Source organism: Staphylococcus caprae (genome assembly GCF_002902725.1).
GTDB classification, from domain to species: Bacteria; Bacillota; Bacilli; order Staphylococcales; family Staphylococcaceae; genus Staphylococcus; species Staphylococcus caprae.
On record NZ_PPRT01000056.1, the window covers coordinates 1 to 48466 of the forward strand.

Genomic DNA, 48466 nt, shown 5'->3' on the forward strand with positions numbered 1-48466 from the left:
CAAATATAGATTCTTATTGGAAAATCAACATCAAAATTATATAATTATATATGTAAAAGTTTTATAAAAACGGACTAGGGTATAACTTTATAAAGCAAGTTTAATCATGAAGGGGCGATAATTATGGCAGATATTATTGTAGTTAACGACAAAAGTGAACTATACAATGTAATCAACCAAAAGAAAACAGAAGGCTATTTAGAAACTGAATTAGCTGTTATCAGTAAAAGTAAATTACATTTAGACGACCTACACAATTCTCAAATTTCAATGATAGCTACAAGCGGTTCATTTAGTGATCGTATGTCTCGTCTATTAACTGGAGAAGATGGTGAAGAAGCTGTTCTTTCACGTTACAACTTAACTGAAGAACAACTTGAAGAACACAAACAAGATATTTTAGATAATAAATTATTATTAGTAGCAAATCGTGACAATTCTTCCCATGACGAAGTTGAAGATCACAATGCAGCTTACAAAGAAATCGACATTACACATTATGCTGCTGAATCAAAGGGTCCTAAATCTTAATTGATTTTAGAGTTTCAATGATAGACACCATCATGTTTACGTAATGAAGCGTATGCATTGTGGTGTTTTTTTATTATGTGACACATTAGAAGTGATTATATAGTAGGATTATCCTATAATATAGTAAATATTAACGGGGGTAATGCTATGGAGTTTAAAGCAATTCAATCAGCCAATGATCCTTTATTTGAAAAAGCACTTGAACTATACGACGCGAAATTAGATATTGGTTTAGATGAAGATCGCAAAATCTTTAAACGTTCTTTAGAAAACAACAAAACGGAGAAAGATTACGCATTCGTAGTAGGCGTCGAAAATAATCAAGTTGTCAGCTTAGCGACTGCACATTATGAAGCAACCACGAATGCAGCATTCCTTATCTATTTAATAGCCAAAGACGGTCCTAATCACGATGAATTAATGACTTTAACTTTAAACGAAGTGGAACATCAATTAAATCATTTATCTCATGAAATACATGATAGAAATATCAATTTTATTATGTTAGAAGTTCCTAAAGAACCACATTATGTTGATGAACAAACTAACAAAATACTTGAACACCGTCGCCAATTTCTTTACGAAAATAACTTTGAGAAACAAGAAGAAATTGATTATATTCATCCGAATTACACATTTGATGAATCTCCTTTTAAAGTAGACCTATTTATAAAAGCAAATATTGAATTAACCAAAGATATTTACGGGACAAGTGTAAAATCTAATTATATTCTTAAGTATGTCTTCGCAAATGGCATTTCTCGAGATATTATTTATCCACTTTTAGAAGAAATGAATTTAAGAAAGCCTTTATAACAACACTTGAAATCACTATTAATTAGGGGTAAACTATCATATGAAGTAAGACTGACGTTTCACTGACCGTAGACAAACGTCGGTATACATAAACCAAATGATGAAGGGGCTTTTTCAATGTTAACCAAAGAATTTGCACAACGTGTCGAACTAAGTGAAAAACAAGTCCGTAAAATTGTACAACATTTAGAAGAACGTGGATATCAACTTAGTAAAACTGAATATCGCGGACGTGAGGCTACTGATTTTAAAGAAGAAGATATCGAACTATTTAGAGACATTGCTGATAAAGTAAAACAAACAAATAGTTACGACTTAGCATTTGATGAATTAGAAAAAGAGAAAGATTTCTTACAAGTGATCGTTAAAGATGAGGACAGTCAATTACCAACTGACCAGAACGTCGCTCAATTAGTTGAAGATTTACGTAGCGAAATCCAAAAAATGCGTGAAGAACGTCAAATGCTCGGTCAAATGATTAATCAAGTTCATCAACAACAGCAGGAGCTTAAAGAATTACAAACAGAAATTACTAGTAAAATTGATGCCAATACAGAATCTTTAAAATCAATCCAAACTTCTCAAGAAGCTATACAGTCATCACAAGAGAAACAAGCGAATGAAATTGCGAAGACAAATCATAAATCAAATGAATCAACACAATCGCTAAATAATAACAAATCAAGCGAAAGTAACTCAAACTCTCAGAGTGAACAAGAAAGTACTTCAGAAGCACCTAGCACTTCTGATTCAGATTCTCATTCCGAAAGTGCAGTAGCATCAACTAGCGAAACTACTTCAACTTCACAATCAAGTAGCCTTTCAACTCGTACATCGGAAACTTCAAACTCAACTTCTAATGATTCAACTTCTAACTCAAACATAACAGCAACAGAAGATCATTCTCAATCATCAAACAATCAACCTAAAGAAGAGAAAAAAGGGTTCTTCGCTCGTTTATTTAACTTATAATCAAGAAACAAACTTCTCAACACTTAATTGAGTATGTGTAAAATGCAACTACTCATTTAAGTGTTTTTTTATTTCTATTTTCCCTCCCTATATTTCATATACCCACGTGTACAAGCGTGCCTTCCATTAATTTTTACCGAGACAATATTTTGTTATTCCATTTCATAAAATCATTATAACTACCTTGAATTTGTTATTTTCTAGTAATATCCTTATTACATATGTCGGAATACTATATTTTATACAACAAAGGAGCGTTTACGATATGGAGGCACTTTTCACTATGATTAACGTAGTAGTGTTAATTATTTTCATTATTATGTTAAACATAATGGCTAGAAAGCATATTTCATTCCCTAAACGTGTATTTAGCGCTTTAGGTATTGGAATCGTTTTGGGGATAGCTTTACATCTTATCTTCGGAGCAGAATCAAAAGTATTAAAACAAACTTCAGATTGGTTTAGCATTATTGGGGACGGTTATGTTGCTTTACTACAAATGATTGTTATGCCACTAATTTTTGTATCTATTGTAGCAGCATTTAGTAAAATCCAAATTGGGGATAAATTTGCGAAAATCGGTACCTTTATTTTTATGTTTTTAATTGGAACCGTAGCAATTGCAGCCATTGTCGGCATTATTTATGCATTGATTTTCGGTCTAGACGCTTCATCAATCGATTTAGGAAGTGCTGAGCATTCACGTGGCTCAGAAATTAGTAAGCAAGCTAAAGATTTAACTGCTAATACATTGCCACAACAAATTCTTGAATTATTACCAAGCAATCCATTCTTAGACTTTACAGGTCAACGTACCACTTCAACTATCGCTGTTGTGATCTTCGCAACTTTCGTTGGTTTCGCATACTTACGTGTAGCGCGCAAACAGCCTGAACACGGTAATTTACTAAAACGTGGTATTGAAGCTGTATATGACATTGTGATGGCTATCGTCACTTTCGTTTTACGTTTAACGCCTTATGGCATCTTAGCAATTATGGCTTCTACACTTGCCACAAGTGACTTTGGAGCGATTTGGACTTTAGGAAAATTCCTACTCGCTTCTTATGCAGCATTAATTACGATGTATGTGATTCACTTAATCATTTTAAGTGTGTTGGGTATTAATCCAGTTAGATATGTTAAGAAAACGTTAGAAGTATTGATCTTTGCATTCACTTCTCGTTCAAGCGCAGGAGCTCTACCTTTAAATATTCAAACTCAAACGCAACGTTTAGGTGTTCCAGAAGGTATTGCTAACTTCTCTGCCACATTTGGATTATCAATTGGACAAAACGGTTGCGCTGGAATCTACCCAGCTATGCTAGCAATCATGGTCGCACCTGTCGCACATGTCCATATCGATTTCCAATTCATCATTACACTGATTGCTGTAGTGATTATTAGTTCATTTGGTGTCGCAGGTGTAGGTGGCGGTGCAACATTTGCATCAATTTTAGTATTATCTACATTAAACTTACCTGTCGCACTTGCAGGTGTACTTATTTCTATCGAGCCATTAATTGATATGGGACGTACCGCATTAAATGTGAATGATTCAATTTTAGCCGGAACAGGTACTGCACGCTTAACTAAAAATTGGGATAAAGACACATTTGAATCTAACCATTACGGAGAATTATCATCTAGTTAATTTTTATTAAAATGAATTTTAAACGAATAAGTATATGCTTTAATCATCTATCACAGACGTCACAAGCTTCTTATTTAAGGAGTTTGTGGCGTTTTTATTTAACTTTAGAAATAAGATTGGGTCATCAACTACTATACAACTATCTTTGTCCAGAAAATCAACGATTCAAATACTTCATTTTAAATTAATACTCCATTTAAACTGTTACGCTCTTCTTCGATTAATTCATCATTTATATACGCATTTTTATAACTATGCTATGTTAGAAGTTAGGTATAACAAATCACTAGGGGTGCATGTTGCATGCTGAGAGAAAGGTACCCTTTCAACCCTTGAACCTGTTGGTTAGTACCAGCGTAGGAAAGTGAAATATATTTTTTATTTCTTTCAAATTCACTTTTTTACGAAAATTTGTATGTTGGAGGAATTTTTTTATGGAAAAATTAGTAGTCGGTTTAGAGTGGTTCTTAAATCCTGATCATTTGCCTTTAATTTTAGGAATGGAAAAAGGTTGGTTTAGCGAGCAAAACTTAGAAATTGAAATGATTGAACCTGAACAACATTTTGATGCTTTAGAAGAAATTGAAAATGGTTCAATGGATATCGCGATTACTGAGCCTATCCATCTTGTTGAAGATAAAGCGATGAATGAAAATGTAGTTGGCTTCGCTCGATATCTACATACAAATGGCGGTGTGATGTACAACAAAGACAAAGGTATTCAATCACCTAAAGACTTAATTGGCAAACGTCTTCAATATCCGGGTGCTCCTGGATCAGGAGGTATAGCAATTTCTAAAACTATGATTGAAGCTGATGGAGGCATGTATAATGTAGGAGATATCGTCCCTATAAACAATAGCTTTTATCATACTGATGCATTGTTAAATGACAAGGCAGATGCAGCTACACTCATTTTTGAGAATTTCGAAATACTTGAAGCGAGAAATGCAGGATTGAATGTAGATTATTTTGCTTTAAAAGATTACAATGTCCCAGACTTTTGTCAATTAATTTTTATTACTACACCTGATAAGTTAGAAACAGACAACCAGAAACTCAAAAAGTTTATTAAAGTCATTCAAAAAGCTATACAATATATCAACAATAATTTAGAAGATGCCATCAATATATATGCAGATTACACCCAAACAGATATTAATAATAAATTAAATAAAGACACCATTGAAGCAACAGCTAAATGTTTTACTAATGATTTGTCTATGAGTTCAGACTTCTATAATGACTTACAATTATGGTTACAAAGTACAGGTAAAATCAAGCATACGATAGATGCAGAAAAATATTTTACAAACCAATTGTTATTCAGTAGATATACCAATTAATAAGCATAAGCTACAGAAAATAAGTTAAAAATCCTATAATTATAGCCTATAAATGAATTCGGGTTTGAAATTTCATTTATAGGCTTTTTTCTAATTATGAATTATTTTTTGATGAATCCAGCTTTATGCAATTGGTCTAACATATCTGGTCTTGTTTTACTACTTAAGAATTGCTCAATTTGTTCGGACCATGTTTCAGTACGCTCCCCATTTGTACGGTCCTTATAATAGTCACTTACAATTTGATCATACGCTTCTAATTCACGACGTTGTTTATCATTACTTGCGTCGTAGCTGTTTTTATGGAAAATATGTTCAAACGGTAATCTTGGTTTCGGCGCACCATTCTCATCCTCAGCAGGTTCACCTACTGCCATGCCAAATAGAGGGAAGGTATAGTCAGGTAAGTCTAAAATTTCACGTACACGCGCCACATCATTACGTAGAGAACCTAAATAAACGATGCCATATCCCATATCTTCAGCAGCTACAGCCATGTTTTCAGAAACAAGTGCGACATCTATAGCGCCGACTAGCAAGCCTTCTGCTGATGAAAAAGAAATACTCATATCTGATTCAGCGTTTTCATCTACAAGACTATGACGATAATAATCTAAAACAAATACAAATAAGTAACCATTATCTACAACATACGGTTGACCAGAAACTTCTTTCAAATCTTCTTTGATTTTAGGATCATCAATACCAATGATTGAATACGTTTGAAGATAGCTTGACGTTGATGCTGATTGACCAGCTTCCACTATCTTCTTCACTGCGTCATCGCTAAGCGGACTTTCTTTGAACTTTCTAACTGAATGATGCTTTCGCATTAAATCGTAAACATAATCTGACACAAAATTCACTCCTAATAAAATATATCTTCATCGTTGGATACCATTTTATACCCTAAATATGAAACTTTTAAATCTATTTGCACACACTTCGTTTAAAAGTTATCATAATAGTAGTAATTTTCAGATATTTTAAGGAGAGATATCATGACACAACCCAACAAAAATATTTCTAACGCCCTTTTTAAAGCATATAGAAGTAGAAGACCTATCGATTTCGTAAGCGAATCTTATCAAATTAGTGAAGAAGAAGCATATCTAAACCAAGATGATTTACTCGAACAATTAAAATTTAAAGACAATACCTACGTTGCTGGCTATAAGGTGAGTATGACGAGTAAGACAACACAAGCTATCGCCAATACAAATGAACCAGCATATGGAACAATTTTATCTAATAATATTTTAAAAAATGGTGACTCAGTATCACTTTCTTCATTATTTTCTCCATTATTAGAACCAGAAATTATGTTTATAGTGAAGGAAGACTTACCTTATGATGCTGACTTGCAAACTATTGTTTTAAATACTCAAATCGCTGCTGGTATTGAAATCCCAGATGCTAGATATAAGAATTGGTTCCCGAATTTCACGTTGGGCGATTTAATTTCTGACAACACTGCGACTGGTATGATTGTTGTAGGCGAAAGCGTAACCCCTCTTGATATAGATGCATTCGCAAATGTGGATTTAAATTTATACAAAGATGATGAATTAATTGCTACAGGATCTTCATCAGAAGTGTTAGGGAACCCTGTTCATGCAGTGCATTGGCTTATCAAAAAGTTACACTCACATGGTAAACAATTGAAAAAAGGGCAAATAATATCTTCTGGCACATTTATCTCACCACTTAAATTAGAATTTGGAACTTATCGAGCAGAATATAGTGGTATTGGTGCGGTTGACTTCACAGTTAGTAAATAATCAACAAGATAAACAGAGATTAATTCAGAATGAGTGAGACGACTCTGGATTAATCTCTGTTTTATTTATATAAACGGTCGTAAAAGAAAATTTATAGCTCAGATGTTATCATTAAGATATAGATGTAATAAAATTACACTCTATTATCAATAAAACATGTTTAGTTGAGAATGATATGTGCTATTTATAGTGTGAAAAGTCAAAATAAAAACTCAATATACCAGGTAATTTACCATTTCTATTTGAGATACGCTTAATATTGAATAACTTTCTTTTGACGCTATTTAAAGCTACTCTAATTTCATTTTCTCAATTAAAAAGTTTCTAAAGTTGACTATTTAAAGTCGAGATGTGATAATACTAATCAAGAGATTAGAATTATTATAAACAAACAATTATTGTTATGTAATTCTAGCTTATACTTAAAAATTTCAGGAGGTATTTACCTATGTCTTTAATTAACAAAGAAATCTTACCATTCACAGCGCAAGCTTATGATCCAAAAAATGATGAGTTTAAAGAAGTTTCACAAGAAGATTTTAAAGGTTCATGGAGCGTCGTATGCTTCTATCCTGCTGACTTCTCTTTCGTATGTCCTACAGAATTAGAAGATTTACAAAACCAATACGAAAAATTACAAGAGTTAGGTGTTAACGTATTCTCTGTATCAACTGATACTCACTTCGTACACAAAGCTTGGCACGATCATTCAGATGCAATCAGTAAAATTCAATATAAAATGATTGGCGACCCTTCTCAAACAATCACTCGTAACTTCGATGTATTAGATGAAGAAGCTGGTTTAGCTCAACGTGGTACATTCATCATCGACCCAGATGGTGTTGTTCAAGCAGCTGAAATCAACGCTGACGGTATCGGTCGTGACGCTAGTACATTAGTAAACAAAATCAAAGCAGCTCAATACGTACGTCAACATCCAGGTGAAGTTTGCCCAGCAAAATGGGAAGAAGGTTCTGAATCATTACAACCTGGTTTAGACTTAGTAGGTAAAATCTAAGGAGGCATTAAAACATGCTTAATGCTGATTTAAAGCAACAATTACAACAACTATTAGAGCTAATGGAAGGCGACGTTGAATTCGTCGCTAGCCTTGGCTCAGATGATAAATCAAAAGAACTTAAAGAGTTACTAGATGAAATTGCTGGGATGTCAGCTCGCATCACGGTAACTGAAAAGGATTTAAAACGTACACCAAGTTTCTCAGTAAACCGCCCAGGTGAAGAAACTGGCATCACGTTTGCAGGTATTCCTTTAGGTCACGAATTCAACTCTCTTGTATTAGCAATTTTACAAGTAAGTGGTCGTGCCCCTAAAGAAAAACAATCTGTTATTGACCAAATCAAAGGCCTCGAAGGTCCCTTCCATTTCGAAACTTTCGTTAGTTTAACTTGCCAAAAATGCCCTGACGTTGTTCAAGCATTAAACTTAATGAGTGTTATTAACCCTAATATTACTCATACAATGATTGATGGCGCAGTATTCCGCGAAGAATCTGAAGACATTATGGCAGTTCCAGCTGTCTTTTTAGATGGACAAGAATTTGGTAATGGTCGTATGACTATTCAAGATATCTTAACGAAATTAGGAAGCACACAAGATGCTTCTGAATTTAATGATAAAGACCCTTATGATGTACTCATCGTAGGCGGTGGCCCAGCAAGTGGTAGTGCTGCCATTTACACTGCTCGTAAAGGTTTAAGAACAGGCATCGTTGCTGATAGAATTGGTGGTCAAGTGAATGATACAGCTGGCATTGAAAACTTCATTACTGTTAAAGAAACAACAGGTTCAGAGTTCTCATCTAATCTTGCTGATCATATTTCACAATATGACATTGATACAATGACTGGTATTCGTGCCACTAATATCGAAAAGACAGACTCAGCAATCAAAGTCACTTTAGAGAATGATGCTGTATTAGAAAGTAAGACTGTGATTATCTCTACAGGTGCAAGTTGGCGTAAACTTAATATTCCTGGAGAAGATCGCCTTATCAATAAAGGTGTAGCATTCTGCCCTCACTGTGACGGCCCTCTATTTGAAAACAAAGACGTAGCAGTTATCGGCGGCGGTAACTCTGGTGTCGAAGCAGCTATTGATTTAGCTGGAATTGTTAAGCACGTAACATTATTTGAATATTCTTCTGAATTAAAAGCAGATAATGTTTTACAAGATCGTTTACGTTCATTGGAAAACGTCGACATCAAAACGAATGCTAGAACTACAGAAGTTATCGGCGAAGACCACGTAACTGGTATTAGTTATGAGGATTTAAATACTGGCGAAACACAAGTAGTCAACCTTGATGGAATCTTTGTTCAAATCGGCTTAGTCCCTAATACTGCATGGTTACAAGATGCAGTTGAGTTAAATGGACGTGGCGAAGTCGTTATCGATCGTGATAACGCTACAAGCCTTCCTGGTGTATTCGCAGCAGGAGACGTAACAGACCAGAAAAACAAACAAATCATCATTTCAATGGGCGCTGGCGCTAACGCAGCGTTGAACGCATTTGATTATATTATTAGAAATTAAGTTTTAAATATATACCTATCATAATATCTTCACATGGACAGAGTCTTAATCACTTAAGACTCTGTTTTTTTATACATTTATCACTCTTGGTGGTAGATACTTAAAAACGATATGCCAAATTATTATAAAACACAGCCACAAAGTAGCCATATCTCTCGTTCAAATGTAGTTCTAAAACGTTCAAATATTTTTTCATAAATGATATTCTATTACGTGTGTAATAACAATAAAATGTATATACTTAATATGAGTGATGTAAAAAAGGAGTTTCTCAATTCTATGAAAAAGAGAGTAATTGTGAGTTTATTATTAGCACTTTCATTAACACTTGCAGCCTGTTCCAATAATAGTGAAGATGATAATAACCAAAATGATCATAGTAGTGCACACGCACCTAAAAGCGCTAAAAACATTAAAGAAAAAGATATTTTCTCATCAAATAAAAAAGGACAAAATATTAGCGACTCTGAAATGAAAAGCGCTCTAAAAAAATACCTACAAGTTAACAACGACGTATTAGATAATAAATACGTGATGCAACACAAGTTGGATAAACAAAGTGATAGTAGTCCTAAAATAACAAAAGATCAAGCCAATAAACTAAGTGAGCTTTCTAATTTAGCTGTTAAAAATGACCTACACTTTAAAAAGTTCGTGAAAAACAACAAAATTCCTAAAGAATATAAAGATCCTACGCAACGAATTATCAATTATTTCAATGCGTTAAATAGTACAATCGCCAATGTTGATGAAGATATTGAGGAATTAAATTACCAACCTCAAAACACTATTAATGTTGTTGATGTTCCAACAAAATATGCGGGCGATGTGAATAAAAAACAACAAGATAAAATTAAAGACTTTCTTAAAAAGAAAGGTATCGACACAGAAGTATTCGATAAATAAGAAGTAAACAACACTAGCTTCTATTTGATGTTCATTGATGCATCAAATAGAAGTTTTTTTAATACTTTTGACAGCGCTATCAATTTACTTCACACTAAGAGTGACTAACTTCATTTACATAATTATAAACTTTTAAAAACTTAAATAGGAGTGACTTGATGAAGCTACGCGTAAGTTTTATAATCTTAGCAATCTTATCAACAGTGGCAATGGTTCTTGTTATGGCTAAATACCCTTCTGGCCCTAACACAATGAGTTACGATCACCCATGGGAAGTATGGTTAGCTGTACTTACTAACATCGCTATGGCTTTGCCGGCATTGATATTAGGATTTTTCAATAACTTAATTTGTAGAATCATATCAGCTATTCTTCAAATGTTTGCAGTAATGATGTATGGTCTTTTTATTATAGTGGCATTTGCAGCCGGAATTATCCCTGTAGGTCTTATGGCTCTCCTAACTGTGCTACTTATATTACTCAGCACATTTATGACACTTTTTATAGGTTATCCCAAGGCTCGACACTATGAGAGTGGCACAGAAATATAATTTAGCAAAATCAATTTCGTAGTTTCAGCCACATCCGGACGTCTTATTTCATTAAAAAAAGTGAATGGATGCAAGTTACATTAACTACTCCATTCACTTTCTTTTTATTTCTCAATTAAGTAAGGATGACAATTATCAATATTTAATTCTAAAGCTTCTTCTTTAGTGAGTTGCCCCAAATAAACAAATATACATCTTATTACAACTTGATGAGCGATAATCACTATATTGTCACTATCCTTATGAATTTCACTTTCAAAGAAACGCGCAATACGTTCATGTACATCCTGATAGCTTTCTCCATTAGGTGCCTTCTGTATAAAACTATGTCTAAAATCCTTAAACTCCGGATCGTTGAAATATCTCTCATATTCCTTATCTTCGCTGATGTCTTGTTTATTTTTCCCTTCGAAAACACCTAACGAACGTTCTCTTAATGATTTTGTGAATGTCGTAGGAATATTATAAGGAAATATCCTTTCATATGTTTGTTGGGTTCTAAGTAAATCTGAAACATATACATGTTCTATCTTTTTATCAGCAAAATAACTTACTAAATCTTGGGCACTTTGCATTCCTTTTTCAGTTAAAGGAACATCTAATTGACCACAAAAATATGGGTTCCCATGTTGATTATCATAATTTGATTGGGATTCCCCATGCCTTACAAGAAAAATATTCATATTTAATACTCCTTACTTAAGTACGATTAACTACTTTTACTTAATAATAAATTGATAGATAGGCCAATCAATACGAATCCAACGATATAGTCAAAAACTGCTTTAAATTTAGGCTTACTAAATAATAATTTAATATATTGAAATATAAATACACAGAATAAGAACCATAAACATGTTACAAGCACTACTGATAAAGATAGTAATGCTACTTCTGATTTCACTTCAATTCCGCCTTGTGAGAGAAATTGAGGCAAAATACTTACATAAAATAGTATCGCTTTAGGATTGAGACTTGTACTCAGAAATCCTTGTCTATAAGATGTTAAATAACTTACATTACGTACATCCATCAATGCTTCTTTACTAAAATTCACTGAACTGTGTGCACTTCTAATACTTTGAATACCTAAATAAATAAGATAACAAGCACCTAATATCTTAATAATTAAAAATACGTAATATAAACTTGTCAATATGTATATAATGCCAAAAATCGCTAAAGAAGAATATAGAATATGCCCAGTTGTAATTCCAAATGCTGACATGAAGCCATTCATTTTACTGGAATTAATAGTATTCTTCATCACAATTATAAAATCTGGCCCTGGAACAATAATAATAAGTAATGTGATAATAATAAATGTAAATAAACCTTCCATACGCAACCTCCTAGATGTCATTTTATATTCCATTATCACATACAATTAGCTATTATGTAAGACCTTCCTCAGACTTCCCTCAAGTAGATACTTAGATTTATTGTTTAAAATATCCATAAACAACTCATCGTTTAAAGGCGTTATAATTGAAAATAGATTTAGAAAGAAAATGAACAAAAATTTTTTTATTGTCAGATAAATGTAAACCATGATATTATAAGAATGTAGTTAGTAGTAACTACAAAGTCTTTTATATTCATGAACATAATACTCCTGGATGGCGTAACCCAGCGCCATCCTCTTTTTATGTCAAAGAATATACCATATATAGAAAAAACCTTTGTATAAATCAAAAAATGCCCCAAAAAGATTATTACTCTAAATCTTTTTGAGACATCTACATTTAGAGGGAAATATAACCTCCCTCAAAACTTTATTTACATCGACTCATTATTTCTTTTTAAATAATCTAAGAATTAATGAAACAATGAAGATTAAAATAATTGAACCGATTAGTGCTGGGAAAATGTGAATTTTACCTAATTGTGGACCCCAGTGTCCAAGAATTGCAGTACCGACCCATGAACCTACGATACCAGCAATAATATTTCCTAAAATTCCACCTGGAATGTCTTTACCCATAATTAAGCCGGCAATCCAACCAATGATACCACCGACAATAATCATACCTATTAATCCAAACATAATTATTATCTCCTTTATTTTAAGATTGTTTACCTATTAGTAAGTGTTACCCTTAGTTAAAAATCATTAAACAATTTTGATAAAAATTTTTATTCAAGTTTAAAACTAAATCATTTATTAATTTCTTAATCCTCACAAAAACTGGAAGTGAAACAGAAATATAATTTAGCAAAATTATTCACGTTGTCCCAGCCTCATCGTATATACAGAACTTGTAGACAAACTTAAATCATTTATGAACGATAACTTTACTCCAAAATTGAAATTGTGTAGTTATAATTAAGACATTTAATATGATAAGCTATAATTTGTGAATTTAGCACAATCTATTTACTAACCATAAAAAAGTAGGTATTTTCTATGAATCATAAAAACACTAAACTTACGCTAGTAAGTAAAATTATGCATATATTAAGTTTCTTATCTATAGTTGGAATATTAGCGATGATGACGTTAAATTTTTTCATTAAAGGCCATTTACATGGAGATTTTGAAATTGGTTTTAACATTAAAAGTAAGCAAGTTTATATTTTTTCAACGCTTATCTGTATCATCCTTATAAGTACAATTCTTTCAAATATTCTATCTAAATTAGATTCTAAACGTCATAAACAGCATTACTAAATTTCATTAATTCTGTAAAATCTCATCGCGTTTTTATAGAATATTTTCTGTTGTTCCTCCTCGGAAAAATGTTTTTTAATTAATTCAATATCTGATTTATTAAAAGGACGTTTCGCACGAGTAGATGGTAAATCCGTACCAAACATGAGCACGTCTGGGTTAATATCCATTAATTCTCTCATCGTTTGAATTGGTTCGACTTCAATTCTTCCAAAACCAGTTGCTTTAACATACACGCCTTGTTCAACTAATTCTTTTAAATCTTCGAACCCTTCATTTGTAAGGCCTAAATGATCTATTGAAACAAGTGGCAATTCTAATAATATTTCCTTTATTTCATTTAACTTTTTGGATTCTATATAGAGTTCAGTATGCCATCCCACTAAATTATAAACACGATGCGCAAAGGACTTAAGATGTTTTAAATCTTCAGAACCTCCCCTCTTTACGTTAAATCTTACACCTCTAATCCCAAGTTCATTTAACTTTTTTATCACTTCGTCAGGAGTAGATATAGGCAATTGGGTTGTACCTACAAACTGACCATTTAATGTTTCGAGTGCATGTATTAAATACTCTTGGTCAAACTCTTGAAATGATCCAGAAACAATCGCCCCTCCTATAATGTTGAGATCTTCTTGCCATACTTTATAATCTTTCTCTTTAAATTCAGGCGGCAAATAGCCATTATTTTCTTTAACTGGATAATCAAAATTAATAATATGAAAATGAGCATCAAAAATTTTCATCAATTACACCTCAAAATCTCTTGTTTTTAGAAAGATACCCTAAATTTTACAATAATGACACATATTCAAAATACTTTAACTTGAAAGTCTTATTTTATAATAATAGAATAAAATTACATCCAAACTATACATCTAGATTATTTCAACACGAATAGGAGATGTTATGTATGAATTTACATATTTTATATAACTTAAGAACTAAAAAACACTTAGAGATTGAGGAATTAGCACAACAATTAAACGAGAAGTATGGAACGCATTATGAAGCACATCAAATTTGGGAATGGGAAAATCATTACCACGAACCTAAGTTTAAAGATGCTCTACGTTTAGCTGATTTCTTCGATGCGCCCTATCAAATGTTCTTAGAAAGTAAAGTTAAAGAGTATCAAAAGCATTTAGATAATGTTGATATAAGAATGTAACCCATTCATTAAAAATGAAAAGCTAAGATAGTACGTTTCAAGCATAATAAACGTATTATCTTAGCTTTTTATTGTTGCTTATCCTTATTTAACTTAAGTGAAGACGCTTCTAACCAGACATGTTAATCCTAAAAACATTCAGGATAACTACATTGTTCAACATCTAGTTCTTCTTACTATCTTCTTCATCTTCATCATCAAAGAACACATCGTGTATAAGTTCAAAAATTGTTATAGCTAAACCTACAATTACTACAGCATTCGCAGTTTTATTACCATAAATATGTATAAAATTAATCTTATCAATAATATTCCCAAACCAACCATGTTTATCTGAATTAATTCCAAAGTAATTGATTATAAATGCAATGACAAAAGTCATAATTAAGTTAATAAACAGATTCTTTAAAACCTTTTTCAAATTATATTCCATTTTAAGCTCCTCTTTATAATTTCGCTCACATTTAATAACTTAACATACATAGAATTATATTTGATGAAGATCAATGATTTTAGATACGAAAACTAATTTCCAAAGCACAAAAATAACCCCGTAAGCCTATGCCTACGGGGTTTAACAATAAACGATATATTATTGTTCTTCGTTTATAGTAGTATTATCTAAATCACTGTGTCTTTTATTAATTTTATAATTAGATGTGTTATTATAAAAAGCAAGTTGTAAATCTGTAAACAAATCTCGTATACTTTTAAAATCTGTTCTAGCTTAGCCCATATAAATATGATTAGTGTCTACTTCACCATTCACAACTAGTGTAAGTGCATAGACTTTCAAACCATTTCGTTTAGCATCGCGCTTTTCAATGACCTTGAAATTCTGACCACTCAAGTCATATTCACGACCCTTTTTCAAATCTTTATAAGAATCATCAGCAACTTTAAATGACAGTTCGTCAGAAAATTTCATAATAAAATACTCCTTAATATTTTAAAAACAAGAGGTGGACGATGAAAGCAAAAATTATAATTCTTATATTGTTATTAACACTTATAGGATTAGGAGGGCATACTTTGCACAAAAATAAAAAGGAGAATTACATTACGACACAAGAAAAGCGTATAGATTTATACTTCAAACATAATCTAAAAAATTATCAAACTATGAAAATTAACAACTTCAAAAAGAGTCCTATGAAAGGATACTTTATTGATGGTTATATTAATGATGATAAAACTTTAGAGTTTGAGGCCTATATATCAAGTGCAGATAATCATCAGTTTACTGGAGACGTAGGATATGACACAGATGGCGTAGGTAAACTTTTTAAAGAAAAAAATGCTAAGGATAAATTAACACCTAATGATATTATTAAGAAAGAAAATTTAAATAAAAAAGACTATGAAGCAGATCCACCTCTAATTTGGGGCTTTTAACATCAGAAAAGCACTAACTACTCAACCGAATGAATAGTTAGTGCTTTTCATTTTCATCATTAATCCTCCAACGGAACGTCATCAACAATTATTAGCCTACCTGAATACTTGTCAGTTGCTTATTTTATTGAAACAAGCATATATTAGCATTATTGTTTATATAATAGTTTAATGAAATTAATAATATCCATCGACAATTAAGGAGGCATTTATGAGAAAAAGTAATTTAAATCCAATATTCTTAAAATTTACTGGTATTATTAAAGGTGTACCTAAATACTGGGCTCAAAACAGTCATTTGATTTATGCAATATCGTTAGTATTGTTTTTACCATTCTTGGTTTTATCAATACTTTTATTTTTACTTGGTTTAAATATTAAAAACACTACACTTGCAATTTTCATAGTAATTATAGTTACAAGCGCTTTATTAACATGGCTTTATCAAGAGGACTTTAAAAAAGACGATGGTATATTTAAAACATTTAATAACAATATTGTCCAATTTTTCATAACTATAATCCCTATAACATTAACATTATTAAGCACTGGATATACTCTGGATCAAATAAGCGAACAAAATAAATCAGAGAAAGATACAACTGTAAAATGTGTAAAAAAGCACTTTGAAGAAAATAAATTTTCTTGCGAGGTAAGTAATCTTAATTCTAAAATGAAACAATCTAATTTTCTAATTATCAATTTATTGTTAACTTCATCGTTTGGAACATTAATAGTTATACACAATATATACAAAGGAAAACATCAAAAGAAAAACTCCGTTATCAAATATAAAAAGAAGAAAAATTCAAACTGATAATCTAGTTGATATAGTATATCAGTCATGACAGCATCTATATTATAAAAACGCCAAGCCTATATGGTTTGGCGCTTGTTTAATATTATCACTTACATCTACCTAATTATCAATATGAAACTCTTCATTTGGACATTTCTTACTCAACTTCTCTAAATCTTTCTTATTCTTTTCATCATCTTGACCGGTACTATCAATAAATATTGGTGTCGCTAAATTTAAATCTACTTTATCAGTAAATAACTTTGGTGATTATCTATTCGGATATATAAATATTCTGTTATCATTCAATTTTATAGATGGCACTATTCTTCTATCAACGTTTTTACGTACTAACATTAGATTAAATGGCAATATAATACTAGCTTTCTGAAAATCATGTAGGGTCTTCCATATTTCTTTTTCTTCATCACTCATAAAATCATCATAGTACAAAACTGTATATCTTTTTATCGCCATTGCTCTATTGAACATATCTTCAATGCTTATCTTACTAGTCAATTTAGACACAATCCTATATACCTTTCTTAATCTTCCAAAGGAACATTACCAATAATGAAAGGTCTATTAGGGTGTTCCTCTCCGACAGTATCAATTACTTGCTGTTGTTCTTCTTCATCGCCATCCCATTCACAAACATTAACTTCGAAATTACGGGTTGTAATTTCTTGCCTATCTATAAATAATTTATGATATTTGACGAGCATATACCTAGCACAAAAGCGATCACTAGGCTTAATAGGAACTCCTATAAGATCAACCTGTTCATTATAGACTAACTGTACTTTACCATTCTGTGGATTTTCTTTATATTCACCACATTTGACGACAACTTCTTTCGTTTCAGTCTCATCACCAACTGCTGAATTCGTTAATAAATGTAAAAACTCGTTAGCACTTAACTTACGGTTGTCTCTTTTTTTATGTCTACATCTCTATAACCTTTCACCTCATGCCTTTTTTCTGCTCTATCTCCATATTTCCAAAGCACAAAAATAACCCCGCAAGCCTATGCCTACGGGGTTTAACAATAAATGATATATTATTGTTCTTCTTTAACATATGGTAATAATGCCATATGACGAGCACGTTTGATTGCTGTAGTCAACATACGTTGATATTTAGCTGAAGTGCCTGTTACACGACGTGGTAAAATTTTACCGCGTTCTGAGATAAAACGTTTTAATAATTCAGTATCTTTATAGTCGATATGTGTAATACCATTTGCTGTGAAATAGCAAACTTTTTTACGACGACGTCCGCCTCTTCTTGGTCCACCTGCCATGGTTAACTGCCTCCTTTGACTATTTTTTCGTTTTTATACGTTCGTTATTAGAATGGTAAATCATCGTCACTAATGTCAATTGGGCCATTCGCATTTGCAAATGGGTTATCAGATTGATTAGATTTTGATGAATTATTGTTATTGTATGACGTATTTTGTCCTGATTGTTGACCACCGAATCCTTGACCATAGTCTTGGAAATCGTTGTTTTGTGAACGTTGGCCACCTTGTTGTGAATTCTTAGGTTCAAGGAATTGAACACTATCACACACAACTTCAGTAACAAAGATACGACGACCTTCTTGATTTTCATAACTACGCGATTGTATGCGACCATCAACGCCAGCTAAGCTACCTTTAGATAAGTAGTTATTAACATTTTCAGCTTGTCTTCTGAAGACAACACAGTTAATGAAATCAGCTTCGCGTTCCCCTTGAGCATTCGTGAAAGTACGATTAACTGCTAGAGTAAATGTCGCTACACTTACGCCTGAGGGAGTGGTTCTGTATTCTGGATCTTTCGTTAGACGACCTACTAATACAACTCTATTTAACATTTAAACGCCCCCGTCTAATTATTACTTATCTTGGTCTTCGCGGATAACGATGTAACGAATGATATCGTCATTAATTTTAGCTAAACGTTGGAATTCGTCAGTAGCTTTATTGTTATCTGTTTTAATACGTACGATGTTATAGAAGCCTTCTTTGAAATCATTGATTTCGTAAGCTAGGCGACGTTTGCCCCAGTCTTTTTCTTCTAAAACTTCTGATCCTTCTGAAGCTAAGATACCGTTGAAACGCTCAACTAAAGCTTTTTTAGCATCTTCTTCAATGTTAGGACGTACGATATACATAATTTCATATGTTCTCATAGTTTATTTGCACCTCCTTGTGGTCTATGCGGCTTATCAACACTTATGTGATAAGCAAGGAATAATTTTCATTACTCACAATCAAGAATTATAGCATAGAGTATTACTTTTTACAATAAATATTCTAAAGCTCATCCTTCAAAATAAATTCTAAATTTAGCACCACACATAGAAACAAACAGTTGTTATAAAAATAAGACTACCCTTAGACTCCCTTCATCCAATCATGATTAAAACACATACAATTTATTGAATTACAAATGTTTTATGTTCCGCGTAACCTTATTTTTCACAATAGTAAATCGTGTTAGATACGTTGTTGCGAGGTGCGTTTAATTGTAATAGTATAAAAATTACATTTTACATACAATTGCGTGTAATTTCTAAATTCTCACACAAAGGAGCACATTTATGTTAAAGAAAGTCACTTACTCGGTAATTTCATTTTCAGTATTAGCAACAAGTCTAGGAATAGTAAATGCACATGCTAAAGAATCCTCAAATAGCCAGTCAACAAGCGAAAAAGGAACAATGGGGTATGGCTACCAACAATACATAAAGAAACATCCTGATCAAAAAAGTAACGCAACACAAAATCGTTCAACATTCTCAACAAAATCTAGAGCAGCTGTCACTGATAATGGCGAAAGAGTTCTAGATATTTCTGAATGGCAGGGTAATCTAACTGATGCTCAAGTCAAAAAATTAAAACAAAATTATGATTTCATTATCATTCGTGGCCAGTATGGTTCAGAATATGTTGATCAGTCTTTAGAACACAACTCTAACTTATTAGACAAAAACAATATGAAATTTGGCGTTTATTCTTACAGTATGTATGAAAATGCTGCAGACGCACGTTACGAAGCAAGAACATTACACAATCGTGCTCCAAAAGCTGAATTCTATGTCAATGACTACGAACAACAAACAGTGACAAATGGTGATGATGAAACAGCAACAAAAGCTTGGGCAGATGAAATGAGAAAACTTGCAGGAAATAAAAAAATACTCTACTATTCGTATGAAAACTTTATGATCAATCATGTTGCAAATGCTGTAAGTTCATATGATGGCTATTGGATGGCTTCATATCAAGCCGAAGAACCTAATCGAGAAAAAGTGTTATGGCAATATACTGATAGCTACTATTCACCAGAATTAAATCAAAATGTTGATGCTAACTATATCGACAGTAACGTAGATGCTTCTTGGTTCACATCTTAAAAAGCGAACAATAACGAACAAAAACACTTCACTTTTACGAACGTTCGTTCTATAATGTGGTTGAGGTGTTTAGCATGCAATTAAATTTAGATTGGAATAAAGAGTTCCAAGAATTTCAAGATATCTTAAATTGTGGTATTCACCCTGAATGGCTTTATTGTGCTAAGGCAAATATGGTTCTTGAACCAGCTTACACCGGTGAAGGCAAGCAATTTTTCAGTACACAAGATATTATAGAAGCAAGCGAAGTCATTCCATTTTTTTAAAGAATTGGAATTTCAAATATATAAGCAATGGCATTTAGATTCTGAGTCACTACAAACTCTAATTTGAACGCCATTGCTTCTTTTTTAAACAAGTTGATCTATCAAGACCTCGAATTGACAGGCCCTCTAAGAAAATATTCACACAAATAAAAAACTGCCCACAAAATCAAAGACTTTGTCGACAGTTTGGGAGTGAGACAGAAATGTAATTTATCAAAATTATTTTCGTTGTCTCTCTCCCAACTTTCATTGATTGTAGAATTTCTTTATTAAGAAATTCTCTATGTTGGGGCCCCGCCGGCAAGGATGGCTAGGATTGAAAGAAGCTTGATATAAGCGCACTTTCAATTCAGACATCTACTGCCAATATGTTAAAGAAGGTTGAGACAATTGATTATGTCCCAACCTCCTTATAAATCTATTAAATTATACATTAAAGCGGAAATGTACGATATCTCCGTCTTTCATAATGTAATCTTTACCTTCTAAACGTTGTTTACCCGCTTCTTTAGCACCGTTTTCGCCACCATACTCTACATAATCATCGTAACTTGTAACCTCGGCACGAATAAATCCACGTTCAAAATCGGTATGGATAATACCTGCACATTGTGGGGCTGTCATACCTTGTCTAAATGTCCATGCACGTACTTCTTGAACACCTGCAGTAAAGTAAGTTGACAAGCCTAATAAGTCATAAGTAGTTCTTATGAGTCGATCTAGACCTGGTTCTTCAATACCTAAATCTTCTAGGAACATTTCTTTATCTTCATCATCGAGTGTCGCAATTTCTTCTTCAATTTTGGCACTAATCACGATAACTTCAGAATCTTCTTTCTCAGCATATTCACGAATTGCTTTTACTTTATCGTTATCTTCATCGCCAATTTCATCTTCGCCCACATTAGCGATATATAACATTTTTTTAGAAGTTAATAATTGAGCTTGATTTACCCATTTTTGATCATCTTCATTGAAATCAATACTTCTAACAGGTTTACCATCTTCTAAAGCTTCTTTAATTTTAGTAAGAATACGTAATTCCATCTCTGCTGTTTTATCTTTTTGACGTGCCATTTTTTCAATCTTAGGTAAGCGTTTATCAACTGATTCTAAATCAGCTAATACTAATTCCATATTGATGACTTCGATATCATCTAATGGATTTACTCTTCCAGAAACGTGCGTCACATTCTCGTCATCAAATGCACGAACAACTTGGCAAATCGCATCTACTTCACGAATATGTGATAAGAATTTGTTACCTAACCCTTCACCTTTAGAGGCACCCTTAACGATACCTGCAATATCAGTGAATTCAAATGTTGTAGGGATAGTTTTTTTAGGTTGTACCATTTCTTCTAATTTAAGTAAACGTGAATCTGGTACTTCTACGATACCTACATTTGGATCAATCGTAGCAAATGGGTAGTTCGCTGCTAATGCACCAGCTTTAGTAATTGCATTAAATAGGGTAGATTTACCTACGTTAGGCAAACCTACGATACCTGCTGTTAAAGCCATTAATCATTCTCCTAACTTTCTTTGTCTTGATGAGATTCAAGAACTTTTTTCAATTTTTTATTAAACGTTTGACGTGGAATCATAATACTACGCTGACAATTTTCACATTTAATTCTAATATCAGCACCCATTCTTATGATTTTGAAGCGATTCGTTCCACATGCATGTTGTTTTTTCATTTCTACTATATCATTTATTCCGTAATTTGACGTCATGAAATTACCTCCAATGATAACTAGTCTTTACTTTGAGCCTCATCGTATTGTGTAAATAGCGGTTGAGGCATACGTATGCCCTCTTGGACAAACATTCTTTGCGCTTCTTTTCTAATAATACGGGCACCTGAAGCACCTTCTCCTGGAATCGTCTCTGCAGAAACACGAATGATTGCTTTATTGTTCTCAATTGCATCAATACCATCGACAACTGGGTCGCTAACAAATAAATAGTATTTACTGCGTAATGACGTGAATAATTTATTTAATTTCTTCTCAACTTGATCCAAATTCTCATCAACTGAGACTGGAAGTTGCACAATTGAAGTGCCGTTTGTAATAGAGAAATTGGTGATTTCACCCATACTGCCATTTGGCAAAATAGTTAACTCACCAGAAATCGTATTAATACGTGTTGATCTTAACCCAATAGATTTAACTGTACCTTCTGCTACAGTTGTTCCGCCGCTATTGATTTTAACATAGTCACCCACATCAAACTGATTCTCAAAGATAATAAAGAAACCAGTAATGATATCTTTAACAATTGTTTGCGCACCGAAACCTACTGCTACACCAACGACACCAGCACTGGCGATAACACCTTCAACACTAATACCAAATTTACTTAAAATGGTTGTAAGTACGATAAACCATACAATATATTTTACTACGTTTTGTACAAGTGATATGAGCGTTTTTGAACGTTTTTTACTTCCTTTTTTACTTTTATTTTGTATTTTAAAAGCTTGTTCAATCACTTTATTTAAAATCGCAATAACGATGAGTGCAACAATGATATAAATCAAAATCATTATAATTTTTGAGACAAGATTCTCATATGTCTCAATTTTGGTTAAAGGTTCAAATAAAGAAGATAAAATATGCTTTATTTGGTTCATTATTTCGTTACCTCCTTTTTTAAAATTTTCGTAACTTATACACTATAGCTTAAAGCTCTTTCAATTGAATCAGTCTTCAGTTTTAAAAAACCACATGAAATCAATTACTTTTCATTAAGTTGTTGAATCAGTCTTTTAAATTCTTCTTCTGATTTAAACTCAAAAGTGATTTTACCAACATGCTTAGATGTAGAAATATCAACTCTAGAACCATATCGTTCTTTGAGTTGTCTTTCTTGTTGTTGAATAAATTTAGGTTTCTTATTCTTACTTTGCTTCGATTCTGGTTGAACCGTATCATTCTGTAAATAGGTATTTACATATTGCTCGAGTTGTCTTACACTCCAAGACTCCCGGATGGCTTGCTTCCCTATCTTCTTCATCTTCGAAGCGTCTTTTAATGATAAGAGGGTACGGCCGTGTGCCCCAGATAATTCTCCTTCTCTAACCATTGTCATAATTTCTGAAGGTAAATGAAGCAATCTTAGCATATTGGCAATATATGGTCGAGACTTACCTAATCGTTGTGCAACCTGTTGTTGTGTAATGTTTAAATCCGACATCAACTTTTTATAACTTTCAGCTTCTTCAATCGCATTTAAATCTTCCCGTTGTAAATTCTCAATAATAGCTAGTTCCATCATATCTTCATCTGATAGTTCTTTAACTATTGCAGGGATCTCTCTTAGTCCAGCGATTTGAGATGCTCGGAATCTTCGTTCACCCACCACAATATAGAACCCTTGGATTGTTTTTCTTAATACAATCGGTTGAAGAATACCGTGTTGCTCAATTGATTTCGCCAAATCTTGCAATTTCTCCTCATCGAATGTCTTTCGTGGTTGATAAGGATTCGGTTTAATTAAATCAATAGCTATATTTTGCACGTGTTCGTTACTTTCAAGTTGCAAACGTTGATCTTCTTCCTGTGTCATATTTTCACATCTTTCTATAAATGTTTAACATATTGGCAGTAGATATCTGAATTGAAAGTGCACTGATATCAAGTTCCTCTTAATCCTAACCAACCTTACTAGCGAATCCCCAACAAAAATTTTTTAGAAATTCTGCAAACAATGCAAGTTGGGTTCGGGACAAAGAAATTAATTTTGCTCAACTATTTTCTGTCCAACTTCCTATTTCAACACATCACTTACTATTTTAAAAATTTCAATCTCATTGTACAAGCGTTTTAAGATTTTTCCACATCCTTCCGAAACTTTTTAACAAACTTCAACGTTCATTCCTAAACCTTCCTACTACTCCCTAAATTAACTATTTAATCTAAATTTTCAGAAAAGTTGTTGACAAATCATTTTCCAGTATGTAATCTATGTATTAACAATTACAAAACGAAACATTTTACACACTGTAAAAAGGAAAGTAGAACTTACACTGCTAATACAGAGAGTCTTCATAAGCTGAGAGAAGGCATTGAAAGAAAGTTTGAAAATGGCCTTGGAGTGTTGATACCAATATGAGGTATCAACGGGTTCGCCCGTTACAGCGATACAGTATTAACATTGATGTTGAATGGCGTACTGGAATTACTACCGTCACAACTAATCGTTAATACTCATTTAATCTTTCAAAAGACTAAATGAGTTTTTATTTAACTCAATGATTTAACGTAGCGATTAAGATTGTGAATGTATTGGCACTTCCAAACATGTAACCATTTCCTACATGATGGCGTACTGATAGAGGTCACTTTAGCAATAAAGTGACAAACAAAGGTGGTACCGCGAAACCGAAGCTTTCGTCCTTTACATCCGATTTACTCGGGTTTAAAGGACGGAAGCTTTTTTTATTTTTTTATATTAGGAGGGTCTAGTAATGAAGGATACTGAATTAGCTCAAATCGCTCTAACACACGACCATACTGGCGCTATTGCCAATCCAATTTATTTATCTACCGCATACCAACATCCTCATCTAGGTCAGTCAACAGGATACGATTACACACGTACAAAGAATCCTACACGCACTGCATTTGAAGAAGCATTTGCAAAACTTGAAAAGGGCATCGCCTCTTTCGCCACTTCTAGTGGTATGGCAGCAATTCAACTTGTATGTAACATCTTCAAACCTGGTGATGAAGTTCTCGTAGCATTTGATTTATATGGAGGTACATTCCGACTCTTCGATTTCTACGAACAACAATACGGTGTGAAATTTAAATATGTAGATTTCTTAGATTATGAAGATGTTGAAAAAAATCTCACACCACAAACAAAAGCATTATTCATTGAACCCATTTCAAATCCACAAATGATAGAAATCGACGTTGAGCCTTATTACGTACTAAGTAAGAAACATAAATTATTAACAATCATAGACAATACTTTTTTAACGCCATATCTTTCAACGCCACTTGAAGAAGGCGCAGATATCGTGCTCCACTCGGCAACGAAATACATTGGTGGACATAACGATGTACTAGCCGGCGTCGTCACAGTAAAAGATGAACATTTAGCAGAACAACTTGGTCAATTTCATAACATGATAGGCGCAACACTGTCTCCTCTAGATAGTTACCTGCTTCAAAGAGGACTAAAGACCCTACACCTTCGTATAGATCGTTCTCAAGAAAATGCGCAACGACTCGCTGAAAGATGTCGTCACACTGAATCCATTGACGAAGTACTCTATAGTGGTCGCACTGGAATGCTAAGTTTAAGACTGAATAAAGCCTATAGCGTTGCTAAATTTCTGGAAAATATAAACGTCTGCATATTCGCAGAAAGTCTAGGTGGAACAGAAACGTTCATTACCTTCCCTTACACACAAACACATGTAGACATGCCTGATGCAGAAAAGGATAAACGAGGCATCGACGAACATCTTATTCGTCTTTCTGTAGGTATTGAAGATTATAACGATATCGAAATAGATATTATTCAAGCATTAGAAAATTCTAAAGTAGGAGTGATTTCATGAGTTTATCTATAGAAACAGAAGTCATTTTTGATTCACGCAGAGGACAAGAATATCACTCAGCTAATCCACCATTATATGATTCGTCAACCTTTCACCAAAAAGTACTAGGTGGCGATACTCAATATGATTACGCAAGGAGTGGAAATCCAAATCGCACTCTTTTAGAAGAAAAACTCGCACGTCTAGAAGACGGGAACTATGCTTTTGCATATGCATCTGGAATAGCAGCAATTACTGCAGTATTACTGACGCTTCAGTCAGGCGATCACGTTATCCTTCCTGATGACGTATACGGCGGTACATTTCGACTCACTGAACAAATTTTAAATCGTTTTAATATCGAATTTACGACGGTAAACGCTACAAATAATCTTGAAATTGAAAATGCCATTCAAACGAATACTAAACTTATTTATGTAGAAACACCATCGAATCCACTTTTCAAAATTACAGATATACGAGCAGTAGCAAGAATCGCTAAACAAAATAACCTACGCTTAGCAGTGGATAATACATTTATGACACCTCTTGGTCAATCACCATTAGCCTTAGGGGCAGATATCGTGGTTCATAGCGCAACTAAATTCTTAGGTGGTCATAGTGATCTCATTGCAGGTGCAGCAATCACAAATCGTAAAGATATTGCAGAAGCACTTTATTTATTACAAAACGGTACTGGCACAGCACTCTCTGCACATGATAGTTGGGCTCTGGCGAAACATCTTAAAACATTACCGGTAAGATTTAAACAATCTGTGTCAAATGCTGAACGCTTAGTTGAATTCTTAAGTCAGCGTGAAGAAATCGCAGAAGTTTATTACCCAGGAAATAACCCGATCCATTTAAGACAAGCTTCCACAGGTGGAGCTGTTATCGGATTTAGATTGAAAGATGAATCTAAAGCACAAGCATTTGTAGAATCACTCACATTACCACTTGTATCGGTCAGTCTTGGTGGTGTTGAAACCATTCTTTCTCACCCAGCAACAATGTCACATGCAGCTGTGCCAGAAGCTGTAAGACAAGAAAGAGGAATTACTTTCGGTTTATTCCGCTTAAGTGTGGGACTTGAAGATCCTGAAGAAATCATCGCAGATTTTAACTACGCTTTAAAGGAGGCTTTCAATGAGTCAATTTCTGAAACATTTACAGAACAACGTTTTGGTAGCTGATGGAGCTATCGGCACAATACTTTACTCAGAAGGGCTCGACACTTGCCCTGAAGCGTACAACCTTACTCATCCAGACAAGGTAGAACACATCCATCGCTCATATATCGAGGGTGGCGCGGACGTGATCCAAACCAACACATACGGTGCTAATTTCGAAAAGCTTAAAAACTTTGGCTTAGAACATCGTGTCAGAGAAATTCATAAAGCAGCTGTACAAATTGCTAAACGCGCTGCCAATGAGGACACATTTATTCTTGGCACTGTAGGTGGCTTTAGAGGTGTGAGACAAGAAGAAATAAGTTTATCAACGATTCAATATCATACAGAACTTCAAATCGATACCTTAATCAATGAAGGCGTAGACGCTCTATTGTTTGAAACTTATTACGACTTAGACGAATTGAAAAATATTGTAGTCGCAACACGCAGAAAATATGACATTCCTATCATTGCGCAATTGACCGCTTCTAACACCAATTATTTAGTCGATGGCACTGAAATTAATGAGGCACTTAAACAACTCGTTGAGTGTGGTGCTGACGTGGTTGGTCTTAACTGTCACCATGGTCCACACCATATGCAGCGTTCATTTTCACATATAGAACTACCTGAACAGGCATATTTATCATGTTATCCAAATGCAAGTCTACTAGACATTGAAAATAGTGAATTTAAATATAGTGACAATGCGCAATATTTCGGCGATGTTGCACAAGAACTTATCAACGAAGGCGTGAGACTTATCGGTGGCTGTTGCGGTACGACACCTGAGCACATCCGCTATATTAAATCAGCCGTTCAAGGTTTAACACCTGTAAAAGATAAAAAAGTGATTCCCATTACGAAGAAATCAAATCGTAAACCAACGAGCGTGATGAAACAAAACCTTACTACCAAAGTTAAAAATGGACCAACTGTAATTGTCGAACTAGATACGCCGAAACATTTAGACACAGATACTTTCTTCGACAACGTCGGAAAATTAGATGAAGCAGGTATTGACGCGGTTACGTTGGCTGATAATTCCCTTGCAACAGTTCGAGTCAGTAATATCGCAGCAGCAAGTCTAATCAAACAACGTTATGATATTGAACCACTCGTTCATGTCACATGTCGTGATAGAAACCTTATAGGGCTTCAATCTCACCTCTTAGGTCTCTCACTCATCGGGGTTAATGAAATTCTAGCCATTACTGGTGATCCTTCTAAAGTGGGACATTTACCAGGTGCAACCAACGTGTATGACGTGAATTCGAAAGGTCTAACAGAACTTGCACTGAGATTTAACCAAGGTATTAACACGGATGGTGATGCGCTGAAGAAACATACCAACTTCAACATCGCTGGTGCGTTTGATCCAAACGTACGAAAACTTGACGGTGCCGTTAAACGACTTGAGAAGAAAGTTGCAAGCGGTATGAGCTATTTCATTACTCAACCCGTTTATAGCAAAGAAAAAATAAAACAAGTTTATGAAGAAACGAAACATCTAAATACACCGTTCTTCATTGGCATTATGCCTATAGCCAGTTATAACAATGCACTTTTTCTACATAACGAAGTGCCAGGCATAAAAATGTCAGAAGATGTACTTAACCAATTTAAAGCTGTTAAAGATGATAAGGAAAAAACGAAAGAATTAAGTTTAAGACTCTCTAAAGAACTCATCGATACAGTACATGAATACTTTAACGGTTTGTACATTATCACACCTTTTCAAAAGGTAGATTATTCATTAGAACTCGCAGCATATTCTAAATCTATTACTGCTAACAAGGAGGCAATATTATGACAACAATTAAAACTTCAAACTTAGGATTCCCAAGATTAGGTAGAAAAAGAGAATGGAAAAAAGCGATTGAAAGCTACTGGGCTCACAAAATCGATAAGGCTGAATTAGATCAAACACTGACTGATTTACACAAAGAGAACCTCTTACTTCAAAAGAATTACAATTTAGACAGTATCCCTGTAGGAGATTTCTCATTATATGACCACATTCTTGATACATCTTTATTATTTAATATTATTCCAGAACGTTTCCAAGGTCGTGAAGTGAATGATGATTTATTGTTCGATATCGCCCGCGGTAATAAAGAACATGTAGCGAGTGCACTCATCAAATGGTTTAACACTAACTATCACTATATCGTGCCTGAATGGGATAATGTAGAGCCTAAAGTAGAGAAAAACACATTACTCGAACGCTTTAAATACGCCCAATCTATCAATGTCAATGCCCATCCAGTTATCGTTGGCCCAATTACTTTCGTCAAACTTTCTAAAGGTGGCCACCAATCATTTGAAGAGAAAGTTCAAACTTTGCTTCCACTTTATAAAGAAGTACTAGAATCACTGATTCATGCTGGTGCCGAATACATTCAAATCGATGAACCTATCTTAGTCACTGATGATAGTGAAAGCTATGAGAATATCACTAAAGAAGCTTATGATTACTTCGCTCAAGCTGGTTTAGGTGAAAAGTTAGTCATCCAAACATACTTTGAACGTGTACATTTAAAATTCTTAAGCACATTGCCAGTTGGCGGCTTAGGTTTAGACTTTGTTCATGATAATGGTTATAACTTAAAACAAATTAAAGCTGGAGACTTCGATTCAAGCAAGACACTTTATGCAGGCATTATTGATGGTCGTAATGTGTGGGCTGCAGACATTGAATCTAAAAAGCAATTAATCGAAACGCTACAACAACATACAAACCAATTAGTCATTCAACCATCATCATCTTTATTACACGTGCCAGTCTCTTTAGATGATGAAACATTAGACGAATCTATTGCAGAAGGATTAAGTTTTGCTACTGAAAAGTTAGATGAATTAGATGCCTTACGCCGTTTATTCAATAATGGTGATAGCGCTAAATATGACGAACTTAAAGCGCGTTACGAACGTTTCCAAAGCCAATCATTTAAAAATCTTGAATACGACTTCGATAGCGTTCCTACAAGTCGTAAGTCACCATTCTCAGTACGTAAACAAAAACAATATGAGCGCTTAAATTTACCAGATTTACCAACAACAACAATAGGTTCATTCCCTCAAACACGTGAAGTACGTAAATACCGTGCAGATTGGAAGAATCATCGTATTACAGATGCTGAATATCAAGACTTCTTACAAAATGAAATTGCCCGTTGGATTAAAATACAAGAAGACATCGGTTTAGACGTACTCGTACATGGAGAATTTGAACGTAATGACATGGTTGAATTCTTCGGCGAAAAGCTTCAAGGCTTCTTAGTAACTAAGTTTGGTTGGGTACAATCATACGGTTCACGTGCCGTTAAACCACCAGTGATATACGGCGACGTAAAATGGACAGCACCATTAACAGTGAAAGAAACGGTTTACGCACAAAGCTTAACTGACAAACCTGTAAAAGGGATGCTCACTGGTCCAGTCACAATCCTAAACTGGTCATTCGAACGTGTAGACGTTCCACGTAAGGTCGTTCAAGACCAAATCGCATTAGCAATCGATGAAGAAGTGTTAGCGCTTGAAGAAGCAGGTATTAAAGTCATTCAAGTAGATGAGCCCGCATTACGTGAAGGATTACCGTTACGTTCTGAATACCACGAACAATACCTGAAAGACGCGGTTAACTCATTTAAGTTAGCAACGTCATCCGTACATGATGAAACACAAATTCATACACATATGTGCTATTCTCAATTTGGACAAATCATTCATGCTATCCATGACTTAGATGCAGATGTTATTTCAATCGAAACATCACGTAGTCACGGTGATTTAATTAAAGACTTTGAAGACATCAATTACGATTTAGGTATTGGATTAGGCGTTTATGATATTCATAGTCCACGTATTCCAACTGAAGCAGAGATTACTACAGCAATCAATCGTTCTTTACAACAAATTGATCGCTCACTATTCTGGGTCAATCCAGACTGTGGTCTTAAAACGCGTAAAGAAGACGAAGTAAAAGATGCCTTAACTGTCTTAGTTAACGCAGTGAAGAAGAAACGTCAGGAAAATGGCGCAACAACAGCATAATATCATTTAGAGGTGATGCTTATGACAAACTATCCTTTATGGGACCAACTGAATCAACTTAAAGAGGCACAATGGGTCGACTTAACACATACTTTCGACCCTGAAATTCCTCGATTTAGTGAATTTGAAAAAGGTGAAGTATCGACACTCTTTAATGTCAAAGAACATGGTTTCTACGTTCAACGATGGAGTATCGTTACACAATATGGTACGCATATCGACGCGCCGATTCATTTTGTGGAAAATCGAAGATACTTAGAAGAGTTAGACTTGAAAGAATTGGTCTTACCACTCATCGTCCTAGATTACTCTAAAGAGGCTTCAGAGAATGCCGATTTCATCGTAACTAGACAGCACCTTGAAGAATGGGAGAGTCACAATGGTCAAATTGAACCTGGTACATTCGTAGCTCTACGCACAGACTGGTCTAAACGCTGGCCAGATATTGACCAATTTGAAAATAAAGACGCCAATGGCAATCAACACTTACCTGGTTGGGGTCTAGATGCTTTGAAATTTCTTATCGAAGAACGTGGCGTAAAATCCATCGGTCATGAAACGTTTGATACCGATGCTTCTGTGGACACCGCTAAAAATGGAGATATTGTAGGTGAACGTTACATTCTAGGCAAAGATACTTTCCAGTTAGAATTATTAACAAACTTAGATCAATTACCTACGCGTGGCGCAATTATCTATGCGATTAGTCCAAAACCTAAAGATGCCCCAGGGTTTCCTGTCAGAGCATTCGCAATCAAACCATAAATGAGCAATCATTTAAGCAAGTAACTCAAATTTTTCAATTATCGAGTACATCAACGTGACGCATGTCCCCCACAACTTTGGTAAGCTTTGAGCCGGCTTTCCAAAGAAATGAATGTATTAAAATGCATTTAAAAGGGTGAACAAAGTCTTTTGCCTGTAGCGATCGTTAATGGAAGAGCCATTCATTACGTCATCGCATTATTAAACCTTCCTAATTTCATAAATAAAATAAATAAGCTGTAAGCGATGTCGCGATGACATACACTTACAGCTTGTTTTATTATTTCGCGTCATAATGAGATACGAGAGTAGCAATACCTTGACCGCCACCGATACATAATGAAGCGAGACCATTTTGAGTCGTCTCATTCAGTTGATGTAATAAAGTAACTAATATACGAGCACCAGATGCACCAATAGGATGACCTAATGCGATTGCGCCACCTTTAACATTCACCTTATCTTGTGGCAATTGTAATTCTCGGTCGACCGCCAATGATTGAGAAGCAAAGGCTTCATTAAGTTCAAACACGTCGATATCAGACGCCGTTTTACCTGAACGTTTCAATGCTTGACGTACCGCTTCAACAGGGCCAATTCCCATAATGGATGGATCTACACCACTTGTTCCGAAACTCTCTAACACCGCAATCGGCTTCACACCAAGTGCTTTCGCCTTCTCTTCAGTCATAACTAACATTGCTGCAGCACCATCATTAATACCTGATGCATTTCCAGCTGTAACGGATCCATCTTTCTTAAATGCAGGACGTAAATGACTTAACTTGTCAGCTGTCGTACCTGGACGAATCCCTTCATCTTGTGACACAACCACTGGCTCTCCTTTACGTTGAGGCACTTCTACTGGCACAATCTCCGCATCGAATCCACCTGTTTCTTGTGCGTGTTCAGCCTTTTGTTGAGAGTGCGCAGCAAACTGATCTTGCTCTTCTCGAGTGATACCATATTTTTCAACTAAATTCTCTGCCGTAATTCCCATATGATACTCGTTAAATTTATCTGTTAATCCATCACTTACCATGCTGTCTTCTAACGCTTGATTGCCCATTTTAAATCCAAATCGACTATTTTTTAATAGCATTGGAGATTGAGACATACTTTCCATACCACCCGCAATCACAATCTCATTATCGCCAGCTACGATAGATTGATAGGCAAGTTGAATAGCCTTCATTCCAGAACCACAGACTTTATTGACTGTGAATGATGGCGTGGCCTCAGATAATCCGCCTTTAATGGAAGCAATGCGTGCAGGATTTTGACCTTGTCCTGCTTGTAAGACATTGCCTAGAATAACCTCATTGACTTCTTTTGGGTCGATGCCACTACTTTTTACGATGTGTTTAATTACTGTTGCGCCCAAGTCATATGCAGGGATATCTTTAAAGGCACCTCCAAATACGCCTATAGGTGTGCGGTATGCTTCTGCTAGAACTACTCGTGTCATATCTATTCATCTCCTTATTTTCTTTTTTATCCTTATGAAAATGGGGGTCGAACCACATGTCGTTAACATGAAACTTCCCATTATAAATGAAACGGTAACATCTTTCTGTATTAAAAAGTTATATATCATTAACCGTCTTTGAGAACGTCGTATAAGCATGTTTATCATACTTAGCACGTGCCCACTCATTACTGACAATAGTACAAAATTATAATTAATTTTTCCAGAGACAACACATGTATCGACAAATAATTGTGTTTAATCTATACCTAATCATGTGATGATTCACATTTAGACTGACCCTTTGACGGTGAGATTTGAAATCGAGTGAATGAGGACATTGATATTTAATTGATTGAAAATGATATAAAAAGAGGAAACCAAGATGAAATAGTTCAGTTTAAATAGGCCGGGTAGACTGACCGCATTGTTAATCACTGATATAACTACTTCGTCTCGGTTTCCTTTACGATGTTATGAATACAAAGGTGAGAAATAATTTTTTTGATTCTTATTATGAATTGAGAGGGATACTTACTTTCCTTTATATTTGTTTAATTATTTATTGATGGATACATCATCAAATGAATCTTTTAACTTTTTCATTTCGCTATCTAGAAATTCTTGGTGTGGAACATCGAAATATTTACCTAACACAAGTGCATCTTCCATTTTGGGTTCATTTTCACCATTTTCCCATTCCCAAATATGATGCACTTCATATTGAGTACCAAATTTTTTATTTATGTCTTCTACAAGCTCTTTAATTTCTAAGTTATTTTTCACTCTAATATTGTGTAGATTGTTCATGATCAACACTCCCTGAAAGTCTTTTATATTAATGTTGACGCTTTTTCCCTTACATTAGCGTTCTAATGATGGAATGTTAGCCCGTATGATAAATATAAATTACGATTAAAATTGTTACTGTTGCTCATATGACTCAATAGCTTGATGAATCGTATCATGTAAGCTCGGTTCTTCAAGCCAATGTTGAAATCTATCAATAATATCTCTAGGACTAGAGACATCTTTAGGAAAATCGATATCTTTCATACCTTCAAATAAGTCACCAAAATGACTCTTCTCACCTTCATAGTTTTTCATGAAGTTATAAAAACTCACCACTTGCACCTCCCGGATTTCATAACAATAGATATATTAACAAAATATATACATTTCCAAAATACATTTGTTTCAATTTATCTAAATAATGAGATAGCCTCAAATTACAAATGATTCATCGGTTAATTTAATTTAAGAACACTTCTATAACCAGCGTTTTAATCTTTTATCATTCCACTTTCTAGATAAGATACTCTACGTTTGATTAAGCTTATCTGAATATTTTTGACATTAATTTACGTCATTTTGACTAATATACTTGTCAAAATGACAAAAGTAATATATGTTATGTGTGTAAGGAGTTGATAGAATTGCGAAATCGACTTAAAGAATTACGTGCAAGAGATGGATATAACCAGACACAACTTGCTAAAAAAGCAGGCATTTCCAGACAAACTGTCTCATTAATTGAGCGTAATGATTTCACTCCATCTATTTTAACCGCTATAAAAATAGCCAAAATTTTTAACGAACCAGTAGAAAATATTTTTATTATTGAGGAGGGAGACTTATGAAAGTAGGAAGATACTTATTACTAATACTAATAGGAGGAGTAATAGGCGGCTTTATAGGAATGTCAATTGGAGTAATCAATACAAATAATCTTTTGAGACTCACTCATTTTTCAAATGTAAAGACAGTCCTAATTATTGTCGGATTAGCAACCATCATTAATATTATTTTGACTTTATATTTATATATTATTCAGAACAATGCACTCAAATATAAAAAGAAAGTTACTGAAGATATTGAAGATGATTTAGTAGATTATTATGAAAAAAGTGCGAACCTTAACTTTAATAAAGCACATATTATTTATTATGTTGAACTTATCATAAGTTTTATCAGCTTGTTCCTCATCGTTTTAGGTAACGGTAATGATAAAGTTCTTTTATATGCCCTAATACCTTATTTGTTTACAATCATACCCTCACTAATGATTGGGTTCTTCGTACAAAAATTTGACCCACGTTATCCAAAATTGGGAGAAAAAAACTATACTGAAAAAGTATTAAACCTATATGATGAAGGTGAAAAACATATCATACTCCAGTCTATGTACAAAGTCTTTTGTATAAATATCTATTTACTCATGACTGGAATTATTATATTAGGTTTCTTTTCTTTAGCCACTAACGAAAATCAAACAATTGGTGTATTTATCTTAATTATTCTATTTATCTATAATATTTATACTTATTTTTCTAAACTTATTCGTTTCTATAAACACAGTTAAATTGTCATTTAATAAGGGGGAAATATGAATGGAAAAGCTTTTAGAAATTAATCATCTAAATAAGTCTTATAATCAGTCAGAGTTTCATCTTTCAAACATTTCTTTCTCAATTAAGCCTGGGGAAGTTGTCGGTTTAATTGGTAAGAACGGTTCAGGTAAGTCTACACTCATTAATACAATTGTAGGAAATAGACATAAAGATAACGGTAAAATCAGCTTTTTCGACGAAGAAGTCGACGAAGAAGATAATACATATAAAGAGCACATTGGCGTCGTCTTTGATGATTTAAGAGTACCTAATAAATTAACGCTCACATCTGTAGATAAAGTATTTGCAAATATATATCGCACTTGGAATAGCGAGGAATTCTTTTCACTAATTAAAGAATTTGAATTACCAACACAGAATAAAGTTAATACCTTTTCACGAGGCATGAGAATGAAAACGGCTTTATCAATAGCGATGGCTCATGATTCTAAATTGCTTATTCTTGATGAAGCAACTGCTGGAATGGATGTTTCAGGTCGAGAACAAGTAATTGAAATTCTTGAAGATTATACAAATGAAGGTAATGGAATATTAGTTTCATCACATATTTCAGAAGATATTGAACAACTCGCTAATAAATTAGTATTTATGAGAGACGGGGAAATCATTTTAAAAGAAAACAAAGAAGAATTACTTAAAAATTATGGAATTGTAGAGCAACCAGTGGAATCATTTAATATTTGTAATGAATATCTGGTCGCATCAAGAGAACGCAATCATAACAGAATAAGCTTAGTAAACAATTATCAAGAAGTGCCTGGGGCCAAACAAATCAACAATATTGATGATGCTACTAAAATTATTATGCGAGGTGACAAATAATGAAAGGTTTAGTATTAAGTACTCTCTATGAAACAAAAAAACCATTAATTACTTATTTAATTATTGGAATCATTGCTACAGTAGTAATGACTTTTGCAAGCCCACCTATGAGCGGTTTTATTTTAATTGCATTATTAATCTCTTCAATTGCAGATAACTTTAAACGAGAAAAAGATTCTAAATGGATGAATTACGTTTCTACACTACCTATAAAACGATCTGATTATGTTAAGAGCTACTATTTTCTTTTTTGTATTGTCATAATCATTGCATTGGTGGTTAGTTTTCCGATTGTATTAATCATTACCCATAGTTTCAATATGGCGTTGATTTCCGCACTTGTTTCTCTTGGTTGTACTGGTATTTATTCCGCCATGTTCCCATTAACATTCAAATTTGGTCCTGAAAATTCCAACACAATCATCATGGTAACTGTCTTCTTTATGATTATCATATACTTCATTTTCTATATCCTTGCAGTTATTATAGCCACACATTATGATAATTCAATGGTAGAAATGTTAAGTAATACAAGAAGTTTACTTGTGTTCGTTGTCTTTGGCATTTTAGGATTAGCAACTTTTGCTTTGACCTATAAATTATCTATAAGTATCTTTAATAAGAAAGAACTTTAATTTCAATAAATATGAAAATTTCGTTCAAACAATAACTAAATAAAATGATTCCTCATTCAATTCTAAATTACTAAAAAGACAGGATGTACAAATCCTGTCTTTTTTTAATGACCCTCTCTTTTTAATTGTAGATACTCTTTCTTGAATAAATCATAAACATAACTATCTAAGCATACGCCCTGGATCCATTCTTCATTTCTTAGTTTTGAATAGACATTTGATGTATTTTTCGCACAATTCTGGAAATTATCAACACCTTATCATATTATGTGGATAACTCCTAATTTACCTTTAAACGTTGATAAATGTGGGTTATGCAATATCTATCCATAAAGTTATCCACAAATTTTAATTGATTATGTGAGTAATGTTAATAAAATTTTAAACTTAGGTTAATTTTAACTTAATGACACTCAATTACGCTTAAAAAGACAAAAAATGTAAGGGAATGATAATATGGAAATCGTAAAATCTAAAAATGATTTATTTAGAATTATTGATCATGCAGATCAGAAACACACATCTAAAATTCTACTTTTCATGATATTGGGAACGATCTTTTTAGATGCTTATGACATCACAATTCTAGGAACTATGACCGATCAACTCACGAAACAATTTCATTTGTCTCCAACAATGCTTTCAGTTGTCATGACCTCTTTACCTATCGGGGCACTTTTTGGTGCAATTCTCGGTGGCTCCCTCGCACATAAATTTGGTCGTAAACGTATTTTATCCGTATCTTTACTTATTCTCGTGATTACTTCTTTAGGTGCATCACTTGCTCCAAATCTCTTTATTTTACTTACATGCCGCTTCATTATGGGCTTCGCTATCGGTATGGACAGTCCTGTTGCCTTCACTTTTATCGCAGAAATCAGTAATAAATGGCAGAAAGGCCGTAACGTCAACTACTGGCAAGTTGTTTGGTACGTAGCAATTGTCGTATCTGCACTTGTGGTTATTGCATTCTTCGTTATGGGTACAGGCGAACATTTATGGAGATTTGCAGTAGGCTTTGGTGCATTCATTGCTCTCGTGCTTTACATTTTACGTATCAAATATTTGAAAGAGAGTCCAACATGGATCATTAATCATCATTCATTAGAAGAAGCTACTGAATATGTAAGAAATAATTATGATGTAAATCTTAAGTTAGAGGGTAACGGAACTTCATTTTCCGAAAATAAATCTTCAAAACCATCAATAACTGAACTATTTAAGCCTAAATATTTAAAAAGAATTGTCTTAGCAACTTCAATTTCAACATTGCAAGGGATGCAATACTATGGCGTGGGATTATACATACCAATTATTGCAACTTACATTATAAGTAAAGATAAATTAGGCGTCCTACTAGGAACAGCCATTGTCAACATAGCGGGTATCATCGGAGCTTACGTAGGATCGCAACTCACTTACAAAGTGGGCACACGTCGCTTAACCATGATTGGTTTCAGTCTCGTCTTGATTGCAATGGTCATGACAGGCGTGTTCTATCACAGCTTACCAATGATTATTAACACGTTCTTCATCGCTCTATTCTTATTCGGGCACTCTGGTGGTCCGGGTACACAAGGTAAGACGATTGCTGCTTTATCATTTCCTACATATTTACGTTCGCAAGCTACCGGTTTCGTAGAATCTGTGAGTCGTACGGGTAGTATTATCGGGACTTTCGTATTCCCAATCATACTTGCAGCTGTAGGTTTAACAAATACTATGTTAATTCTAGCTATCGTACCGCTCGTTGGTTTAATTATCACGACCGCTTTAAGATGGGAAGCTGTTGGTAAGAATGTAGAAGACGAATAGAGGATAACCATTTAAAAAAGCCTCTTAGCAAGACCTCCCTGAGTTGAGGGTAGTCTACATTGCTAAGAGGCATATTTATATTAATTAGGGAAAGTACCTGGATTAAATCCACCTTTCCATTGATTCAACGGCCAATATCTAAATAATACTTTACCAACAAGTTGATCTTTATCGATTAAGCCCACATCTCGACGGCTATCAATACTGTTTTGTCGGTTATCACCTAAGACTAAATACTTATCTTTAGGAATTTTCATATGTCCATTGGCGCCTTTAAGATTCTTCGATTTAAAGTTCTCAGTTAAATATTCACCGACTTTATGTTTCTTATTGTAATTTAAATAAGGTTCTGAAACCTTCTTATTATTTAAATACAATTGGTCTTTCTTATACTCAACTGTATCTCCGGGTTTACCGATTAAACGTTTAATATAGTCATCTTTCTTTGTCGCATGGAAAATGACTACATCACCTGAATTAATATGGTCTAATGTTTTAGAAATTCGGCTCACCATAACTTTATCTCTATCTTCAAAAGTAGGATGCATAGACTCCCCTGAGACGGTATAGGAAGTAAACAGGAATTTCTGTACTAAACCTACAATGATGAGCGCAACAGCGATAGCAATAATCCATTCTAATATCTCTTTTTTCATGATTTAGACTCCTTGATTCTTTAAATTATTCTTCTTCATCATCTTCAACATTGTGAATGATATAACCAGCCAATAAAGCTGCAGGGATGCCGATAAATGGTGTGAACATTGTACTGAATACGAAACCAAATACGAGTGTAAATAAGATACCCAAGTATCCACTCTTCTTCTCTTTATCAATAAATGCTTTCATCAAAGATTTAATTCTCCTTTAATGCTCATTATTGTACTATACCATTTTTAATTTTTACATTCTTACCTGTCTTAATTTTATCGTATTGCTTTTTAGGTACCACAATGACACGTTTACCCTTTTTAGTTTGAACAGTCACAGTATATAACTTTTCATTTGATTTCATCTGCTGTTTTAACATATTCATTTGGTATCTCACACTATCTTTCTTCGCCTGTTGATCATGAGATGAAGATGCAATGATATAGAAATATAACCAATTGTTATAGTAAGAAGTCGCCATATATTGTGATGTATAAGGCGCGCCAGAACTATACGGACGTCTTGGAGCCATCAATGAACGAGACTGTGATCTCATATTTTGAGTACTCTGTCTATACTTTGAAGCATTTGCACTAGATTTCATACTACTTGATCTAGCTGCCTGTTGCGCTGCACGTTGACTCGATTGTTGAGCAGTCCGAGATGCATTCGCTGCACTTGAACGACTCATTGATGAACTTGATGATGTTGAGCCTCTTGAAGCCGACGAAGACGCACTCGATGAACTACTGCTTGAACTACTTGAGCTAGAGCCACTAGACCCTCCTGATGTTGCAGCATCTAATTCCGTCGATAACATACCGAGTGAGGCTGTAGTGATAACAATCATTAAACTTATAAATTTAAATATTTTACGTTTCATCTACTCACCTTTTCCTATTTAGATACTTCATCTTTTGAAACTGCTTTACCTTCAACATCATCATCTCCGTACATCATATATGGCGGACGATAAACGTGTACCTTGCTTCCATCTTTAACAATGTATGGCTTTTTATTACCATCACTTAGAATGTGTTCATAAACATGTTTTAAATCCGTTCTTTCTAAATGTGAATTTCCATTTTTATCTTTATATTTAATCTCGACATTAGGAGTTTCTTCTTTACCATCATTCAATACTTCATAATATTCGTATTCATATTTATCAGATTTCTGACTTTCTTTCGACGGCTCTTTTTGCTCTCCAGAACCCCCACACGCTGTTAAAATAAAAGATAAACCTAATACACTTACTAATAGTATTAACCTTTTCATAAACATACTCCTTTACCAATGATTCAAAGTTTCATATGAATTATAACAATCATTTTTTAAAATTCTATTAAGATTTAAATAAACTTAATGCTTTATAATGTTGATTAACTTCATCATCTCATAAATTAATTATGTAATACAAATCACTTTTAAAAATTCATATAAAAAGTGTTGAGATTTCATCTTTCAATGATTCTCAACACTAGAAATTTAATTATATTGACTTTCCTTAAAATTTTTACTCACAATGAGATTGATAATTAACCACACTACTTGGCAGATGATTGGCACTAAAAATATCCCTATCATGACAAAAGTGAATTTATACCATTCTATTCCACTGTTCAATCCATTCATTAATGTAAATACGAGTAGGCCTATCGCGACGACTCCCCAGAAAATCGTGGCAATCCACCATAAAATCCATGCAATTTTCATACTCTAACCTCTCTTATTCAAATGGACTATTCTTGTCTATATCTTTTGATCCATTTAGAAAACCATCTTTAATTTGATCAAAATGATTTATAAAATCCACTATCAATAGTACTGCTACAATAACTAAAATACCTTTAATCCAACTGCTAACGTGCATTGGTTCTTCACGTTTATAAAAATAGATTCCCAATATAGTCCCAACGATTAAAACAATTAAAAACGACATCGTGAACCCCCTACAATAATATATGTTACTTGTAGCATAACAAACTTTATGTACAATAAAAATTTTCTTATTAAGTATTCCGGGCGTCTTATTTTTCAAAACTTTCAACCGTGTAAGTTTGAAAAGCCAATTTGTAAGATTAGATAAAGGCAACTTACCAACAAAGCTCCTACAATTAAATTGTAAACAAATTAAAGGAGTGAAAGATTCATGAAAGCTTTAAAAATTTCATTAACCACTATAATAGTCATTATTTTATTAATAATAGGATTACTTTTCGGATTAAAAGTTTATGGTGATCATCACCCAAATAATAAAGATATTAAAAGTTTAAATATGGCTAACCCATTCGAACCCACAAAAGAATATTATGTGAAAACGACTAAACCAATGAAACATAACCCTAAGGATTATGAAGATGAAAGCCACATCTATAAAACAACTGGCTATGATGATAATGGTAATAGTAAAAAAATCACATATATGGGAATGAAAAAACTCAAACCAAATCACTATTTAAAAATTAAAGAAAAATTAGACACAGTGAAAAGTTATGAAGAAGTTAAAAAAGACAATATCCCTAAGAAAGCGATGAGTAAATTAGAAAAATAAATGGAGAGTGATTACACATATGTTAAAGAAACTATTAATAACACTGGGCGTTTTTATTCTTGTTATTGGCGCCCTCATGTTAGTAGGGAAAATTTACGGGGAACATCATCCAAACGATTCCGTAGTACAAGACTTGAATAAATATAATCCAATGATTCCTAAAGAAGCGTATTTTGTTAAAACGAATCAACCTGTAAATAAAGAAAAATTAGATAAAGATTTCTACAATTACACTTACAAGACAGTAGGCTATGATGAACAAGGTGATGGTAAGAAAATTACTTATACGGCTACTAAGAAGTTAAAAACCAATCATTATCTCAAACTTACAATGAAACAAGGACAAGTTTTGAATTATTCGGAAGTTAAGACAAATGATATCCCAAAAAATGCGAATAAAAATTTAAATTAAATTTTCCACAATCTTTTTAATGGATTGTGGTTTTTATTTTGCAAAATCTTACTAATCTTACATACATGTAAGTTTAGACAGCGATTTTGTAAGGTTAGATAAAGGCAGTGATGACGCTAAGATTCTACAATTTAAGTATAAACAACTTGAGGAGTGAAAAAGATGTCAATTTTAAAAGTTAACAATCTATCTAAGGTCTATGGTGATAAACAAAAGTATCAAGCACTTAAAGATATCAGTTTCTCGGTAGAAAAAGGAGAATTCGTCGCTATCATGGGACCTTCTGGTTCAGGTAAGACGACCTTACTCAACGTACTCAGTTCAATCGATACTATTTCCGGGGGTACTGTAGAAGTTGACGGCAATGAAATTAATAAACTCAGTAATAAACAACTTGCGAATTTTCGTAAAAAACAACTCGGATTCATTTTCCAAGATTACAGTGTGTTGCCAACTCTGACCGTTAAGGAAAATATCATGCTTCCACTTTCAGTTCAGAAAGTTCAAAAATATGAAATGGAGCAAAATTACAAAGAAGTCACAGGAGCACTTGGCATTTATGACCTGGGAAATAAATATCCTAGCGAAATTTCTGGCGGTCAACAACAACGTACGGCAGCAGCACGTGCATTCGTTCATAAACCGACAATCATCTTTGCCGATGAGCCTACAGGGGCCCTAGATTCTAAAAGCGCACAAGATTTACTTAATCGTTTAGAAGATATGAATAAGCAGTTTAATTCAACCATTATCATGGTCACTCACGATCCTTCAGCAGCAAGTTTTGCTGAAAGAGTCATTATGTTGAAAGATGGTGATATTCACTCTGAAATTTACCAAGGAGAAGATTCTAAACAAGACTTCTATCAAGAAATCATCAAACTGCAATCGGCATTAGGTGGTGTCACTCATGACGTTTAATCAAATCACACTCAAAAACTTAAGACAAAATATTAAACATTATGGCATGTTCCTATTTTCTTTATTATTAAGTATCGTACTTTACTTTAGTTTCACAACTTTAAAGTATTCACACAGTATCAATAATTCAAATTCTCTCAAAATAATTCAAAAAGGTTCAAGTGTTGGCTCAACTATTCTATTCATCATCATTATCATTTTCTTAATGTATGCCAATCACTTATTTATTAAGAGACGTACGAAAGAGTTTGCACTTTTTCAACTTATCGGATTAACAAGAGGCAATATTCTAAGAATGTTAAGCATTGAACAATTTGCCATATTTGTAGTAACAGGTATTCTTGGCGTAATTATTGGAGTTTTTGGTTCACAACTCTTGCTTGCCATCGCTTCTAAATTGATGAAGTTAAAGGTTCACCTTTCAATTGGTTTCGAACCACAGGCATTACTTGTCACAATCGTGATGTTAGTCATCGCTTTTGTATTAATACTTATTCAGAATTTCCTTTTCCTCAAAAGAAGAAGCATCTTAACAATGATGAAGGATAGTTCTCAGACAGAAGCGACTAAAGCGCGCATCACCGTACTCGAAATCATTGGTGGCGTGTTAGGAATTCTAATGATAGCTTTCGGATACTATATGGCGACTGAGATGTTCGGTGTATTTAACCCTTTAACCATGGCAATGATGTCACCATTCATCATATTATTCCTAACTATTGTCGGTGCATACTTATTCTTTAGAAGTTCTGTTTCACTCATATTTAAATCAATTAAACGTGCTAAAAATGGACGTGTTTCTATTACGGATGTGGTCTGCACCTCATCTATCATGCACAGAATGAAGAAAAATGCGATGTCATTAACAGTTATCGCAATTATTTCAGCAATTACAGTGACGATTCTTTGTTTTACGGCTATTACGAAAGCAAATTCGGATTATAATATTGAATCATCAACACCACAAGATTTTGACTTTTCAAAAGGTAAACAAGCTCATAAATTTGAACAGCAATTAGATAAAAATAATATTAAGCATAATAAAATTACTTATGAGTCTATTAATCCTAAAACAGTAAAAGACGAAGTAATGACTTTCCAAAATGATTCTGAGAGTATTTCAGAGAATACGTCAATGATTGTTAATAAACATCTTAAAGGTAATGACGCTCGATTAACAAATACAAAAACCGCTCTCGGAATAATGAAATTTAACATGAATAAACAAATCACAGTTAAAGGTAAGTCTAAAGAAACTGTGAAAGTAACTGATAAAGATGATTCCAAAGTTTACCCATCTGAACTTTCATATGCTGCTCCTATGGTGGAAGTAAGCCCTAAAGTATACAACTCATTAAAAACAGATAAAAATACTGTGCGAGTTTATGGATTTAACATCAAACATCCTAGCGATATGAAAAAAGCTGAACACATCGCATCAAAAGTTGATCCAAATGTTGTTTCTAAAGATGAATTGAAAAAAATAATAGATGCATCGAATGGTATTCTCATATTTGTAACTTCATTCTTAGGATTAGCATTCTTAATCGCTGCTGGATGTATTATTTACATTAAACAAATGGATGAAACTGAAGATGAAATTGATAACTTTAAAATACTTCGACGCATCGGATTCACAAATTCTGATATGTCTAAAGGCTTATTACTCAAAATTCTATTCAACTTCGGATTGCCTTTAATAGTTGCTTTACTACATGCACTATTTGCATCACTTGCCTTTATGAAGATTATGGGCAATGTAACAATGATGCCGATATTCATAGTAATGATTGCTTACGCAGTCGTTTATCTAATCTTTGCACTTATAGCATTTATTCACTCAAATCGTGTCATTAAGCGCTCAATTTAAAATGATTTTTCAAAAAATTTATTAAAAAGGATGGTATTTATAATGAAAGTTAAAGATTTAATCAAACAATCATATGAGGATTTAAAAAACTTAACTATCAACTGGTTCAATATTCTAGTATTAGTTGCTGCTGTATTTATTTTAAGTAATATCATTACGCCAATCGCAGGTGTACCTATCGGGTTATTAGGTGGCGCGTATTATTTGAAACGTCGTGAAGAAAAAGAAAATAAATAATTGTAGCGTTTGAATTAGAAAACCCTCATAGAAGAAGTCATTTAGACCTCTATCTATGAGGGTAAATTTTTTACATAGCGACTATATTTATTTTTTAGCTACGCCGTCTTTTTCTTCGACTCTCATCATATTATTAATCAAACTTTGATAGAACTCACCTAGTTCTTTTCCATCGCGTTTATAATCAGTATCATCTAATCCTACGAAGTCTAAATGGTCCCAATTATATTGTACAGGTCTCACTTGCCAAATTCCCTTATCTGTCGCTGGATTCATTAATCCTACCTTTTTAAATGCTTGGTTAGTAGGATGTAGTGAAGATGTCACAGGTACAATACCATCGTTAACTCTGCGATCTTTATTTTCATCACTACCAATTACACGACTTGTTAAATCGAATAAGAAGAATTGTCTTATGTTAGGTACTTCATTTCCGAGAGGCCCTGTATGTGTCGCAGCACCTGTATAAGACGTATATACAATATTAGGATTGAGTGTCGTCATTTGATTTAACTTTTCTGCTCCTGGACTAGTTAAATCAGTAATCGCCTGGTCTTCAGTATCCCAAACTTTACTATTAGCAATACGTTTGGCATATTCCGCGTAAGTTTCATTAGGCTTTTGTTTGAAGCCCCATTGAGCGAATCCTAGGTTTAAATTGAGTGCTTTACTACCACCCATACGTCCTATGCGATTAATTGTGTTTTTGACAAATTTGCGTGTGCCTAGTTTATCTGCAGCAGGCGTACCATTATGTGGTGTCCCAAGAGTGGTAATGGAAGATATCATATTATCTTTTCCACCTTTGAACAGATCAGATACCGTACCTCCATGCTCACGTTGGTAATCTATTTCTTCTTGATTCCCATTTCTTAAAAAGTGTTCCATCAAACGAATCGTCTGTCCACCCATACTATGGCCAACGAGATGAACTTTCTTGCCGGGCTCCCAATCAGGAATAATACCTTTGTAAGTTCTTCCATAACGATTGTGACCATATTTAGCGGCATGAGCTGCGCCATAATCAACGCGACCGCCTTTAATATAGTAATATAGTTCTACTGCACGATCATAGTTACTACTAAATGCGCCGACATTGGCTTCATGAACGCGATAGCCTTGTTCTGTCAATTTTTCTTTTACATTATATTTTTTGCCGCCCCAATAATTTGGATATAAATCAAATGAATCTTCTCCAACTAAACCAACAAACCCATGTACGAATATGACTGGATATTGATTTTTATATTGAGCTTGAGCAGCTTTTTTAGGAAGTTTATTAGATTGTTTTGATTGTAATGATTGTGAAGATGGTGAAGCTGATTTTTTGTTAGCTTTTGTAGTTTGTTTAGATGGTTTTGGAATTTCTTCTTTGCTGTTTGTTGATTGGATCGTTTGTTGATGTTTTTCTTTCTCTTTATTTTGGTTCAGTGAATTGTGGTTCGTATTTGAGGATTGCGTTTGAGTTTGTTCACCTTTTTTAGGCTTGTCTACTTTTGATTCGTCATTTTTATTCGATTGTTGTAAATCTTGTGATGGCTGTTTTTCACCTTTATCAACTTGTTTTTCTTTTTTCTTAGAATCATTTTGAGATTCTTGTTCTTTTGCTTTTTGTTGAGTTGTATCTTGACTTTGTTCAGGCTCTTTAGAATATGTATTTTTACCTGAATTCGTTGCTTGTTGTGTTTGTGAATCTTGATTATTTTTATTTGATTCTGTGTTATCACTTACATTCTTTTGAACTGAATATTCATTTTCAGGTGGTTCTTGGGATTGATGATTTGCAGATGTCTCTTTTTGATGCGTAGCATCGTCAGTTTTTTTAGACGGAACGGCGTCTTGATGAGTAGCTGGCTCTTCTTTTTTAGAATCGATTTGTTTAGGATTGTCCGCTTCATTAAGATTTTGATTTGAAGCTTCTTTCATCTGTTCATCGTTATGTTTCGTAGTAACTTGAGCCTGTTGATTCGGAGATTGTACTTGTGTTTTTTCAGTAGAAAACTCCGAAGCTTTAGTTGATTGATTTTCTTTTTGAACACTTTGCGTTAATTCTTGAGTTTGCGTAGGCTTATCAACGTTTTGATGCGTATCTTCAGCAGCTTGTGCTTGATGTCCCCCAATAAAAATTGCTACACCCGTAATAATTGATATTGCTCCGACTGCGTACTTTCTGATACTAAATCTGTTTTTTTCTTTGTAATTTTCCAAAAATAATCACCTCTATAAGTTTTTTCCTTTATAAAGATTGAAAAATATAACTGCTATTTTCACAATAACATAGAATTCTTTAAATT

General features: G+C 33.7%; 55 protein-coding genes, 2 pseudogenes, 1 riboswitch and 1 other annotated feature. Of the genes and pseudogenes, 31 read left to right on the forward strand and 26 right to left on the reverse strand.

Annotated features, from left to right (window positions below; all coding sequences use genetic code 11):
• Nucleotides 1-123 precede the first annotated feature (123 nt).
• The 5 genes from CD155_RS10185 to CD155_RS10205 all read left to right on the forward strand — a co-directional run bounded on the left by CD155_RS10185 (nucleotide 124) and on the right by CD155_RS10205 (nucleotide 5319).
• A complete protein-coding gene (locus CD155_RS10185) occupies nucleotides 124-531 on the forward strand; it encodes a YflT domain-containing protein (RefSeq protein ID WP_002445190.1) in 408 nt (135 codons plus the stop codon).
• 147 nt (nucleotides 532-678) lie between these two features.
• Complete coding sequence (locus CD155_RS10190; RefSeq protein WP_044466967.1) at nucleotides 679-1347, forward strand: hypothetical protein; 669 nt, start codon at nucleotides 679-681, stop codon at nucleotides 1345-1347.
• 117 nt (nucleotides 1348-1464) lie between these two features.
• The gene (locus tag CD155_RS10195) at nucleotides 1465-2319 is read left to right on the forward strand and encodes a hypothetical protein (RefSeq protein WP_103213259.1); all 855 of its coding nucleotides are present in this window, start codon (nucleotides 1465-1467) and stop codon (nucleotides 2317-2319) included.
• Between the two features lie 265 nt (nucleotides 2320-2584).
• Complete coding sequence (locus CD155_RS10200; RefSeq protein ID WP_002445184.1) at nucleotides 2585-3973, forward strand: L-cystine transporter; 1389 nt, start codon at nucleotides 2585-2587, stop codon at nucleotides 3971-3973.
• A 278-nt stretch (nucleotides 3974-4251) separates the two neighbouring features.
• A riboswitch (TPP riboswitch) is annotated at nucleotides 4252-4353 on the forward strand.
• 54 nt (nucleotides 4354-4407) lie between these two features.
• Nucleotides 4408-5319 carry an ABC transporter substrate-binding protein gene (locus tag CD155_RS10205; protein WP_103213260.1) on the forward strand — a complete coding sequence of 304 codons (912 nt, stop codon included), beginning with the start codon at nucleotides 4408-4410 and terminating at the stop codon, nucleotides 5317-5319.
• 101 nt (nucleotides 5320-5420) lie between these two features.
• Here CD155_RS10205 and nfsA read toward each other — a convergent pair whose 3' ends face one another.
• Nucleotides 5421-6176 carry an oxygen-insensitive NADPH nitroreductase gene (gene nfsA, locus CD155_RS10210; RefSeq protein WP_172605860.1) on the reverse strand — a complete coding sequence of 252 codons (756 nt, stop codon included), beginning with the start codon at nucleotides 6174-6176 and terminating at the stop codon, nucleotides 5421-5423.
• Between the two features lie 144 nt (nucleotides 6177-6320).
• On the opposite strand from nfsA, the gene CD155_RS10215 reads away from it, so the two are divergent.
• From CD155_RS10215 to CD155_RS10235, 5 genes are all read left to right on the forward strand, one after another.
• Nucleotides 6321-7100, forward strand: coding sequence for a 2-keto-4-pentenoate hydratase (locus tag CD155_RS10215; protein ID WP_103213262.1), 780 nt, complete (start codon nucleotides 6321-6323; stop codon nucleotides 7098-7100).
• Between the two features lie 448 nt (nucleotides 7101-7548).
• Complete coding sequence (gene ahpC, locus CD155_RS10220; RefSeq protein ID WP_002445177.1) at nucleotides 7549-8118, forward strand: alkyl hydroperoxide reductase subunit C; 570 nt, start codon at nucleotides 7549-7551, stop codon at nucleotides 8116-8118.
• A 14-nt stretch (nucleotides 8119-8132) separates the two neighbouring features.
• On the forward strand, nucleotides 8133-9656 hold the full coding sequence (gene ahpF, locus CD155_RS10225) for an alkyl hydroperoxide reductase subunit F (protein WP_002445176.1): 1524 nt from the start codon (nucleotides 8133-8135) through the stop codon (nucleotides 9654-9656).
• Nucleotides 9657-9935: 279 nt separating this feature from the next.
• Nucleotides 9936-10562, forward strand: coding sequence for an NDxxF motif lipoprotein (locus CD155_RS10230; RefSeq protein WP_037541790.1), 627 nt, complete (start codon nucleotides 9936-9938; stop codon nucleotides 10560-10562).
• A gap of 158 nt (nucleotides 10563-10720) precedes the next feature.
• Nucleotides 10721-11113 carry a YdeH family membrane protein gene (locus CD155_RS10235; protein ID WP_103213263.1) on the forward strand — a complete coding sequence of 131 codons (393 nt, stop codon included), beginning with the start codon at nucleotides 10721-10723 and terminating at the stop codon, nucleotides 11111-11113.
• A 104-nt stretch (nucleotides 11114-11217) separates the two neighbouring features.
• Here the strand turns inward: CD155_RS10235 and CD155_RS10240 are convergent, their stop codons facing one another.
• The 3 genes from CD155_RS10240 to CD155_RS10250 form a co-directional block, all read right to left on the reverse strand.
• Nucleotides 11218-11796 (reverse strand): histidine phosphatase family protein, encoded by a 579-nt coding sequence (locus tag CD155_RS10240; protein ID WP_103213264.1) that lies wholly within the window; start codon nucleotides 11794-11796, stop codon nucleotides 11218-11220.
• Between the two features lie 26 nt (nucleotides 11797-11822).
• Nucleotides 11823-12455 (reverse strand): LysE family translocator, encoded by a 633-nt coding sequence (locus tag CD155_RS10245; RefSeq protein ID WP_070830666.1) that lies wholly within the window; start codon nucleotides 12453-12455, stop codon nucleotides 11823-11825.
• Nucleotides 12456-12905: 450 nt separating this feature from the next.
• Nucleotides 12906-13160 carry a GlsB/YeaQ/YmgE family stress response membrane protein gene (locus CD155_RS10250; RefSeq protein WP_002445168.1) on the reverse strand — a complete coding sequence of 85 codons (255 nt, stop codon included), beginning with the start codon at nucleotides 13158-13160 and terminating at the stop codon, nucleotides 12906-12908.
• A gap of 360 nt (nucleotides 13161-13520) precedes the next feature.
• Between CD155_RS10250 and CD155_RS10255 the strand changes: the two genes are divergently transcribed.
• Nucleotides 13521-13784, forward strand: coding sequence for a hypothetical protein (locus CD155_RS10255; protein ID WP_103213266.1), 264 nt, complete (start codon nucleotides 13521-13523; stop codon nucleotides 13782-13784).
• Here the strand turns inward: CD155_RS10255 and CD155_RS10260 are convergent.
• Entirely contained in the window at nucleotides 13781-14533 is a 753-nt protein-coding gene (locus CD155_RS10260; protein WP_103213267.1) for an amidohydrolase family protein, read from the reverse strand. The two genes, CD155_RS10255 and CD155_RS10260, sit on opposite strands and share 4 nt — an antisense overlap.
• Nucleotides 14534-14700: 167 nt before the next feature.
• Between CD155_RS10260 and CD155_RS10265 the strand changes: the two genes are divergently transcribed.
• Nucleotides 14701-14958 (forward strand): helix-turn-helix domain-containing protein, encoded by a 258-nt coding sequence (locus CD155_RS10265; protein WP_002445161.1) that lies wholly within the window; start codon nucleotides 14701-14703, stop codon nucleotides 14956-14958.
• A gap of 163 nt (nucleotides 14959-15121) precedes the next feature.
• On the opposite strand, the gene CD155_RS10270 is transcribed toward CD155_RS10265, so the two are convergent.
• Together CD155_RS10270 and CD155_RS10275 are read right to left on the reverse strand one after the other, a co-directional pair.
• The gene (locus CD155_RS10270) at nucleotides 15122-15391 is read right to left on the reverse strand and encodes a hypothetical protein (protein ID WP_103213268.1); all 270 of its coding nucleotides are present in this window, start codon (nucleotides 15389-15391) and stop codon (nucleotides 15122-15124) included.
• Nucleotides 15392-15685: 294 nt separating this feature from the next.
• The gene (locus CD155_RS10275) at nucleotides 15686-15886 is read right to left on the reverse strand and encodes a hypothetical protein (RefSeq protein WP_103213269.1); all 201 of its coding nucleotides are present in this window, start codon (nucleotides 15884-15886) and stop codon (nucleotides 15686-15688) included.
• 41 nt (nucleotides 15887-15927) lie between these two features.
• Here CD155_RS10275 and CD155_RS10280 point away from each other — a divergent pair, with 41 nt between their 5' ends.
• Nucleotides 15928-16353 carry a DUF1433 domain-containing protein gene (locus tag CD155_RS10280; protein WP_103213270.1) on the forward strand — a complete coding sequence of 142 codons (426 nt, stop codon included), beginning with the start codon at nucleotides 15928-15930 and terminating at the stop codon, nucleotides 16351-16353.
• Between the two features lie 211 nt (nucleotides 16354-16564).
• Nucleotides 16565-17170, forward strand: a complete 606-nt coding sequence (locus tag CD155_RS10285) for a hypothetical protein (RefSeq protein ID WP_002445153.1) — start codon at nucleotides 16565-16567, stop codon at nucleotides 17168-17170.
• Between the two features lie 102 nt (nucleotides 17171-17272).
• Here CD155_RS10285 and CD155_RS13305 read toward each other — a convergent pair.
• The 5 genes and pseudogenes from CD155_RS13305 to rpsF form a co-directional block, all read right to left on the reverse strand.
• Nucleotides 17273-17413 (reverse strand): annotated as a pseudogene (locus CD155_RS13305) (terminase small subunit); the annotation flags it as partial.
• 284 nt (nucleotides 17414-17697) lie between these two features.
• A pseudogene (locus CD155_RS13145) lies at nucleotides 17698-18084 on the reverse strand (terminase small subunit); the annotation flags it as partial.
• 128 nt (nucleotides 18085-18212) lie between these two features.
• Entirely contained in the window at nucleotides 18213-18455 is a 243-nt protein-coding gene (gene rpsR / locus CD155_RS10300; protein ID WP_001831354.1) for a 30S ribosomal protein S18, read from the reverse strand.
• A gap of 47 nt (nucleotides 18456-18502) precedes the next feature.
• Nucleotides 18503-19012, reverse strand: a complete 510-nt coding sequence (gene ssb / locus CD155_RS10305; RefSeq protein ID WP_002445148.1) for a single-stranded DNA-binding protein — start codon at nucleotides 19010-19012, stop codon at nucleotides 18503-18505.
• Nucleotides 19013-19033: 21 nt separating this feature from the next.
• A complete protein-coding gene (rpsF, locus tag CD155_RS10310; RefSeq protein ID WP_002445146.1) occupies nucleotides 19034-19330 on the reverse strand; it encodes a 30S ribosomal protein S6 in 297 nt (98 codons plus the stop codon).
• Between the two features lie 411 nt (nucleotides 19331-19741).
• Here rpsF and CD155_RS10315 point away from each other — a divergent pair, with 411 nt between their 5' ends.
• Both CD155_RS10315 and CD155_RS10320 read left to right on the forward strand, forming a co-directional pair.
• Entirely contained in the window at nucleotides 19742-20557 is an 816-nt protein-coding gene (locus CD155_RS10315; protein WP_103213271.1) for a GH25 family lysozyme, read from the forward strand.
• A gap of 74 nt (nucleotides 20558-20631) precedes the next feature.
• Complete coding sequence (locus tag CD155_RS10320; protein WP_044466557.1) at nucleotides 20632-20823, forward strand: hypothetical protein; 192 nt, start codon at nucleotides 20632-20634, stop codon at nucleotides 20821-20823.
• A 426-nt stretch (nucleotides 20824-21249) separates the two neighbouring features.
• Here CD155_RS10320 and ychF read toward each other — a convergent pair whose 3' ends face one another.
• The 4 genes from ychF to CD155_RS10340 form a co-directional block, all read right to left on the reverse strand.
• The gene (ychF, locus tag CD155_RS10325) at nucleotides 21250-22347 is read right to left on the reverse strand and encodes a redox-regulated ATPase YchF (protein ID WP_002445137.1); all 1098 of its coding nucleotides are present in this window, start codon (nucleotides 22345-22347) and stop codon (nucleotides 21250-21252) included.
• Nucleotides 22348-22358: 11 nt separating this feature from the next.
• Nucleotides 22359-22562 carry a DUF951 domain-containing protein gene (locus CD155_RS10330; protein ID WP_002445134.1) on the reverse strand — a complete coding sequence of 68 codons (204 nt, stop codon included), beginning with the start codon at nucleotides 22560-22562 and terminating at the stop codon, nucleotides 22359-22361.
• A gap of 20 nt (nucleotides 22563-22582) precedes the next feature.
• The gene (locus CD155_RS10335) at nucleotides 22583-23464 is read right to left on the reverse strand and encodes a mechanosensitive ion channel family protein (protein WP_002445133.1); all 882 of its coding nucleotides are present in this window, start codon (nucleotides 23462-23464) and stop codon (nucleotides 22583-22585) included.
• 104 nt (nucleotides 23465-23568) lie between these two features.
• On the reverse strand, nucleotides 23569-24399 hold the full coding sequence (locus CD155_RS10340; protein WP_002445131.1) for a ParB/RepB/Spo0J family partition protein: 831 nt from the start codon (nucleotides 24397-24399) through the stop codon (nucleotides 23569-23571).
• A 427-nt stretch (nucleotides 24400-24826) separates the two neighbouring features.
• Nucleotides 24827-25234 (forward strand) — a binding site (T-box leader).
• Nucleotides 25235-25300: 66 nt separating this feature from the next.
• Between CD155_RS10340 and CD155_RS10350 the strand changes: the two genes are divergently transcribed.
• Genes CD155_RS10350 through CD155_RS10370 form a run of 5 tightly spaced genes read left to right on the forward strand, consistent with a single transcriptional unit; the run spans nucleotide 25301 to nucleotide 32376 of the window.
• The gene (locus CD155_RS10350) at nucleotides 25301-26404 is read left to right on the forward strand and encodes a PLP-dependent transferase (protein ID WP_002445129.1); all 1104 of its coding nucleotides are present in this window, start codon (nucleotides 25301-25303) and stop codon (nucleotides 26402-26404) included.
• Nucleotides 26401-27576, forward strand: coding sequence for a cystathionine beta-lyase MetC (gene metC / locus CD155_RS10355; protein WP_002445127.1), 1176 nt, complete (start codon nucleotides 26401-26403; stop codon nucleotides 27574-27576). Before CD155_RS10350 ends, metC begins: the two co-directional genes overlap by 4 nt.
• Nucleotides 27530-29368 carry a bifunctional homocysteine S-methyltransferase/methylenetetrahydrofolate reductase gene (locus tag CD155_RS10360; protein WP_103213272.1) on the forward strand — a complete coding sequence of 613 codons (1839 nt, stop codon included), beginning with the start codon at nucleotides 27530-27532 and terminating at the stop codon, nucleotides 29366-29368. The genes metC and CD155_RS10360 overlap by 47 nt, the downstream gene beginning before the upstream one ends.
• Nucleotides 29365-31611 carry a 5-methyltetrahydropteroyltriglutamate--homocysteine S-methyltransferase gene (gene metE, locus CD155_RS10365; protein ID WP_103213273.1) on the forward strand — a complete coding sequence of 749 codons (2247 nt, stop codon included), beginning with the start codon at nucleotides 29365-29367 and terminating at the stop codon, nucleotides 31609-31611. The genes CD155_RS10360 and metE overlap by 4 nt, the downstream gene beginning before the upstream one ends.
• 21 nt (nucleotides 31612-31632) lie before the next feature.
• Complete coding sequence (locus tag CD155_RS10370) at nucleotides 31633-32376, forward strand: cyclase family protein (RefSeq protein ID WP_103213274.1); 744 nt, start codon at nucleotides 31633-31635, stop codon at nucleotides 32374-32376.
• A gap of 280 nt (nucleotides 32377-32656) precedes the next feature.
• On the opposite strand, the gene CD155_RS10375 is transcribed toward CD155_RS10370, so the two are convergent.
• The 3 genes from CD155_RS10375 to CD155_RS10385 all read right to left on the reverse strand — a co-directional run bounded on the left by CD155_RS10375 (nucleotide 32657) and on the right by CD155_RS10385 (nucleotide 34969).
• Nucleotides 32657-33844, reverse strand: coding sequence for an acetyl-CoA C-acetyltransferase (locus CD155_RS10375; protein ID WP_103213275.1), 1188 nt, complete (start codon nucleotides 33842-33844; stop codon nucleotides 32657-32659).
• 558 nt (nucleotides 33845-34402) lie between these two features.
• Nucleotides 34403-34654 (reverse strand): helix-turn-helix domain-containing protein, encoded by a 252-nt coding sequence (locus CD155_RS10380; RefSeq protein WP_002445118.1) that lies wholly within the window; start codon nucleotides 34652-34654, stop codon nucleotides 34403-34405.
• Nucleotides 34655-34768: 114 nt separating this feature from the next.
• On the reverse strand, nucleotides 34769-34969 hold the full coding sequence (locus CD155_RS10385; protein ID WP_037541787.1) for a YozE family protein: 201 nt from the start codon (nucleotides 34967-34969) through the stop codon (nucleotides 34769-34771).
• Nucleotides 34970-35280: 311 nt separating this feature from the next.
• Between CD155_RS10385 and CD155_RS10390 the strand changes: the two genes are divergently transcribed.
• The 5 genes from CD155_RS10390 (at nucleotide 35281) to CD155_RS10410 (ending at nucleotide 39527) form a co-directional block, all read left to right on the forward strand.
• Nucleotides 35281-35484, forward strand: coding sequence for a helix-turn-helix transcriptional regulator (locus CD155_RS10390; RefSeq protein ID WP_002445112.1), 204 nt, complete (start codon nucleotides 35281-35283; stop codon nucleotides 35482-35484).
• Nucleotides 35481-36206, forward strand: a complete 726-nt coding sequence (locus tag CD155_RS10395) for a DUF3169 family protein (protein WP_103213276.1) — start codon at nucleotides 35481-35483, stop codon at nucleotides 36204-36206. The genes CD155_RS10390 and CD155_RS10395 overlap by 4 nt, the downstream gene beginning before the upstream one ends.
• A gap of 28 nt (nucleotides 36207-36234) precedes the next feature.
• Nucleotides 36235-37077 (forward strand): ABC transporter ATP-binding protein, encoded by an 843-nt coding sequence (locus CD155_RS10400; protein WP_103213277.1) that lies wholly within the window; start codon nucleotides 36235-36237, stop codon nucleotides 37075-37077.
• The gene (locus CD155_RS10405; protein ID WP_103213278.1) at nucleotides 37077-37712 is read left to right on the forward strand and encodes an ABC-2 transporter permease; all 636 of its coding nucleotides are present in this window, start codon (nucleotides 37077-37079) and stop codon (nucleotides 37710-37712) included. Before CD155_RS10400 ends, CD155_RS10405 begins: the two co-directional genes overlap by 1 nt.
• A 456-nt stretch (nucleotides 37713-38168) precedes the next feature.
• A complete protein-coding gene (locus tag CD155_RS10410; protein ID WP_103213279.1) occupies nucleotides 38169-39527 on the forward strand; it encodes an MFS transporter in 1359 nt (452 codons plus the stop codon).
• Nucleotides 39528-39607: 80 nt separating this feature from the next.
• Here the strand turns inward: CD155_RS10410 and lepB are convergent, their stop codons facing one another.
• The 6 genes from lepB to CD155_RS10435 form a co-directional block, all read right to left on the reverse strand.
• Nucleotides 39608-40183: a signal peptidase I gene (lepB, locus tag CD155_RS10415; RefSeq protein ID WP_103213280.1), complete on the reverse strand. Its 576-nt coding sequence runs from the start codon at nucleotides 40181-40183 to the stop codon at nucleotides 39608-39610.
• Between the two features lie 25 nt (nucleotides 40184-40208).
• On the reverse strand, nucleotides 40209-40376 hold the full coding sequence (locus CD155_RS12835; RefSeq protein WP_241159089.1) for a VraH family peptide resistance protein: 168 nt from the start codon (nucleotides 40374-40376) through the stop codon (nucleotides 40209-40211).
• A gap of 28 nt (nucleotides 40377-40404) precedes the next feature.
• Complete coding sequence (locus tag CD155_RS10420; RefSeq protein WP_070830630.1) at nucleotides 40405-41061, reverse strand: hypothetical protein; 657 nt, start codon at nucleotides 41059-41061, stop codon at nucleotides 40405-40407.
• 14 nt (nucleotides 41062-41075) lie between these two features.
• A complete protein-coding gene (locus CD155_RS10425) occupies nucleotides 41076-41456 on the reverse strand; it encodes an LptM family lipoprotein (protein WP_037541785.1) in 381 nt (126 codons plus the stop codon).
• Between the two features lie 210 nt (nucleotides 41457-41666).
• Nucleotides 41667-41894: a hypothetical protein gene (locus tag CD155_RS10430; RefSeq protein WP_002445099.1), complete on the reverse strand. Its 228-nt coding sequence runs from the start codon at nucleotides 41892-41894 to the stop codon at nucleotides 41667-41669.
• A 13-nt stretch (nucleotides 41895-41907) separates the two neighbouring features.
• Nucleotides 41908-42120 (reverse strand): hypothetical protein, encoded by a 213-nt coding sequence (locus CD155_RS10435; protein ID WP_037541784.1) that lies wholly within the window; start codon nucleotides 42118-42120, stop codon nucleotides 41908-41910.
• 210 nt (nucleotides 42121-42330) lie between these two features.
• Between CD155_RS10435 and CD155_RS10440 the strand changes: the two genes are divergently transcribed.
• From CD155_RS10440 to CD155_RS10460, 5 genes are all read left to right on the forward strand, one after another.
• Nucleotides 42331-42732: a YxeA family protein gene (locus tag CD155_RS10440; protein WP_070830628.1), complete on the forward strand. Its 402-nt coding sequence runs from the start codon at nucleotides 42331-42333 to the stop codon at nucleotides 42730-42732.
• 19 nt (nucleotides 42733-42751) lie between these two features.
• Nucleotides 42752-43144, forward strand: a complete 393-nt coding sequence (locus CD155_RS10445; RefSeq protein WP_070830625.1) for a YxeA family protein — start codon at nucleotides 42752-42754, stop codon at nucleotides 43142-43144.
• 162 nt (nucleotides 43145-43306) lie between these two features.
• Entirely contained in the window at nucleotides 43307-44065 is a 759-nt protein-coding gene (locus tag CD155_RS10450) for an ABC transporter ATP-binding protein (RefSeq protein ID WP_070830623.1), read from the forward strand.
• Complete coding sequence (locus tag CD155_RS10455; RefSeq protein WP_103213281.1) at nucleotides 44055-45935, forward strand: FtsX-like permease family protein; 1881 nt, start codon at nucleotides 44055-44057, stop codon at nucleotides 45933-45935. The genes CD155_RS10450 and CD155_RS10455 overlap by 11 nt, the downstream gene beginning before the upstream one ends.
• A gap of 42 nt (nucleotides 45936-45977) precedes the next feature.
• Nucleotides 45978-46172 (forward strand): VraH family peptide resistance protein, encoded by a 195-nt coding sequence (locus tag CD155_RS10460; RefSeq protein WP_044466572.1) that lies wholly within the window; start codon nucleotides 45978-45980, stop codon nucleotides 46170-46172.
• Nucleotides 46173-46259: 87 nt separating this feature from the next.
• Here CD155_RS10460 and lip read toward each other — a convergent pair whose 3' ends face one another.
• Entirely contained in the window at nucleotides 46260-48380 is a 2121-nt protein-coding gene (lip, locus tag CD155_RS10465) for a YSIRK-targeted triacylglycerol lipase (protein WP_103213282.1), read from the reverse strand.
• Nucleotides 48381-48466 lie beyond the last annotated feature (86 nt).

Excerpts from the sequence above, each read along its gene's own strand:
- CD155_RS10195 (WP_103213259.1), top strand. The coding sequence starts at position 1,465 with ATGTTAACCAAAGAATTTGCACAACGTGTCGAACTAAGTGAAAAACAA.
- CD155_RS10395 (WP_103213276.1), top strand. The coding sequence starts at position 35,481 with ATGAAAGTAGGAAGATACTTATTACTAATACTAATAGGAGGAGTAATA.
- rpsF (WP_002445146.1), bottom strand. The coding sequence starts at position 19,330 with ATGAGAACATATGAAATTATGTATATCGTACGTCCTAACATTGAAGAA.
- CD155_RS10370 (WP_103213274.1), top strand. The coding sequence starts at position 31,633 with ATGACAAACTATCCTTTATGGGACCAACTGAATCAACTTAAAGAGGCA.
- metC (WP_002445127.1), top strand. The coding sequence starts at position 26,401 with ATGAGTTTATCTATAGAAACAGAAGTCATTTTTGATTCACGCAGAGGA.
- CD155_RS10315 (WP_103213271.1), top strand. The coding sequence starts at position 19,742 with ATGTTAAAGAAAGTCACTTACTCGGTAATTTCATTTTCAGTATTAGCA.
- CD155_RS10455 (WP_103213281.1), top strand. The coding sequence starts at position 44,055 with ATGACGTTTAATCAAATCACACTCAAAAACTTAAGACAAAATATTAAA.
- CD155_RS10230 (WP_037541790.1), top strand. The coding sequence starts at position 9,936 with ATGAAAAAGAGAGTAATTGTGAGTTTATTATTAGCACTTTCATTAACA.
- CD155_RS10335 (WP_002445133.1), bottom strand. The coding sequence starts at position 23,464 with ATGAACCAAATAAAGCATATTTTATCTTCTTTATTTGAACCTTTAACC.
- CD155_RS10460 (WP_044466572.1), top strand. The coding sequence starts at position 45,978 with ATGAAAGTTAAAGATTTAATCAAACAATCATATGAGGATTTAAAAAAC.
- CD155_RS10435 (WP_037541784.1), bottom strand. The coding sequence starts at position 42,120 with ATGTCGTTTTTAATTGTTTTAATCGTTGGGACTATATTGGGAATCTAT.
- CD155_RS10200 (WP_002445184.1), top strand. The coding sequence starts at position 2,585 with ATGGAGGCACTTTTCACTATGATTAACGTAGTAGTGTTAATTATTTTC.
- ssb (WP_002445148.1), bottom strand. The coding sequence starts at position 19,012 with ATGTTAAATAGAGTTGTATTAGTAGGTCGTCTAACGAAAGATCCAGAA.
- CD155_RS10350 (WP_002445129.1), top strand. The coding sequence starts at position 25,301 with ATGAAGGATACTGAATTAGCTCAAATCGCTCTAACACACGACCATACT.
- CD155_RS10185 (WP_002445190.1), top strand. The coding sequence starts at position 124 with ATGGCAGATATTATTGTAGTTAACGACAAAAGTGAACTATACAATGTA.
- CD155_RS10240 (WP_103213264.1), bottom strand. The coding sequence starts at position 11,796 with ATGAATATTTTTCTTGTAAGGCATGGGGAATCCCAATCAAATTATGAT.
- CD155_RS10205 (WP_103213260.1), top strand. The coding sequence starts at position 4,408 with ATGGAAAAATTAGTAGTCGGTTTAGAGTGGTTCTTAAATCCTGATCAT.
- CD155_RS10375 (WP_103213275.1), bottom strand. The coding sequence starts at position 33,844 with ATGACACGAGTAGTTCTAGCAGAAGCATACCGCACACCTATAGGCGTA.
- CD155_RS10250 (WP_002445168.1), bottom strand. The coding sequence starts at position 13,160 with ATGTTTGGATTAATAGGTATGATTATTGTCGGTGGTATCATTGGTTGG.
- CD155_RS10270 (WP_103213268.1), bottom strand. The coding sequence starts at position 15,391 with ATGGAATATAATTTGAAAAAGGTTTTAAAGAATCTGTTTATTAACTTA.
- CD155_RS10440 (WP_070830628.1), top strand. The coding sequence starts at position 42,331 with ATGAAAGCTTTAAAAATTTCATTAACCACTATAATAGTCATTATTTTA.
- metE (WP_103213273.1), top strand. The coding sequence starts at position 29,365 with ATGACAACAATTAAAACTTCAAACTTAGGATTCCCAAGATTAGGTAGA.
- ychF (WP_002445137.1), bottom strand. The coding sequence starts at position 22,347 with ATGGCTTTAACAGCAGGTATCGTAGGTTTGCCTAACGTAGGTAAATCT.
- CD155_RS10235 (WP_103213263.1), top strand. The coding sequence starts at position 10,721 with ATGAAGCTACGCGTAAGTTTTATAATCTTAGCAATCTTATCAACAGTG.
- CD155_RS10405 (WP_103213278.1), top strand. The coding sequence starts at position 37,077 with ATGAAAGGTTTAGTATTAAGTACTCTCTATGAAACAAAAAAACCATTA.
- CD155_RS10430 (WP_002445099.1), bottom strand. The coding sequence starts at position 41,894 with ATGAAAATTGCATGGATTTTATGGTGGATTGCCACGATTTTCTGGGGA.
- CD155_RS10445 (WP_070830625.1), top strand. The coding sequence starts at position 42,752 with ATGTTAAAGAAACTATTAATAACACTGGGCGTTTTTATTCTTGTTATT.
- CD155_RS10190 (WP_044466967.1), top strand. The coding sequence starts at position 679 with ATGGAGTTTAAAGCAATTCAATCAGCCAATGATCCTTTATTTGAAAAA.
- CD155_RS10330 (WP_002445134.1), bottom strand. The coding sequence starts at position 22,562 with ATGACGTCAAATTACGGAATAAATGATATAGTAGAAATGAAAAAACAA.
- CD155_RS12835 (WP_241159089.1), bottom strand. The coding sequence starts at position 40,376 with ATGAAAGCATTTATTGATAAAGAGAAGAAGAGTGGATACTTGGGTATC.
- CD155_RS10380 (WP_002445118.1), bottom strand. The coding sequence starts at position 34,654 with ATGAACAATCTACACAATATTAGAGTGAAAAATAACTTAGAAATTAAA.
- CD155_RS10450 (WP_070830623.1), top strand. The coding sequence starts at position 43,307 with ATGTCAATTTTAAAAGTTAACAATCTATCTAAGGTCTATGGTGATAAA.
- ahpF (WP_002445176.1), top strand. The coding sequence starts at position 8,133 with ATGCTTAATGCTGATTTAAAGCAACAATTACAACAACTATTAGAGCTA.
- CD155_RS10245 (WP_070830666.1), bottom strand. The coding sequence starts at position 12,455 with ATGGAAGGTTTATTTACATTTATTATTATCACATTACTTATTATTATT.
- CD155_RS10425 (WP_037541785.1), bottom strand. The coding sequence starts at position 41,456 with ATGAAAAGGTTAATACTATTAGTAAGTGTATTAGGTTTATCTTTTATT.
- rpsR (WP_001831354.1), bottom strand. The coding sequence starts at position 18,455 with ATGGCAGGTGGACCAAGAAGAGGCGGACGTCGTCGTAAAAAAGTTTGC.
- CD155_RS10285 (WP_002445153.1), top strand. The coding sequence starts at position 16,565 with ATGAGAAAAAGTAATTTAAATCCAATATTCTTAAAATTTACTGGTATT.
- CD155_RS10280 (WP_103213270.1), top strand. The coding sequence starts at position 15,928 with ATGAAAGCAAAAATTATAATTCTTATATTGTTATTAACACTTATAGGA.
- CD155_RS10255 (WP_103213266.1), top strand. The coding sequence starts at position 13,521 with ATGAATCATAAAAACACTAAACTTACGCTAGTAAGTAAAATTATGCAT.
- CD155_RS10360 (WP_103213272.1), top strand. The coding sequence starts at position 27,530 with ATGAGTCAATTTCTGAAACATTTACAGAACAACGTTTTGGTAGCTGAT.
- CD155_RS10260 (WP_103213267.1), bottom strand. The coding sequence starts at position 14,533 with ATGAAAATTTTTGATGCTCATTTTCATATTATTAATTTTGATTATCCA.
- CD155_RS10410 (WP_103213279.1), top strand. The coding sequence starts at position 38,169 with ATGGAAATCGTAAAATCTAAAAATGATTTATTTAGAATTATTGATCAT.
- ahpC (WP_002445177.1), top strand. The coding sequence starts at position 7,549 with ATGTCTTTAATTAACAAAGAAATCTTACCATTCACAGCGCAAGCTTAT.
- lepB (WP_103213280.1), bottom strand. The coding sequence starts at position 40,183 with ATGAAAAAAGAGATATTAGAATGGATTATTGCTATCGCTGTTGCGCTC.
- CD155_RS10275 (WP_103213269.1), bottom strand. The coding sequence starts at position 15,886 with ATGAAATTTTCTGACGAACTGTCATTTAAAGTTGCTGATGATTCTTAT.
- CD155_RS10320 (WP_044466557.1), top strand. The coding sequence starts at position 20,632 with ATGCAATTAAATTTAGATTGGAATAAAGAGTTCCAAGAATTTCAAGAT.
- CD155_RS10340 (WP_002445131.1), bottom strand. The coding sequence starts at position 24,399 with ATGACACAGGAAGAAGATCAACGTTTGCAACTTGAAAGTAACGAACAC.
- CD155_RS10420 (WP_070830630.1), bottom strand. The coding sequence starts at position 41,061 with ATGAAACGTAAAATATTTAAATTTATAAGTTTAATGATTGTTATCACT.
- CD155_RS10400 (WP_103213277.1), top strand. The coding sequence starts at position 36,235 with ATGGAAAAGCTTTTAGAAATTAATCATCTAAATAAGTCTTATAATCAG.
- CD155_RS10215 (WP_103213262.1), top strand. The coding sequence starts at position 6,321 with ATGACACAACCCAACAAAAATATTTCTAACGCCCTTTTTAAAGCATAT.
- CD155_RS10265 (WP_002445161.1), top strand. The coding sequence starts at position 14,701 with ATGAATTTACATATTTTATATAACTTAAGAACTAAAAAACACTTAGAG.